This window comes from Ensifer sp., from assembly GCF_031989085.1.
Lineage (GTDB): Bacteria > Pseudomonadota > Alphaproteobacteria > Rhizobiales > Rhizobiaceae > Ensifer.
The window spans coordinates 1-56,242 of the sequence record NZ_DALZXU010000007.1; the positions used below are offsets into that span (position 1 = coordinate 1).

Annotated in this window: 57 protein-coding genes and 1 pseudogene; 26 read left to right on the forward strand and 32 right to left on the reverse strand. The window is 59.9% G+C overall.

The genetic code is table 11. The features are described 5' to 3' along the window. The first annotated feature begins 436 nt into the window (after window positions 1-436). Window positions 437-778: a helix-turn-helix transcriptional regulator gene (locus RTP54_RS23515; protein WP_312365993.1), complete on the forward strand. Its 342-nt coding sequence runs from the start codon at window positions 437-439 to the stop codon at window positions 776-778. 25 nt (window positions 779-803) lie between these two features. Here the strand turns inward: RTP54_RS23515 and RTP54_RS23520 are convergent, their stop codons facing one another. The 12 genes from RTP54_RS23520 to RTP54_RS23575 form a co-directional block, all read right to left on the reverse strand. After that, window positions 804-2,624, reverse strand: a complete 1,821-nt coding sequence (locus RTP54_RS23520) for an ABC transporter ATP-binding protein (RefSeq protein ID WP_312365994.1) — start codon at window positions 2,622-2,624, stop codon at window positions 804-806. Window positions 2,625-2,638: 14 nt separating this feature from the next. Next, window positions 2,639-2,947, reverse strand: a complete 309-nt coding sequence (locus tag RTP54_RS23525; protein ID WP_312365995.1) for a muconolactone Delta-isomerase family protein — start codon at window positions 2,945-2,947, stop codon at window positions 2,639-2,641. Then, window positions 2,944-4,554 carry an NAD(P)/FAD-dependent oxidoreductase gene (locus tag RTP54_RS23530; RefSeq protein ID WP_312365996.1) on the reverse strand — a complete coding sequence of 537 codons (1,611 nt, stop codon included), beginning with the start codon at window positions 4,552-4,554 and terminating at the stop codon, window positions 2,944-2,946. The genes RTP54_RS23525 and RTP54_RS23530 overlap by 4 nt, the downstream gene beginning before the upstream one ends. A 64-nt stretch (window positions 4,555-4,618) precedes the next feature. Next, complete coding sequence (locus tag RTP54_RS23535; RefSeq protein ID WP_312365997.1) at window positions 4,619-5,593, reverse strand: ABC transporter substrate-binding protein; 975 nt, start codon at window positions 5,591-5,593, stop codon at window positions 4,619-4,621. A 22-nt stretch (window positions 5,594-5,615) separates the two neighbouring features. Beyond that, window positions 5,616-6,395 carry an ABC transporter ATP-binding protein gene (locus RTP54_RS23540; RefSeq protein WP_312365998.1) on the reverse strand — a complete coding sequence of 260 codons (780 nt, stop codon included), beginning with the start codon at window positions 6,393-6,395 and terminating at the stop codon, window positions 5,616-5,618. Between the two features lie 10 nt (window positions 6,396-6,405). Continuing rightward, window positions 6,406-7,221, reverse strand: a complete 816-nt coding sequence (locus RTP54_RS23545) for an ABC transporter permease (RefSeq protein ID WP_312365999.1) — start codon at window positions 7,219-7,221, stop codon at window positions 6,406-6,408. Between the two features lie 66 nt (window positions 7,222-7,287). Then, window positions 7,288-8,313 (reverse strand): membrane dipeptidase, encoded by a 1,026-nt coding sequence (locus RTP54_RS23550; RefSeq protein ID WP_312366000.1) that lies wholly within the window; start codon window positions 8,311-8,313, stop codon window positions 7,288-7,290. Window positions 8,314-8,336: 23 nt separating this feature from the next. Beyond that, window positions 8,337-9,857 (reverse strand): aldehyde dehydrogenase family protein, encoded by a 1,521-nt coding sequence (locus RTP54_RS23555; protein ID WP_312366001.1) that lies wholly within the window; start codon window positions 9,855-9,857, stop codon window positions 8,337-8,339. 11 nt (window positions 9,858-9,868) lie between these two features. Further along, window positions 9,869-10,816: an ABC transporter permease gene (locus RTP54_RS23560; protein ID WP_312366002.1), complete on the reverse strand. Its 948-nt coding sequence runs from the start codon at window positions 10,814-10,816 to the stop codon at window positions 9,869-9,871. Window positions 10,817-10,820: 4 nt separating this feature from the next. After that, complete coding sequence (locus RTP54_RS23565) at window positions 10,821-11,708, reverse strand: ABC transporter permease (protein ID WP_312366003.1); 888 nt, start codon at window positions 11,706-11,708, stop codon at window positions 10,821-10,823. 27 nt (window positions 11,709-11,735) lie between these two features. Next, complete coding sequence (locus tag RTP54_RS23570; protein WP_312366004.1) at window positions 11,736-12,458, reverse strand: aspartate/glutamate racemase family protein; 723 nt, start codon at window positions 12,456-12,458, stop codon at window positions 11,736-11,738. Between the two features lie 41 nt (window positions 12,459-12,499). Beyond that, on the reverse strand, window positions 12,500-13,918 hold the full coding sequence (locus tag RTP54_RS23575) for an ABC transporter substrate-binding protein (RefSeq protein ID WP_312366005.1): 1,419 nt from the start codon (window positions 13,916-13,918) through the stop codon (window positions 12,500-12,502). A 324-nt stretch (window positions 13,919-14,242) separates the two neighbouring features. Between RTP54_RS23575 and RTP54_RS23580 the strand changes: the two genes are divergently transcribed. Both RTP54_RS23580 and RTP54_RS23585 read left to right on the forward strand, forming a co-directional pair. Beyond that, a complete protein-coding gene (locus tag RTP54_RS23580; protein WP_312366006.1) occupies window positions 14,243-15,214 on the forward strand; it encodes a LysR family transcriptional regulator in 972 nt (323 codons plus the stop codon). 420 nt (window positions 15,215-15,634) lie between these two features. Next, on the forward strand, window positions 15,635-15,946 hold the full coding sequence (locus tag RTP54_RS23585; protein ID WP_312366007.1) for a DUF736 domain-containing protein: 312 nt from the start codon (window positions 15,635-15,637) through the stop codon (window positions 15,944-15,946). Between the two features lie 327 nt (window positions 15,947-16,273). Here RTP54_RS23585 and RTP54_RS23590 read toward each other — a convergent pair whose 3' ends face one another. From RTP54_RS23590 to traC, 4 genes are read right to left on the reverse strand one after another with little or no spacing between them, the layout of a single operon-like run. Continuing rightward, window positions 16,274-16,561: a WGR domain-containing protein gene (locus RTP54_RS23590; RefSeq protein ID WP_312366008.1), complete on the reverse strand. Its 288-nt coding sequence runs from the start codon at window positions 16,559-16,561 to the stop codon at window positions 16,274-16,276. A gap of 60 nt (window positions 16,562-16,621) precedes the next feature. Continuing rightward, entirely contained in the window at window positions 16,622-18,535 is a 1,914-nt protein-coding gene (gene traG / locus RTP54_RS23595; protein WP_312366009.1) for a Ti-type conjugative transfer system protein TraG, read from the reverse strand. Then, on the reverse strand, window positions 18,522-18,737 hold the full coding sequence (gene traD, locus RTP54_RS23600; protein WP_312366010.1) for a type IV conjugative transfer system coupling protein TraD: 216 nt from the start codon (window positions 18,735-18,737) through the stop codon (window positions 18,522-18,524). Before traD ends, traG begins: the two co-directional genes overlap by 14 nt. A gap of 4 nt (window positions 18,738-18,741) precedes the next feature. Next, window positions 18,742-19,008, reverse strand: a complete 267-nt coding sequence (gene traC / locus RTP54_RS23605; protein WP_312366011.1) for a conjugal transfer protein TraC — start codon at window positions 19,006-19,008, stop codon at window positions 18,742-18,744. Window positions 19,009-19,256: 248 nt separating this feature from the next. Here traC and traA point away from each other — a divergent pair, with 248 nt between their 5' ends. From traA to RTP54_RS23625, 4 genes are read left to right on the forward strand one after another with little or no spacing between them, the layout of a single operon-like run. Beyond that, complete coding sequence (traA, locus tag RTP54_RS23610) at window positions 19,257-22,562, forward strand: Ti-type conjugative transfer relaxase TraA (protein ID WP_312366012.1); 3,306 nt, start codon at window positions 19,257-19,259, stop codon at window positions 22,560-22,562. After that, window positions 22,559-23,125: a conjugative transfer signal peptidase TraF gene (traF, locus tag RTP54_RS23615; RefSeq protein ID WP_112818572.1), complete on the forward strand. Its 567-nt coding sequence runs from the start codon at window positions 22,559-22,561 to the stop codon at window positions 23,123-23,125. Before traA ends, traF begins: the two co-directional genes overlap by 4 nt. Then, window positions 23,115-24,278 carry a conjugal transfer protein TraB gene (locus tag RTP54_RS23620; protein ID WP_312366013.1) on the forward strand — a complete coding sequence of 388 codons (1,164 nt, stop codon included), beginning with the start codon at window positions 23,115-23,117 and terminating at the stop codon, window positions 24,276-24,278. Before traF ends, RTP54_RS23620 begins: the two co-directional genes overlap by 11 nt. Window positions 24,279-24,291: 13 nt before the next feature. Next, entirely contained in the window at window positions 24,292-24,915 is a 624-nt protein-coding gene (locus RTP54_RS23625; RefSeq protein ID WP_312366014.1) for a conjugal transfer protein TraH, read from the forward strand. 21 nt (window positions 24,916-24,936) lie between these two features. Here RTP54_RS23625 and RTP54_RS23630 read toward each other — a convergent pair whose 3' ends face one another. Continuing rightward, window positions 24,937-25,359 carry a type II toxin-antitoxin system VapC family toxin gene (locus tag RTP54_RS23630; protein ID WP_312366015.1) on the reverse strand — a complete coding sequence of 141 codons (423 nt, stop codon included), beginning with the start codon at window positions 25,357-25,359 and terminating at the stop codon, window positions 24,937-24,939. Further along, window positions 25,356-25,610 carry a type II toxin-antitoxin system Phd/YefM family antitoxin gene (locus RTP54_RS23635; protein ID WP_112818568.1) on the reverse strand — a complete coding sequence of 85 codons (255 nt, stop codon included), beginning with the start codon at window positions 25,608-25,610 and terminating at the stop codon, window positions 25,356-25,358. The genes RTP54_RS23630 and RTP54_RS23635 overlap by 4 nt, the downstream gene beginning before the upstream one ends. A 207-nt stretch (window positions 25,611-25,817) precedes the next feature. Between RTP54_RS23635 and RTP54_RS23640 the strand changes: the two genes are divergently transcribed. From RTP54_RS23640 to RTP54_RS23670, 7 genes are all read left to right on the forward strand, one after another. Continuing rightward, window positions 25,818-26,864, forward strand: a complete 1,047-nt coding sequence (locus RTP54_RS23640; RefSeq protein WP_409517194.1) for an ABC transporter substrate-binding protein — start codon at window positions 25,818-25,820, stop codon at window positions 26,862-26,864. A gap of 131 nt (window positions 26,865-26,995) precedes the next feature. Further along, window positions 26,996-27,778 (forward strand): ABC transporter permease, encoded by a 783-nt coding sequence (locus tag RTP54_RS23645; RefSeq protein WP_409517201.1) that lies wholly within the window; start codon window positions 26,996-26,998, stop codon window positions 27,776-27,778. Then, window positions 27,775-28,578, forward strand: a complete 804-nt coding sequence (locus RTP54_RS23650; protein WP_312366018.1) for an ABC transporter permease — start codon at window positions 27,775-27,777, stop codon at window positions 28,576-28,578. The genes RTP54_RS23645 and RTP54_RS23650 overlap by 4 nt, the downstream gene beginning before the upstream one ends. Next, window positions 28,575-29,657, forward strand: a complete 1,083-nt coding sequence (locus RTP54_RS23655) for an ABC transporter ATP-binding protein (RefSeq protein ID WP_312366019.1) — start codon at window positions 28,575-28,577, stop codon at window positions 29,655-29,657. Before RTP54_RS23650 ends, RTP54_RS23655 begins: the two co-directional genes overlap by 4 nt. Before the next feature lie 112 nt (window positions 29,658-29,769). After that, entirely contained in the window at window positions 29,770-30,636 is an 867-nt protein-coding gene (locus RTP54_RS23660; protein ID WP_312366020.1) for a TauD/TfdA family dioxygenase, read from the forward strand. Window positions 30,637-30,662: 26 nt separating this feature from the next. After that, window positions 30,663-31,313, forward strand: a complete 651-nt coding sequence (locus tag RTP54_RS23665; protein WP_312366021.1) for an RraA family protein — start codon at window positions 30,663-30,665, stop codon at window positions 31,311-31,313. Beyond that, complete coding sequence (locus RTP54_RS23670) at window positions 31,310-32,161, forward strand: carbon-nitrogen hydrolase family protein (RefSeq protein ID WP_312366022.1); 852 nt, start codon at window positions 31,310-31,312, stop codon at window positions 32,159-32,161. Before RTP54_RS23665 ends, RTP54_RS23670 begins: the two co-directional genes overlap by 4 nt. A 6-nt stretch (window positions 32,162-32,167) precedes the next feature. On the opposite strand, the gene RTP54_RS23675 is transcribed toward RTP54_RS23670, so the two are convergent. Then, window positions 32,168-32,392: a helix-turn-helix transcriptional regulator gene (locus tag RTP54_RS23675; RefSeq protein WP_312366023.1), complete on the reverse strand. Its 225-nt coding sequence runs from the start codon at window positions 32,390-32,392 to the stop codon at window positions 32,168-32,170. A 174-nt stretch (window positions 32,393-32,566) separates the two neighbouring features. Here RTP54_RS23675 and RTP54_RS31080 point away from each other — a divergent pair, with 174 nt between their 5' ends. The 5 genes and pseudogenes from RTP54_RS31080 to RTP54_RS23695 all read left to right on the forward strand — a co-directional run bounded on the left by RTP54_RS31080 (window position 32,567) and on the right by RTP54_RS23695 (window position 36,266). After that, window positions 32,567-32,914: a helix-turn-helix domain-containing protein gene (locus RTP54_RS31080; RefSeq protein ID WP_409517202.1), complete on the forward strand. Its 348-nt coding sequence runs from the start codon at window positions 32,567-32,569 to the stop codon at window positions 32,912-32,914. Between the two features lie 119 nt (window positions 32,915-33,033). After that, window positions 33,034-33,314, forward strand: a pseudogene (locus RTP54_RS23680) (type II toxin-antitoxin system RelE/ParE family toxin). Between the two features lie 24 nt (window positions 33,315-33,338). Then, window positions 33,339-33,650, forward strand: coding sequence for a HigA family addiction module antitoxin (locus tag RTP54_RS23685; RefSeq protein WP_312366024.1), 312 nt, complete (start codon window positions 33,339-33,341; stop codon window positions 33,648-33,650). A 202-nt stretch (window positions 33,651-33,852) separates the two neighbouring features. Continuing rightward, window positions 33,853-34,902 carry an ornithine cyclodeaminase gene (locus RTP54_RS23690; protein ID WP_312366025.1) on the forward strand — a complete coding sequence of 350 codons (1,050 nt, stop codon included), beginning with the start codon at window positions 33,853-33,855 and terminating at the stop codon, window positions 34,900-34,902. A 29-nt stretch (window positions 34,903-34,931) separates the two neighbouring features. Next, on the forward strand, window positions 34,932-36,266 hold the full coding sequence (locus RTP54_RS23695) for an MmgE/PrpD family protein (protein ID WP_312366026.1): 1,335 nt from the start codon (window positions 34,932-34,934) through the stop codon (window positions 36,264-36,266). Window positions 36,267-36,277: 11 nt separating this feature from the next. Here the strand turns inward: RTP54_RS23695 and RTP54_RS23700 are convergent, their stop codons facing one another. Both RTP54_RS23700 and RTP54_RS23705 read right to left on the reverse strand, forming a co-directional pair. After that, a complete protein-coding gene (locus tag RTP54_RS23700) occupies window positions 36,278-37,624 on the reverse strand; it encodes an amidohydrolase family protein (RefSeq protein WP_312366027.1) in 1,347 nt (448 codons plus the stop codon). Between the two features lies 1 nt (window position 37,625). Further along, window positions 37,626-38,381, reverse strand: coding sequence for a response regulator transcription factor (locus tag RTP54_RS23705; protein WP_312366028.1), 756 nt, complete (start codon window positions 38,379-38,381; stop codon window positions 37,626-37,628). A gap of 548 nt (window positions 38,382-38,929) precedes the next feature. Here RTP54_RS23705 and RTP54_RS23710 point away from each other — a divergent pair. The 3 genes from RTP54_RS23710 (at window position 38,930) to RTP54_RS23720 (ending at window position 41,764) form a co-directional block, all read left to right on the forward strand. Beyond that, window positions 38,930-39,988, forward strand: coding sequence for a GSU2403 family nucleotidyltransferase fold protein (locus RTP54_RS23710; protein ID WP_312366029.1), 1,059 nt, complete (start codon window positions 38,930-38,932; stop codon window positions 39,986-39,988). A gap of 178 nt (window positions 39,989-40,166) precedes the next feature. Further along, window positions 40,167-40,898: a response regulator transcription factor gene (locus tag RTP54_RS23715; protein WP_312366030.1), complete on the forward strand. Its 732-nt coding sequence runs from the start codon at window positions 40,167-40,169 to the stop codon at window positions 40,896-40,898. A gap of 152 nt (window positions 40,899-41,050) precedes the next feature. Then, window positions 41,051-41,764 (forward strand): autoinducer binding domain-containing protein, encoded by a 714-nt coding sequence (locus tag RTP54_RS23720; RefSeq protein WP_312366031.1) that lies wholly within the window; start codon window positions 41,051-41,053, stop codon window positions 41,762-41,764. 57 nt (window positions 41,765-41,821) lie between these two features. On the opposite strand, the gene trbI is transcribed toward RTP54_RS23720, so the two are convergent. Genes trbI through RTP54_RS23775 form a run of 11 tightly spaced genes read right to left on the reverse strand, consistent with a single transcriptional unit; the run spans window position 41,822 to window position 51,752 of the window. Next, window positions 41,822-43,096 carry an IncP-type conjugal transfer protein TrbI gene (gene trbI / locus RTP54_RS23725; RefSeq protein ID WP_312366032.1) on the reverse strand — a complete coding sequence of 425 codons (1,275 nt, stop codon included), beginning with the start codon at window positions 43,094-43,096 and terminating at the stop codon, window positions 41,822-41,824. Between the two features lie 9 nt (window positions 43,097-43,105). Continuing rightward, window positions 43,106-43,549 carry a conjugal transfer protein TrbH gene (locus RTP54_RS23730; protein WP_312366033.1) on the reverse strand — a complete coding sequence of 148 codons (444 nt, stop codon included), beginning with the start codon at window positions 43,547-43,549 and terminating at the stop codon, window positions 43,106-43,108. 3 nt (window positions 43,550-43,552) lie between these two features. Continuing rightward, complete coding sequence (gene trbG, locus RTP54_RS23735) at window positions 43,553-44,341, reverse strand: P-type conjugative transfer protein TrbG (protein WP_312366221.1); 789 nt, start codon at window positions 44,339-44,341, stop codon at window positions 43,553-43,555. Window positions 44,342-44,379: 38 nt separating this feature from the next. Next, entirely contained in the window at window positions 44,380-45,042 is a 663-nt protein-coding gene (gene trbF, locus RTP54_RS23740) for a conjugal transfer protein TrbF (protein ID WP_112818548.1), read from the reverse strand. A gap of 24 nt (window positions 45,043-45,066) precedes the next feature. Continuing rightward, a complete protein-coding gene (gene trbL / locus RTP54_RS23745) occupies window positions 45,067-46,233 on the reverse strand; it encodes a P-type conjugative transfer protein TrbL (RefSeq protein WP_312366222.1) in 1,167 nt (388 codons plus the stop codon). 44 nt (window positions 46,234-46,277) lie between these two features. Next, window positions 46,278-47,075 (reverse strand): P-type conjugative transfer protein TrbJ, encoded by a 798-nt coding sequence (gene trbJ, locus RTP54_RS23750; RefSeq protein WP_312366034.1) that lies wholly within the window; start codon window positions 47,073-47,075, stop codon window positions 46,278-46,280. After that, the gene (locus RTP54_RS23755) at window positions 47,047-49,494 is read right to left on the reverse strand and encodes a conjugal transfer protein TrbE (RefSeq protein ID WP_312366035.1); all 2,448 of its coding nucleotides are present in this window, start codon (window positions 49,492-49,494) and stop codon (window positions 47,047-47,049) included. Before RTP54_RS23755 ends, trbJ begins: the two co-directional genes overlap by 29 nt. A 10-nt stretch (window positions 49,495-49,504) precedes the next feature. Then, entirely contained in the window at window positions 49,505-49,804 is a 300-nt protein-coding gene (locus tag RTP54_RS23760; protein ID WP_112809721.1) for a conjugal transfer protein TrbD, read from the reverse strand. After that, window positions 49,797-50,165 (reverse strand): TrbC/VirB2 family protein, encoded by a 369-nt coding sequence (locus RTP54_RS23765; RefSeq protein WP_112809720.1) that lies wholly within the window; start codon window positions 50,163-50,165, stop codon window positions 49,797-49,799. Before RTP54_RS23765 ends, RTP54_RS23760 begins: the two co-directional genes overlap by 8 nt. Beyond that, the gene (gene trbB, locus RTP54_RS23770) at window positions 50,155-51,120 is read right to left on the reverse strand and encodes a P-type conjugative transfer ATPase TrbB (protein ID WP_312366036.1); all 966 of its coding nucleotides are present in this window, start codon (window positions 51,118-51,120) and stop codon (window positions 50,155-50,157) included. Before trbB ends, RTP54_RS23765 begins: the two co-directional genes overlap by 11 nt. After that, window positions 51,117-51,752: an acyl-homoserine-lactone synthase gene (locus RTP54_RS23775; protein ID WP_312366037.1), complete on the reverse strand. Its 636-nt coding sequence runs from the start codon at window positions 51,750-51,752 to the stop codon at window positions 51,117-51,119. Before RTP54_RS23775 ends, trbB begins: the two co-directional genes overlap by 4 nt. A gap of 477 nt (window positions 51,753-52,229) precedes the next feature. Here RTP54_RS23775 and repA point away from each other — a divergent pair, with 477 nt between their 5' ends. The 4 genes from repA (at window position 52,230) to RTP54_RS23795 (ending at window position 56,135) form a co-directional block, all read left to right on the forward strand. Next, window positions 52,230-53,453, forward strand: a complete 1,224-nt coding sequence (gene repA, locus RTP54_RS23780) for a plasmid partitioning protein RepA (RefSeq protein WP_312366038.1) — start codon at window positions 52,230-52,232, stop codon at window positions 53,451-53,453. Further along, window positions 53,450-54,466, forward strand: a complete 1,017-nt coding sequence (gene repB / locus RTP54_RS23785; RefSeq protein ID WP_312366039.1) for a plasmid partitioning protein RepB — start codon at window positions 53,450-53,452, stop codon at window positions 54,464-54,466. Before repA ends, repB begins: the two co-directional genes overlap by 4 nt. Before the next feature lie 206 nt (window positions 54,467-54,672). Then, window positions 54,673-55,887 (forward strand): plasmid replication protein RepC, encoded by a 1,215-nt coding sequence (repC, locus tag RTP54_RS23790; protein ID WP_312366040.1) that lies wholly within the window; start codon window positions 54,673-54,675, stop codon window positions 55,885-55,887. A 44-nt stretch (window positions 55,888-55,931) separates the two neighbouring features. Then, the gene (locus RTP54_RS23795) at window positions 55,932-56,135 is read left to right on the forward strand and encodes a hypothetical protein (RefSeq protein WP_312366041.1); all 204 of its coding nucleotides are present in this window, start codon (window positions 55,932-55,934) and stop codon (window positions 56,133-56,135) included. Window positions 56,136-56,242 lie beyond the last annotated feature (107 nt).

A 56,242-nucleotide genomic window follows, 5' to 3' on the forward strand; every position in this document is an offset into this window, starting at 1 on the left:
GCTGTAAACCGGCGGCCCCGAAAACGGCGCCGACGAGACCAAGGACAGAACCTGCTAGAAAAAGCCGGTGTAACCACAGGTTATTTTCCCTCAGATCGAGAATGTATGCCACGGCCAGCGCCACGTCGGGCTCCAGAACACCTGCGTTGTACACTGCCCGCACCCTAGCGGGCGAGCTGCGCGCGCATTCGCGCGATGAGATCGACCGCAGGACCTGCACCTGCGGATCGAAACCGACTCGGCTGCGGCTACGTGCAGGAAGGTTGAGAAAAGGTCCCCAACAGTGTCGGCATGGCATCATTCGCGCAGGCGGTTAGCCACTCTACCCCTCTCGATACTCCGGCTTCATACGCCTACCGCGAATGGCCAAATTGCTCAAAGGGCCACCAGATCACACGCTGAGGCAGGCCACATAACCGCGCGAGGTGAAGTGCCCATGGCAAGACAAGTTGACGGCGCAACCTCACTCTGCGCAGAGCTGAGCAAGCGTTTACGTGATGTGCGGCTCGAGCGAAGATGCTCCGCAGCGAAACTGGCCGCCGCACTTGGCATCACCACGCAGGACATCCAGCGGTACGAAGACGGCAGGCATCAGATAACGGTGCCTGTGCTCATTCTGATGTGCGAAGCGCTTGGTGTGCATCCCATGGAGGTCATCGGCCCATCGGTGAAGTCCCATATCCTTGAACGGCGACCACAGAACGTCATTGATGAGCAGCTGCTCGTTGCACAGCGGAGACTGGAAGACATTTGTACCGAGATCGCGGGTGCGAGGTAAGCCTCATGCGACCACATTTCCTAAGTCACATCTGGACGAGGTGTCCGGGCGTCACCTGCCGGTATTGCCGCTTGGCCGGTACGTAGTCGACGGATTGCACCGGGCTTCTGAGCTCGTCGGTCGTGATGGGCCGCTTGATGTTGCGCCGTGCCGGATCCGGCACAGGGACTGCTGACATCAGTTTGCGCGTGTAGGAGTGCTGAGGGTTTTCAAACACAGCCTGGCGCGGGCCGATTTCGACGATCTCGCCAAGATACATGACAGCCACCCGATGGCTCACCCGTTCCACAACGGCCATATCATGGCTGATGAAGAGATAAGCAAGATTGAAGCTTTGCTGGAGATCGAGGAGCAGGTTGCAGACCTGTGCCTTGATCGATACGTCAAGCGCCGAGACCGCCTCGTCGGCCACGATTACCTTCGGATCGAGCATGAGCGACCGCGCGATGGCGATACGCTGCCGTTGACCACCGGAAAACTCGTGAGGATAGCGTCGCATGAGGTCTGGACTGAGCCCGACTCGGGTCAAAAGGTTCGCGGCCTTGTCGCGTGCTTGCAGCTCGGTCCCGAGACCGTGCTCGATGAACGGCTCCATCACCGCCAGCCCTATTGTCATCCGAGGGTCAAGACTGGCGAAGGGGTCCTGGAAGACCATCTGCACCGTGCGCCGCATTCTGCGCAACTGCTCGCGCCGAAGGCCCATCACATCCTTGCCATCAAGGAGGATCGTTCCACCCGTCGGTTCGACCAGCCGGGTGATCGAACGTCCGGTCGTCGACTTGCCGCAGCCCGATTCACCCACAAGCGACAAGGTCTCACCCGGTTTGAGGTCGAAGGTCACATTCTCGACCGCATGCACGGCACCGCTTTTGCGGCCTAGCAGTCCGGAACGAATGTCGAAGCGTGTGGTCAGGTTCCTAACCTCGAGGACAGGGCGTTGACCCGCCGCGGGCAGTACCGCTTCGCCTTCTTCCTGGGTCGTTTGACCGGTGACGATATCGATGTCCGGGAAACGCATGGGCCGCTCGCGTCCCGCCATGGATCCAAGCCTGGGAACCGCCGACAGCAGTGCCCGTGTATAGGGATGCTTGCCGCGTTTGAAGATATCGTCGGTGGCGCCCGTTTCCACCGCATCGCCGCGGAACATGACGATCGTGCGGTCGGCGACTTCCGCCACGACGCCCATATCGTGAGTTATGAAAAGAACCGCCATCCCCTCCTCTTCCTGAAGCGCCTTGATCAGATCGAGGATCTGGCCCTGGATCGTCACATCGAGCGCTGTCGTCGGCTCGTCCGCGATCAGGAGTTTGGGCCTGGAAGCGAGCGCCATGGCGATCATCACACGCTGGCGCATGCCACCGGAAAACTGGTGTGGATACTCGCCGAACCGGCCCTTGGCGTTCGGAATACGCACTTTGTCCAGAAGCCTGATCACCTCCGCCCTCGCCTCGGCCCTGGAGATGTGGCGGTGGCAGGTGATGGCCTCCGCGATCTGCCTGCCAATCGGGTAGATCGGGTTGAGCGAGGTCATCGGCTCCTGGAAAACCATCGAGATTTCGTTGCCGCGAACCTTGCGCATTTCCTCGCCGTCGAGCGTGAGCAGATCACGGCCGCCAAGACACACCTTGCCTTCTATCCGGCTCGAATATTGCGGCAGCAGTTGCATGATCGACAAGGATGTCACGCTCTTGCCGGATCCCGATTCCCCGACGATCGCCACGGTCTCGCGTGGGGCGACCGAGAACGACAGGTTGCGGACAACCGGTTTCCATTGGTCACCCAGTCTGAAAGAGGTCGTCAGATTGCTGACAGCCAGGACGGGAGGCTGAGCGGCAGATGTGTCCATCTCGCTTTTCCTTCTCACGCGGCGGTGCTGATCGGGTCTACCGGGTGCTTTGCCAGAGGAAGCACGTCGATATCGTACATCCAGGGGTTGGCCGGCAGGCTTGTAATGATCTCGTGCAACTGCGTCGCATCGGCGGCGCGCCAGAGGCCCCAATTCTCAAAGCGGCAAGGGACGCGCCACATGCGGACCAAGTGCCCCTCCTTGATCAACTCCGCCGCATGGGCGCGTTCGTCATGGATCACTTTCGCCTTCAGGTCGGGATCCATGTCGTCGGACCAGCGAAGCTTGATGTTGACCAGAAATTCCATTGCATTTTCCCTCATTGTTTGAACTCCAGATCCTTGATGATGGTGTTTGCGGCGTTGTAGCCGGGGATGCCGGTGACATAGCCGCCCGGCCAGGTGCCGCCGCCCGACAGATACAGTCCGGCGAGTGGCGTGCGGTAATCGTGCGCCTTGCGATGCGGGCGTGCGCCGAAAAGCGCATTCGGCAGCATGTCGCCGTGCGTGATGTTCGACTGGACGAGACCCAATTCGCTTTCGATCTCGACGGGGTTGAAATAGCGCAAGCCGACCAGCCGCTCGCGCAAGTCCGGCATGTAATGCGTAAGCTCGTCGATGCAGATGTTGGCGAAGCGTTCGCCCGCCTCGGGCCAGCTGCCTTCGGCGAGCGTGTAAGGCGCATGCCAGGCGTTGACGCTAAGGAGATGTCGACCCGATGGCGCCATGCCCGAAGACGTGGCCGACGGCATCAGGCCCCACATGATCGGCCGCTGCGCCAGTCTGCCGGCCAGGCCGTCCGCTATGGCCCGCTCGATGTAGTCGAGAGACGGCGCGATGCGGAACTGGACCTGTCCTGCGTGTGCGGGATCGACATCAGCCGGCAGGCCGGAATATTGGGGCATCCCGTCGAGCGCCAGGACCAATTTGAATGCCGAGCCACGCATCGGAACGGCGGCGATTTCGCGCCTGACATCGGCACCCACCGCCTCGTCGTCGAGCATCTGACCGAAAAGGGTCTTCGGGTTCATGGCCGATAACACGATTGGGGCCAGGAACTCGTCACCCTTGACGGTCACGACGCCCCGGGCCCTGCCCGATGCATGCAGGATCCTGTCGATCGGGGCGTCCTTGAGGATCGTCGCACCATGTGCCACGCAGCATGCTTCGAGCGCGTCGATGATTGCGCCCATGCCCCCGACCGGCAGGCCGGTAGAACCGCGCAGCGCCGCCCGTCGCGGATCGTCATCATCGAGCGCCGCATAGGAAGCCAGCGAGATCGGACGCATCATCAGGCCCACGGCCGAACCGGGAGCAGAAGGCGGCGTCAAGGTCGCATTAAGCGCCAGCATTCCAAGCAGGGCCTTTGCCTCCTCGGATTTCAGCCGCTCATCGAGCAACTGGCGCAGACTGCCGCACATCACCCGGTCGAATAGTCCTGCAAGCCGTTCGGGCACGTCGCGGGCCGCCCGCACCAGATCAGGCGAGGGAGTGAACATCGATGTCCCCAGATGCCGCCCCAGCTCTTCCAGATCGGATAGCAGGCCAAAGTAGCGTTTGGCCTCGCCGGAAGCATACGCATTGAGCTGCTGCGCCAGCCGTTCCCGGTCGCGCCACCCGACGAAAGCGCCCCGCGGGAATGGGTGGACGACCGTCGGGTCAGTGCGGATGAACTTCAGACCGAAATGTTCGAGCTGCAGCTCCGCGATGAAACGCGGCTCGAAACTGCCGGGCGAATTGGTAAAGGCGCAGCGGTAACCGGGAAGGAACTCGAAGGTTCCGCAGGGGCCGCCAAGCGTTGGCCGCGCCTCGATCAACAGTGGGCGCAATCCGGCCTTGGCGAGATAGGCGGTGGCAACGAGACCATTGTGCCCTCCCCCCACGACGATGGCGTCGTATGCGCCAGTCGATCTATCGACGATGTCAGACATTCGGTTTCCATCTGGTTTGCAAAGGCAGCCGGCGGCATGCCGGCGGGTTGACGCCGAGGTGGCGCTACTGGGGAAGCTGCTCGTTTGAGAAGTAGGCCGTTGCGTCCTTCTTGCCGATCATCGTGCCGAACTGTGCGAGCGTTTCGTTCATCGATTCCCAGTCCTCCTCCGCCATCCAGCCGAGCGGCCTGCCCTCGCTGCGCTTGGTGTGGAGCGATGCCTCATAGGCATCAAGGACGCCGCGATGAAACTCGGCCGGCTGGGTGTTGCCGGACACCTTGAGGAAAATTCCGACAGCCTCATCCTTGTGGGCGAAGGTGTATTCCATGCCCTTTCTGGTGGCGGCGAGGAAACGCTTCACGATGTCAGGGTTCTGCGCCAGGTAGTCGTTGTTGACGACGATGCCGAAGCCGAGATTGGTGACGCCCCAGTCCGCATATTTCAGGACCGAAACCTCCTTGCCCTGCGCTTTCAACTGCGGGACGTAGAAGTAGTCGTCTCCGCTGATGCAATCGAGCTGGCCGGAGGCAATGCCTGCGAACTTGGCGTCACCCGGCATGTTCACAAGCGTTATGTCGGTCAGTTCCAGTCCGTTGGCTTTGAGGAACGCGGGCAAGATCTGGCCATCGGAGCCGGTCGGCGTCGAGCCGATCCGCTTGCCCTTCACGTCGGCCGGAGTCTTGATGGACGGGTCGGTGCAGATCAGCGAGATAGGTCCCTGCTGCCACCAGCCGGCAACCGCGGTAATCGGCACGCCGGCAGATATAGACTGGGCGACAGTCGAGAGGTTGGCATGACCGATCGGATCGGCGTTTTCGCCGACCACCATGGTCGTCGTCTTCGATCCCTGCCCCTGGACGATGTCGACATCCAGGTCGACCTCGTCATAAAAGCCCTTTTCCTTGGCGAGGATCATCGGGGTCTGTCCGGCCCACCAGCTCCAGTCGAGGCGCAGGCGGATGCTGTCGGCTGCCAGAGCCGTCGTGCTCATCAATGCGAAGGCGAGAAGAGCACCGCCTGCATGCTTGAAGTATCTCATGTCCGGTTCCTTTTTGCTGATGTCAGGCCGCGTCTTCGGCATCATCACGAATGACGCCCATACGTTCGAAATGAATGAGGATCTGGTCGACGATCGCGTTGAACTCCGGCGTGCCGCGGACGGAAAGCCGACGGCGGCGCGGCAGAGGGACATCGAGAACCGCCTCGACGCGGCCGGGGCGCGGTGCCATCACCACGATCCGGTCTGACAGAAACACCGCCTCCTGAATGCTGTGGGTGACGAAGACTACCGTAGGCCGGGACCGCAGCCAGAGCGACTGCAGGTCTACCATCATCTGGTCGCGGGTCAGCGCATCGAGCGCGCCAAACGGCTCGTCCATCAGGAGAAGCGAGGGATCGTGCACGAGAGCCCGGCAAACGCTGACGCGCTGGCTCATGCCGCCCGAAAGCTGATGGGGATAGGCATTCTCGAAGCCCGCAAGACCGGCAGCCGCAAGCAGATCACCCGCCTTGGCGCGATATTCGCCGTCCGGTAGCCCGCGGGCTTCGGCCTGGAGCATCACGTTACCGATGACAGTGCGCCAGTCCAGCAAGACCGGCGATTGAAAGACATAGCCGAGGTCGGTTTCTGCCTTGGCGACACGCTGACCACCCACAAGGAGTGTCCCAGAGGTCGGAAAATCCAGCCCGGCGATGATACGCAGCAACGTGCTCTTGCCGCAGCCGCTCGGCCCGACGATTGAGAGAAACTCGCCCGGCTCGATGTCGAGAGAGGTCGGCACCAGAGCCTCCAGTCCTGCATAAGACCTTGAGACCCTGTCAATGGTGATGGATTTGCCCATGTCGTGCTCCTCAATGTCCTTCGTTGCGCTGTGAGCGATGCCAGGGCATGACGCGCGCCTCGACCATCTGGACGATGGCGAAGCTGACCACGCCGATCAGCACCAGCAGGATGAGAGCGGCGAACATCAGGGCGGTCTGCAGCTGCCCGCTGGAAAGCAGGATCAGGTAGCCGAGGCCGCGATCTGAACCTACGAACTCACCAACGACGGCCCCGACCACGGCAAGCGTCACGCAGACCTTCAAGCCGCCAAACAGGCTGGGCAGTGCGTGCGGCAAGTAGATCTTGCGAAACATCTGCGCTGAAGAAAGCCCCATGGTCCTGCCCAGGAAGACCATGTCCTGCGGCACGCTCTTGAGGCCGACCACCCCGCTGATGACGACGGGGAAGAACGCCATCAGCACGCCGACGACAATGTTGGTGTGCAGGCCGAAGCCCAGCCAGACGAGAATGAGAGGCGCAAGCGCGACCTTCGGAACCGCCTGGCTGGTCACGAGAAGCGGATAGACGGCATCCTCGAACCATCGGAACCGGGCGATCATCACAGCCAGCGGCAGCGCAATGGCGATGCTGAAAAAGAAGGCGATGACGGTCTCGAGCGCGGTAATGCCCGAATGATAGATCAACAGCGGAAACTGTGAGACCAGAGTGGTGGCGACCGCTCCGGGCGATGGCAGGAGATAGGGGGCCGGTTTCAACACAGAGACGACGAATTGCCAGAGCGCAATGATCACGATCAGCGAGAGGATGGGGTAGACGATGCGGGAAATCCTGACGGGAAATCCCATGCCTCCGCTCTGCTGCATTGTTAAATCGGTTTGGCTCATCTTGCTCTCCGGTTCTCGTTTGGTGATGGCGGACTATATCGCGGGCTGCCGCCATCACCGGATTTTTCAGGCCGCGTCAGCCGTTCTCACTGAAGCGGCTGGAACGAAGCCTTCGCGGAAAAACTCAAGCCAGTTTCCGCCGGCGATCTTGGCGATTTCGTCATTGGAGAAGCCGCGTTGATCGAGACCCTCAAGGATGTTCGAGAAGTCGACCGGTGACTGGAACCAGGACGGCCACTTGGAGAAGCCCTTGATCGGGATTGCGCTCTCTCGCGCCCAACGGCCCGCGCGCCACCACTTGATCTGGCTTTCTGGCCAGCCATCGTAAAAGTCCGTACCGAGGCCGACATGGTCAGCCCCAACCAGATCCACCGTCCATGAAACCATATCGAGGAAGGTATCGAGCGTGCAGTCCGATCCGTTCTTCATGATCTTCGGGTAGTTGCTGAGGCCGATAACGCCACCAGTCTCGGCCAGGCGCTTGATCAACGCCGTCGACTTGTTGCGGCGGTTGAGCTCGATATCGGTACCCACGAACTCCTGCGGATTGGCGTGGGTGACCGCGATCGGGCGCGAGGAATATTCGATCGCATCGAAGCAGGTGCGCTCCGTGCAATGCGAGACGTCCACGACCATGCCGACGCGGTTCATTTCCGCAATGACGTTGCGACCGAAGAACTTGGAGACACCGGCCTCATCCGGTTCCCAGCAACCGGATGCAACACGGTTTTGAACGTTGTAGGTGAGTTGCGCGACACGAACACCAAGCTGATGGAAGATTTCGACCAGTTCGATGTCGTCCTCAAACGGCGACGTATCCTGGAAACCGTAGACGACGGCCGTGCGGCCGGAGGCGGCGATGCGCTCGATGTCCGCTCCGGTCGTGGCAAGCGCGATCAAGTCGGCATTCTTCTCCAGCAGCCGGTTCCATTCACCGATGACGGTCAATGTTTCGCGCGCGTTCTCCCAGATCGACAGGGTCACATGCACGCAGCCGATGCCTCCCCGCTTCCACTCCTCGAAGCGTGCGCGCTCCGGCTTATTGTACTGTAGTGCGTCGATCACCAGGGGCTTCTTTGCCGACATTGTCATCGGGTTTCCTTTCCGTTCCTATTTCAGTTTGCGAAGGGGTCCGCCGCCGGGCCATGTTCCACGACGATTGCCTTGATCTGGGAGAATTCCTCCATGGCCTCGACACCGTTCTCACGGCCGATGCCAGACTGTTTGTAGCCGCCGAAGGGCACGCGCAGATTGATCGCCCGGTAGGTGTTCACCCAGACGGTACCCGCCTGCAGCCGGCGCGAGACGCGGCGGACACGGTCGATGTCGCGTGTCCAGAACCCGGCAGCCAGTCCGTATTCGACGCCGTTAGCCATGGAGATCGCCTCGTCTTCGCTTTCGAAGCGCTGAACGGTGACCACCGGACCGAAGATCTCTTCCCGGCAGATCCGCATGTCGCTTGAGACGTCAAGCACAACCGTCGGCTGGACCCAGTAGCCCTCGGCCAGCTCCGGCCCGAGATCGGGTCTTTGTCCGCCGGAAGCCACACGTGCTCCCGCCTCTATTGCCTCACTGACGAAATTGTTGATGCGTTGGTACTGGCGCTTGTTTGCGACCGGTCCGATATGCGCTCTGGGCGACGAGGGATGACCGAGCCGGATACGGCCGACGGAAGCAATGTATCGCTCCACGAAGGTGTCGTAGATTTCCGACTGCACGAGTATGCGCGACCCGGCGACGCAGGTCTGGCCACTGCCGGAGAAGGCGCCTTGGGTCGCTGCGATCACGGCACCATCGATGTCGCCATCGGCAAAGACGATGTGCGCCGACTTGCCGCCCGCTTCGCAGACGAAACGCTTCATGCTGGCGGCGACCTTCGCACCCAGAACCTTGGCTGTCGCGGTACTGCCGGTAAAACTCACCATCTGGACGTCACGATGGGTGGCAAGCGCCTCGCTGGCGATGGCATCGCCGATGACAACATTGACGATGCCGACCGGAAAGCCCGCTTCGATCGCCAGTTCAGCCAGCGCAATACTGGATCCCGGGGCTTCGGCCGGCGGCTTGAGGATGACCGCATTGCCCATGGCGAGTGCCGGCGCCAGTTTCCAGGTGCCGAGAGAAAGCGCACCGTTGAACGGTGTTATGGCGACAACGACGCCGACCGGTTCCCGCACGATACGGGCATCGGCCGTGCGCGATACGGTACGCAGTATATCGTCTTGGGTGTCGAGGGCGCTCGCATAGTAGTCGTACCAGGCGGCGGTCGCCTTCATCTCGGCGGACGTTGCGGCATGGCTCTTGCCGTTGGCAAGGCTCTCCAACGCACCGAGCCGATCGGCGTTGGCAGCGATCAAGGCACCCAGCTTGCGAAGGAGAACGGCGCGCTCGTAACCGGTCATCGATGCCCAGGGCTCCGACACGAAGGCATTGGCGGCGCTGGCAGTCGCAAGATCCACTGCCTCGTCAGACACGAAAGCCGTTGCCCATACAGCGCCAGTCGAGGGGTCGTGAAGCCGAATTTCCCGGCCAGTGGGCGCGATAGCCGCACCTGCAATATAGGATGTGAAGGCGTCTTGATTGGCGGATGTAGGCATGTTCGAAACCGGTTCCGTTTTTAGTGCGTGAGAATGCATCGTCGGCCCCGTTACAGTTTGAGCTTCGGATTGAAGCAGGTGTAGAGAACGTCGACAGCGAAGTTGATCAGCACGAAGGCGATCGCCAGGATCAGGATTCCGCCCTGGATCAAAGGTATGTCGCGGGTAGAGATCGCCTGGTACATGGCGAGACCGATCCCCGGCCAAGAGAAGATCGTCTCGGTGAGAACCGCGCCACTCAAAAGGAAACCCATCTGCATGCCGATCACCGTGATGATCTGCGGCATTGCATTGGGCAGCGCATGACACAACACAACGCGGGATTCACGCATGCCCTTGGCACGGGCCGTGCGGATGTAGTCGCTGTTAATCACTTCAAGCAGGGAAGAACGGGTCATGCGGGCGATCGTCGCCAACGACCACGCGGCAAGCGTAATGGAGGGCAGGATCATATGGGCGGCCAGACCGAGTACACCGTCGCCGCCGCCCACACTCTGCATGCCGCTGACCGGCAGAAGGCGCAGGTTGAGGCCGAAGATCATGATCAACACGAGGCCCAGCCAGAAGGACGGCATCGAATTGAAGAACAGGACGACGACCGACAGCGACTGGTCGCGGAAAGAACCCGGCTTCAAAGCGGCCCAGGTCCCCGCCGCGACACCGATGAAGGCGGCCAAGATGATTGCGGCAATGGCGAGAATGGCCGTGTTGCCAAGGCGTTCGACGATGACGGTGGTGACGGGCTGCGCGAAGGTGAATGACTGACCGAGATCGCCCTGCAGCAGATTTCCGACATAGATGAGGTATTGGACGTGGGCTGCCTCATGCAGCCCCATGCCCGAACGCAACGCTTCCTTTGCTTCTTCCGAGGCAGTCGCACCGAGCAGCATGTCGGCCGGATCGCCGGGAATGATCTTGGCGAGCAGGAAGGTTGCGATCGTCACCCCGATGATGACCGGGACGATCTGCAGCGCGCGTCTGATGGCGAATACGATCATCGTCTTAGTCCCGCTGCTTGTTGAAACGTGGATCGAGGTAGTCGCGGGCACCATCGCCGATGAGATTGAAGGCGACTGCGAGGATGACGATGGCGAGCCCCGGAATGGTTGCCACATGGGCTGCCGTCGCAAGTGCAGTACGCCCGCTGGAAAGCATCTGCCCCCATTCCGGTGTCGGCGGCTGAGGCCCGAGCCCGAGAAAACTCAGGCTCGACGACAGGATGACGTTCCGCCCGGTCTGCAGCGTGCCGTAGACGATGGCCGGGCCGAGAATGTTGGGCAGGATGTGCCGAAACGCGATGCGCCTGCCCCGAAATCCCAGGGCATGGGAAGCCTCGATGAATACCTCTTCCTTCACCTGCAGCACTGCACCGCGAATGATGCGGCCGAAGGCGGGAACGGTAACGACAACCATCGCGATGATCATCGACGACAGGCCCGGTCCGAGCGCGGCACTGATGCCGAGCGCCAGAAGGATGCCCGGGAAAGCGAACATGACGTCGAAGACGCGCATGATTGCCGTGTCGAGGTATCCCCCGACATAACCCGACACCATGCCAAGAAGACCGCCGATGACAAGAGCGACGACGGTCGGCACGATCGCGACGAGAAGTGCATAACGCGTACCATGGATGAGGCGGCTCAGAATATCGCGCCCGAGCTCATCCGTGCCAAGGATGTTCCAGCCCGAAAACACGCCCTTGTAGCGTTCCAGCGGATTGGCCCGCAGAGGGTCGAAGGGCGATATCCAGTCGGCGAAGATCGCGGCGAGAACGATGGCGGCCAAGATGCCGAAGCCGATCGCCAGCGATGGATTGCTGCGGACGCTGCGCAGCGCGGCTTGCCATCTGCGCGTCGGGCTGACAGTCGTCTGTTCGATCATGATCGTCATCGTTCTCTTCCGTCGCGGGTCTCACGGTCAGGCGGCGTGCCAGAGCTTGCCGAGGTTCGGGATTTGATCCTTCAGGCCAACGGCGCGAAGCGCGCGCCAAAGCGTGGCCTGGTTGCTCGAGACGACGGCAGCGCCAGTGTCCATTTCCAGATACGGAAGGATCGGGAACGTTCGATAGGTGCCGCAGGAAATCAGGATGGCGTCGCATGTGCCGGCAGCCTTGAAGGCCTGCTTGCCGAGCTTGTAGGCGCTGTCGGCATCATGAACGCTTGCATCGAACGGATCGGTTATCTGCAGGCCGACCATGGACGCGATCTTGAAGCCCTTGGCCTCCATGAAGGCGCCCATCTTCTCGTTGACTTCGTCGGAATAGATCGTGGCGACCGCAACGGAGGTGGCGCCGAGCGCCTTCAAGGCGTCCATCTGGGCAGCCATCATCGTGATCGCGGGAATGCCGGTCTCTGCTTCGATCTCGGCGCAAACCTGTTCGTCGTGACCAACGCCCCGCAGGAACGTGCCGGGGGCGCCGCACTGCACGATGAGATCCACCCTGGCGGTCGCCAATTGGCGCGATGCCTCGAGCACCTGGGACATCATCACTTTCAGGCCTTCGTCGTCGACCCGCGGCACGATGGTCCGAGCATCGGCAAACGCGACACCGACGGGCGCAACCGAACGCCACTCCTCGGCCCCCTCAATCGCCGTCGCCGGCCTCATCTGTCCGATACGTGCACGCCAACCTAACATCATCTGCGAATTCTCCTCTTTCAAATGTCAATAAAAACAGCAGGTTATTTGACCTGAATGCGGGGGTAATCGATAAAGACCGACCGTGCCGGTGAGATCCCGCTGACGCGGGCGCTCAGCACCCTTGGCAGGCGATCCTGATAAAGAAAGATCCAGGGGCTATCGTCCGCGAGGCGCTCCGCGGCCTGCCGGTAGAGGTCGAGACGTTTCGTCTCGTCGCTCTCGCCGCGCGCTTGCGCAAAGACCTGATCGGCCGCCGGGTTCGAGTACCAGCCGCGATTGACGCCACGCGGAGGCTGTTGATCGCCGGCGAACATGCGTTCCAGCCAGTAGGCGCTGTCGGCGCCGGTGGTCCAGCCGTTGAAAGACCCCTGTACGTCGTCCTTGTAACCGGGCCCCTCGGTCGACACGAGGGTGGCGAACTCCAGGAATTGCGGCTCCAGATTGATGCCGACTTCGCCCAGATCCTGTTGCAAAAGCGTGATGATCTCGGACGCCTGTCCGAAGCCAGGGCCGCTGTTCGGCGCCAGGAGCTTTATGGTGACGCCGGTTGAAAAACCGGCCTGGGCCAGCAGTTCCTTCGCCTTTACAGGATCATAGGTATAGGACGTCCCGGAATTGCCCGGAAGTTCGTTGCCCGAGGGGACGGGACCGCCGAGGGGCGTGACCTGTCCATTGAGCAGGGCCGCCAGATTGTCCCGGTTGACGGCATAGTTCAGCGCCTGACGGAAGAGCTTGTTGTCCGTGTATTGCGCCTTGGTATTCAGCCGCACGAAATACTGGTTCGCAGGCTCCGGGTATTGGATCTGCAGGCTCGGATCGACGGAAAGCTGGGCGATCTGCTGGGAACTGGCGCTCGGAATAATGTCCACCTGTCCGGTCTGCATGGCGATTGCCATTGCTGTCGGATCCGTAACCGGCCGGAAGATGAGACTTCCGACACCGGCGGCACCGCCCCAGTAAGCGTCGTTGCGTTTGAGTTCGAGCTGTTGGCCCTGCTCAAACGCCTTGAGCGTGAAGGGGCCGGTTCCAACTGGGTTCAAACCGACCCCGTCCCCCTTATGGGCCGCGATGCTGGCTGGGCTGATGATGCCGGAGCGCCGATCGCTGAGGAGCCGGAGGAGGCCGGCGAAGGGTTCCTTCAACTTTATTTCGAACGTTACGGCATCGACTGCGGTGGTTTTTTCGATCCAGCGCGTCAGGAAGGTCATGTTGCCGGCGGCGCGCTCATCGTAGGCGTCGGAAGCCTTGTCCATGATCCGAGCGAAATTGGCCTGCACGGCGCTGGCATCGAGGTCGGTTCCGTCGTGAAACTTGACGCCGGAGCGAAGCGTAAAGCGGTAAACCAGACCGTCGTCGCTGACCGTCCACTGTTCGGCAAGGCTTGCCTTCAATGCCGGAGCGGTATCGGTGACTTCAGAAAGATCCTCCCGCACGAGCGGATCGTAGATGGCATCGATCACCCGCAAACCCTGCGTACCGGTCATGCGCTGCGGGTCGAGAGGCGGTATCGCCCCTTCAGAACCGATAACGACCGTCTGAGCAAGGGCTTCGACCGGAACGACCAGGGCAGAGCTGGTGACAAGGCATGCGAATGCGGTCGCCAGCTGGCGTTTCTTCAACATATTCAACATCCTGTTCCCCTTATTGGCTGGGCTTTTTCTGCAGCAAGGATGAGTGGCTGCGACCCGTGACACTGATTAAATGCGTCGCAGTTCGATAAATCAAATTGAAAAACTTCTAGGATTGATCAGTATTGCCTATACTTTGAGGTTAGGAGACAGCCGATGGCGCCCCCCCACAACCAGGCATTGCCTGCACCGTCCTTCAGCGCGACAATCCGCCATTTGCGGGCGTTTCTGAGTGTCGCGAAACATCGCAGTTTCACACGGGCCGCCACCGAACTGCATCTTTCGCAGCCCTCCCTGACCATGACGATCCAGCAATTGGAGGATATTGTCGGCGGGACGCTTTTCGACAGAACCACGCGCAACATCCTCCTGACGCAGGAAGGAACCGATCTCTTCGCGGTCGCCGAACGCGTCGTCGATGACTTTGATCTGGCCATTCGCAACATCAGACTGACCGCCTCAAGCCGAAACAGCTGCATAAGGGTCGGCGTCGTGAGTTCGATCGCTACCAAGATCATGCCGCGTATTCTGGAGGGTTTCCTTGCCACCCGCCCCGGGCTGCGCGTCCAGCTACGCGAGGGCAATTCCAACGACGTGCGCCGGCTTGTGCGGCGCAACGAGGTCGATATCGGCTTTGCGAGCATGGACGGCGCGGAAGCCGAACTCGTGTTCAAACCCCTGTTCAAGGACCAGCTCGGTCTCTTCCTTCGCCATACCCACCCGTTGCATGAACGCGCCAAGGGCGGGGTGCTGCGCTGGGCCGATCTTGCGAACCACAATTTCGTCGGATTGACGCTCGACACCGCCACGGGCCCGATCCTCTCCCAGATGGAGCACCTGCCAGAATCCATTCGGGTGCCCAAATACGAGGTATCGACCTACCCTACGTTATGGGCGCTCATTGAAAACGGACTTGGCATTACGACGGCGCCGGCACTGGCGGCGGAGTTCATTCCCGACAATCGCATCGCCTTTCTCGGTCTGACCGAGCCGGTGGCATGGCGCAGCGTCTACATCGTCAGCAGGCTTGGAAGAGCAGTCCCTCCGATGGTTAGCGCTCTTGTCAAAGCGGTAGAAGTGGAGCTTGGAGCGATCGCAAAAGGGCACCCGAGGATCAGCACGTTTTAGCCGGGACGAATTGTGCGACGATGGGCTGGCCGCATGTGGTTTGACACTTGGGGGCTCATAACCACGTGTTTGAGCAGACCTAGGGCTGATGCCACTCGACATTAGGTGTTCACACGTTAACGGCCAACATGTCGCGCCCCTTCGTCTTGACAGGCGAGACACCATTCGCCGGCTCGATGGGGCATGTCTGATCGGAGAACGGCTTCGCCTCGCTCGTGTTCCCGCAACGGCGTTTTCAGAGCTTTCATCCCCTGGCCCACACCCCTGCTGGGTGCCATTCCAAGCGACGACAAGAAAGCTCTTCCACGCCGCCCTTCACTTTGTTGCGGCACCTTCAGGTGCGGTCCGATTGTCACCGACGCTTGCGACAGCCATCGAGGCCGCAATGGTGCAGCCCGAAACAGCAAAGGGAATACGACAATGGCGACCATCGGCACTTTCACCTCCTCCGAGAACGGCTTTATTGGCTCGATCCGCACCCTCGCCCTCAACGTCAAAGCCCGCATCGCCCGTATCGACAGCCCTTCTGAAAAAGGCCCGCACTTCCGCATCTACGCCGGCGCCGTCGAACTGGGCGCGGCCTGGCAGAAAAGCTCCGAGCAGAGCGGTCGCGACTATCTCTCGGTCAAGCTCGACGATCCGAGCTTTCCGGCGCCGATCTACGCCACGCTCGCGGAGGTCGAAGGCGAAGGCGGCTACCAGCTGATCTGGTCCCGCCCGAACCGAGACTGAGCAGCAAGTGGCCCCGCCGCAAGGCGGGGCCTTTGTTTCTGTGAAGAAGCCGCGGGCAGGCATCGAGCCTGTTTGGGGCTTTCTGGTGCCACACGAGAGGGAGGGTCTGCTCCACTCCGGAATGCAGTTGCCTTAGAAGAGTGACGCGAACTCGCGGAAGATATCGTTCGTGTACGCCGAGCTTGCGGGCATTGTCGCCGGGCGCGCCGGTCGTAACAGGCCCGAGCCACCTGCACGAGTGTGCCGGCATCTGGGGTTGGCTACTTCGACCATGTCTGCCTTTCGGCTCCCGTGGTTCATCTACGCTCGCATACGAGGTCACCTCAGTTAAGATCGCACTGCTGGTCGATATCCTCGAACGCGCTTCTTCTTGAGCACGTCGAGAAAAAACGCGACCGCCTGTGCCTCATGTTCGAAATGATGGACCATCGATTGACCTTTGCGACCGATCCGGCCCCAGCGCCTCGTGAGGCAGGGTTCTCCAAAAAGCGTCTGGTCGATCGAGAGCGCATAGAACCGCGCCATGTTTCTGGTCGTGTCGGTTCGCTCGACATAGAGATGGTAGGGCTGACTAAGCATCGAATGAGCATCGCCGATGCCCGGAATCTCGTCCAACGAGAGTTTTGAATCGATCCCGCTTGATCGATTCATGTTTGTGATGGGTTGCTGGAGAGTTCAGGTGGGCTCCTCGGGAGCATGAAACCTGTTACCTCTCACGCAGCCTCGCATGTCGTTTCGTCTGAACCATATTGCGCGCCCACATCTAAGGGGCGCGTTTCCGGCCGTGAAAACGATTTGCTCATCGGCGCGCATGCGCAGCACTTCGTCCGGTTGGACGAGTGGCCGGGCAGCAAGTTGGGTTGAGCGGGTGCGCGACGATCCTCGTGCCTGAAAGCTTCGGCTGACCTGATCGACTTCGACGGTCGTCGTGCCGCAGCGCCTTGAGACATATTCGGCCGTCTCGGGATCGTTGATGGCAGCAAAGGAGACCCAGCTGGCACTTTCGAACCACTTGCTGGTCGCGTCGCGGCCGCCGAAAGTCTCGCGCATCTGGCCGATCGACTGAAAGATCAGCGTGAGCGATATCCCGTACTTGCGGCCCGTGTCGCGTGCCGTCTCAAGGATGCGCAGGTAACCGAGGCGGGCAACCTCATCGAGCAGAAAAAGGGCCAGGTCGTCGCCTGCGCGATTGCGATTGTATATCGCGTTCACGAAGGATCCGATGATGACACGAGCAAGGCCCGAATGTGTTTCCAGCGTCTTCAGGTCGATGTTGATGAAGACATCAAGCGATCCGGTCAGGAGCTGTTCGGTCGAAAAACTCTTCGATGACACCAGACCTGCGTAGTTCTCATAGGAGAGCCAATGGGTCTCCTTGACCGCGTTGGCGTAGACGCCCGAAAAAGTCTCCGGCGTCATGTTAACGAATGCGGCGACATTTTCCCTCACGAAGTCCGAGCCCGAGTTGGCGTGAATGGCCTGCAGGCGCTCGCGCAGCTTCGGCTCCGGCTCTGCGAGGTTCATACGGACTCGTCTGAGCGTTTGGTCTTCCGTTCGCGTGTGGCCAGAGAGGCAGACATCCGCAATAAGGGCGGTCAGCAATTGCAGTCCGGACGCCCTGAAGAAATCGTCACGTACCCCGATCGCGCGGCCGTTGTCGCTCATGATCCAGGAGGCAACCGCGGCGATATCCTCCTCCTTGCTTCTGCCGTAGCGGCCGATCCAGTCCAGGGCATTGAAGCCTGCATCGGGTTTCCTTGGATCGAGGATGCGAACGTCCCGGCCGGCAGCTTTTCGATGGTCGATCACCATCGGGGCCACTTCATTGGAGGGGTCGAGAACGACGAGGGTGCTTCCCCACTTCAGCGCAGTCGGTACTGTTACCGAGGTCGTCTTGAACCCGCCTGACCCAGCAAAGACGATGCCATGCGACGAACCGAAGGAGCCGTCAAAACATAGGAGTGGCGATCTGCCGGCAGCGCCCCAAGTCTTGGGCTGGTCTGCTCGAAAGGGAATGGCGGCGACGTCGTCTTCATCGACGCGGTAGCCCTCCCCGATCACGATGCCCGCCACTTCTGGAAAGAGCGTTTTCGCGGAGGAAAGCTTCATCCATTCGGCTTCACCGTAGATTGCGCGCTTGCCCCGAATACGTTTCGGCGAGGATTTGGGAAAGGCGGAATTTCCGATGATAGCGACCCGCAATGCGAAGGCCGATGATAGTAGCGCCGTCGCGGCCCCGACGAGTGCTGCCGGTTCGAAGTCCAGCTTGGCGAATTGCAGGGGCCGAGTGTTGCTCGTATTGGCAAAGCCGTCGATGAAGATGACAGTGGCGGCTGTCAGCCCTCCGCCGAAAGCGCCCCATCCCGCAGAGCGGATGTTGGCGGATCCAGCAGTGGCAAAAAGGAAAATTACGCCAACGACCGCGGCCGAAACAGAAGGGATTGCGACGCCTGCCCGCATCAATGCAAGACTTCGTGCTTCTCGTCCCGCGAAGGACGACAGCCAGTCACCGGCGCCTTGTGTTGCGACAAGGGTAAGGGCCATCAAGGCAAGTGGCGAGACTGCAAGCACGATCCTACTCACGCCCATTGCGAAAGGCCTCCGCGCCGATTGTCTCCAGCCGGCTGCGCTCGCCATCATCGACCTTGAGACGCTGGCCAATGTCGATCAAGGCGCCAAGGAGAAGCGCGCGCGGCTGGTAGCGCAAGCCCGCTTTGACAATAAGGCCGCCGAGTTCGATCTTCTCCCGAGTGTCCTTTCTCCGGGCGTCGCTTGTGCTCGCGCGTGCCATCCGCTCAAGCCCCCTGAGCGCCGCCTTGAGGCGCGCGAGGCGTGTGCGGCGGAGCCGTTCTCCCCTGGATTGCGGCTCTGCTCCCTTCCCGAAACCGCGCCGCGAGTTTTTCGAAGGCGGACTGCAGGTCGGGCTCATCGACTTCGATCTCTCCTAGACCCGCTCGCAATGCTATGCGGCCGATCCGTTCGGCTTCACGGGTTTCGGCCTGCCTCAATTGTTCCTGAAGCTTGGCGATCTCCTCGCGGATCCTCGAAGAAGGTTTTTTCATTCGGGTCGTCCTTTCGTGGCGTTGTTTCGAACGGCACGAGATTCCAGGAGATGGACCTGTCCATCTAGGGACAAAAGTGTCCGTTGGCTTGGCCAACGCCTTCGACGATTATCCCGGCCGTTCCGAAGGAGCGGCATCAAAGGGCGCAATTATACGTCGCTGGCGCGACGTCTCGTTTTGCTTTCCCGGCATGGCCGCCCCCTTCCAGGGGTGCGTAGATCTCGTTGTCATCCGGGAGTGATATCGCCGTGGCCGTCCCGCATTTCTCCGTCGGCATCGTCGCCCGTGGCGCGGGTCGCAGTGCCGTCATGTCGGCTGCCTATCGCCACTGCGCGAAGATGGACTTCGAACGGGAGGGCCGCGCAGTCGATTATCGCGCCAAGCAGGGGCTGCTCCATGAAGAGTTCGTGCTACCACCTGATGCGCCAGCCTGGCTATCCTCAATGATCGCGGAACGCTCCGTCTCTGGCGCGTCGGAAGCGTTCTGGAACAGGGTCGAAGAGTTCGAAAGGCGCTGCGATGCCCAGCTTGCCAAGGACGTCACGATTGCCTTGCCGGTTGAACTTGACGCCAAGCAGAACATCGCGCTGGTGCGCGAATTCCTGGAGAGGCATATCCTTTCGAAAGGCATGGTAGCCGATTGGGTCTATCATGACGCCCCCGGCAATCCGCATGCTCACCTGATGACGACGCTTCGTCCACTGACGGCCGAGGGGTTCGGAGCCAAGAAGGTGGCGTTGCTTGCACCTGACGGCCGGCCGTTGCGCAACGACATGGGCAAGATCGTTTACGAGCTCTGGGCGGGCGGTGTCGATGATTTCAATGCTCTTAGAGACGGATGGTTCGAATGCCAGAATAGGCATCTGGCGCTCGCCGGACTAGACATTCGCGTCGATGGACGTTCCTACGAGAGCCAGGGGATCTCTGTCGCACCGACGATCCATCTGGGCGTTGGCGCCAAGGCGATTGAGCGAAAGTCCTCCGCATCCCAAATTTCGGCTTCTCTGGAACGTCTCGAACTTCAGGAGGCTCTTCGTCAGGAGAATGCGCGCCGCATCGAGCGTCGTCCACAAATCGTGCTGGAGATGATTACACGCGAAAAGAGCGTCTTCGATGAGCGGGATGTCGCAAAGATCCTTCATCGCTACATCGACGATGCCGCTCTCTTCGGCGCGTTGATGTTGCGCGTGCTTCGAGACCCGAGCGCATTGCGCCTGACTGCAGAGGGTATCGACTTTGGAACGGGGATCTACACCCCGGCACGATACACGACACGGGAACTCATCCGGCTCGAAGCGGAGATGGTGAACCGCGCGCTCTGGCTCGCGAGAAGAACGTCGCACGGTATCCCCAGCGTTTTTCTGGAGAAGACCTTTTCTCGAAATCGAGGTCTTTCGGATGAGCAACAGGCGGCCATTGAACATCTGACGGCGGGTACGACCCTTGCCGCCGTCGTCGGTCGTGCAGGCGCTGGCAAGACAACGATGATGAAAGCCGCTCGTGAGGCCTGGCAGGCGGCGGGGTATCTCGTTGTCGGCGGGGCGCTTGCCGGCAAAGCGGCCGAGGGATTGGAGAAGGAGGCAGGCATCGCCTCGCGCACGCTTTCCTCGTGGGAGCGTCGCTGGATGCAAGGCATCGATCGCCTCGACGAAAAGACAGTGTTCGTCCTCGACGAGGCCGGCATGGTCTCTTCGAGACAGATGGCGTTCTTCGTCGAAGCCGCTGCAAGGGCTGGCGCAAAACTCGTTCTCGTTGGCGATCCCGAACAGCTTCAACCGATCGAAGCCGGTGCTGCGTTCCGCGCGATCGTCGATCGGGTCGGCTATGCTGAACTTCAGACCATCTACCGACAGCATGCGCCCTGGATGCGCAGCGCTTCGCTGGATCTGGCACGCGGCAAGATCGGTGAGGCGATCGACGCCTATCGCGCCAATGGCAGAGTAGTGAGTGCGGAACTCAAAGCCGAGGCCGTCGAGCGCCTCATCACCGATTGGGACAAGGGTTATGACCCGACAAAGACCAGCCTGATCCTCGCGCACCTACGGCGGGATGTGCGCCTGCTCAATCAGCTAGCCCGCGCCAGGCTCGTCGAAGGTGGAGTGGTCGGTGAAGGGGATGCGTTCCGCACCGCAGACGGAAACCGCTATTTTTCCGCCGGCGACCAGATCGTGTTTCTGAAGAACGATGGCATCCTCGGCGTCAAGAACGGCATGCTAGGGCGCGTGATGGAAGCTGTTCCCGGGCGTTTCATCGCAAGCATTGGCGAAGGGACATATCAACGCGCCGTTACCGTCGAACAGCGCTTCTACAACAATGTCGACCACGGCTATGCGACGACCATCCATAAGTCGCAAGGTGCGACCGTCGATCGGGTGAAGGTGCTCGCGTCGCTGTCATTGGACCGCCATCTCACCTACGTCGCGATGACCCGCCACCGCGACGACCTTGCAATCTATTATGGTCGTCGTTCCTTCGCACAGTCGGGCGGCCTGGTGCCGATCCTGTCGCGCCGCGACGCCAAGGAAACGACGCTGGATTACCAAGCGCGACCGCTCTATCGCCAGGCGCTGAGGTTTGCAGAGGCACGCGGAATGCACCTCATGAGCGTTGCCCGCACGGTTGTGCGCGACCGGCTTCAATGGATCGTCGGGCAGAAGCAAAAACTTGCGACGCTGGGTGCGCGATTGGTCGATCTGGCGTCCTCGATCGGGCTTGCGCGCGGCAAACTTGAGCGCGCGACCCCGGCAATGGAAGGTGCAAGACCCATGGTTTCCGCGATCACGGTTTTTACCAAATCCGTCGAGCGAGCAGTCGCCGACAGGCTCACCGCGGACCTCAACCTGAAAGGGATCTGGCAGGACGTCTCGATGCGCTTCCACCTCGTTTACGCTCAGCCGGAGGTCGCGTTTGCCGCAGTCAAGATCGATGCGATGCTGAACGATGCGTCGCTCGCCTCAACCGTCCTTCAAAAGCTTGCCGCCGAGCCACAGCACTTCGGCGCGCTCAAGGGCAGGACCGGGATGTTTGCGAGCCGGTCCGACAAGCATGATCGCGACACAGCGCTTCTCAATGTGCCGGCGCTCGCCCGAAATCTCGCAGATTACATGCGCGTACGCGCTGAGATTGAGCGAAGGTGCTTGGCTGAAGAAAATGCTGTTCGTTCGAGGTTGGCGGTAGAGATCCCGGCTCTTTCACCAGTGGCCAGAAAGGCGCTCGAGCAATTGCGCGAAGAGTTCGAGCGCGATGATTGTGCGCGCCTTGGGGGGGCATCCCTCCACCCATCAGTCAGAACGGAGCTCGAGCGATTTTCAGAGGCGGTCAGCCAAAGGTTTGGCGAGCGCACCTTCCTGCAGATTGCTGCGAAGGCCCCGGATGGTGAGGTCTTCGTGGCCGTCACGATCGGAATGACCCCTCAGCAGAAGATTGAAGTGCACCTGGCGTGGGACACGATGCGGACTGTCCAGCTGCTTTCTGCGCGCGATCGTGTCTCGGCTGGCCTCAAGCTGTCCGAAACGCAGCGTCAATCACAAGGCAAGGAACTCAGGCTCAAATGACAAGCGGATCCGCTCATTCCGGAACAACGCGCCAATGGCGTCAACGGCCCCACCTGGTGGTGTTGGTCGGATTGCTACCATCGTTTGCCATTCTCTTTTGCGGTTTCTCGTGCGGCTATCGCTTCAACTGGACGCCGAGCCAATCGCTTGGTCTTTGGCGCATCCGTCCGCTGGCGGGCGCGGCCGCCACCGGTGACCTCGTCTTTGTTTGCCCGCCCGACACGCTCCGCTTCCGCGAGGCGCGCATCCGCGGTTATCTGCGAGCTGGCCTTTGCCCTGGCGGATACGGCCCCCTGATAAAGACGGTGATCGCGCTTGAAGGACAACGTGTCTTAGTCGGCGGTAGCATTGAGATCGACGGACGCGTAATTGCTCGCGTCGATCACCGGAAAAGCGATGGCCGTGGTCGTCCGCTCTCGTCTTTCAAGGGAGGGATCGTTCCCGCTGGCCACGTGTTCCTTCACTCTAGTTTTTCAGCATCCTGGGACTCCCGATACTTCGGTCCGGTTCCCGCGGAAGGAATTCTCGGCCTGGCCGAGGCGGTGTTGACCTATGCGCCGTGATCTCACCCTGACGGCCGTTCTGGCCGTCGCGGCTGTCATTTCCGGATGGGTCGGCTGGAGCGGAAATCCGATGCTGTTGCCGGCGTCTTGCGCGTTCGCGATCATCTGGTCGAAGGCGCCGAACCGGATAGCGGTATTGATCGTCTCGGCCGCATACTTTCTGACGGCTTCGCGCGGGTTGCCGCATGGGGTCCAGCGATTCTATTCCACCGACGTCTGGCCTGGCCTCATCTTTTGGCTCGCGGCGTCGTCGAGCTTCGTCCTTGTCCATCTGGCGGTCTGGAGCAAGCGCTCGACTTTAAGGCCGTTCGGATTTCTCGTGGCCCTGGTCCTTATGGCGGTGCCACCCTTCGGGATCACCGGATGGGCACATCCGCTCACCGCTTCAGGCGTTTTGTTCCCTGGTTGGGAATGGTGGGGATTGGCAGCCATGACAGCCGGCCTCATGGGCCTCGTAACCCGTATGGGGCCGGCTGTCGCCGTTGCCTTGACAGGCTTTTGGCTCTGGTCCGCCGCTATCTGGACCGACCCTCACTTACCTGCGACATGGCGCGGAGTCGACTTTGAAATGGGCCCGTCGCTTGGTCGCGACGCTACTCTGAAGCGGCAGCGTGACTTGATCGCAACGGTTCACGAGGTTGCAAGTCAAGGCTCAGGTTTCATCGTCTTGCCCGAGAGTGCCTTGGGGCTTTGGACGCCGACGCTTGGTTCGTTGTGGACGGAAAATTTACGCGGCCGCGGGGTCACGATCATCGCCGGCGCCGCGGTGCTCGATCCCGGTGGGTACGACAACGTGTTGCTCTTGGTCGATGGTGACGACAGTAAAGTTCTCTATCGGGCGCGAATGCCTGTTCCTGTTTCGATGTGGCGCCCATGGGGGACATTGGTCGACGAGCATGGTGGGGCGCGCGCGCATTTCTTCGCCGACCCGGTGGTTGAAGTGGGCGGGCGTCGAATTGCGCCGTTGATCTGCTACGAGCAGTTGCTCGTATGGCCGGTTCTGCATTCCCTGCTCGCAGGTGCCGACGTCGTGGTCGCTGTTGGAAATGGCTGGTGGACCGCCGGCAGTTCAATAGTCGATGTTCAGCGCGCAAACGTGACAGCATGGGCCAGTCTCTTTGGCACTTCGCTCGTGATTTCCTTCAACACATAATCTGGAGGCCTTCTTGCTTGAGGCGGCGCTTATCGAGAAATGCGCAGATCCGTCCCTGGATTTAAACGTGGTCCAGGAGTTCGTCCATGCGGTTGGGAACGGTGATCCTCTGGCTGTAACGGTCAAGGTCGGTGGCAAGATGATCCTGGTGGAGAAGGCCGCGACCCCCGAAGAAGCGCTCGCAATCACCCGCCGCTACGTCGGACGGGCGATCGTGCGTGTTGGAGTGACTTCGTACCCAGCTCACCTGGGCGACAGGAGTGGGATGGATTTGAGCCCTGTCATCTTTGATGCCTGCGACAACCTTCGCCTGGGGACGACCATGTTCGCAAAAGTCATGCGTGTCGTCGCCGCCTGGTATGGCAGAAACGCCAGCAGCGAAGCGCTACCCTATGTGCTGGCCGACAGCATTTATGCGTGGGTTTCGGGTGAGTTTGAAGGGAAAGATGTATTCCAGGCGGAGGATCCGGGCGGGTTGGCTGGCCCACAGGCCGTTCTTCTGCATGGGAAAACCAATATCGACGACCCCCCCATGCCATCGGGCGACGAAGACCAACCGCGTGATATCACGTCGGCCGATATGCGGATCGATCTATCAGGGATCGGGTCGCCCACGCCCAGCGTGCCGGTCAGATAGATTGATGGCCTGGTGGACAGATCAGACTTGCCACGGGTCGACCAGTACGACGCCGGTCCCTTCAAAATCCTTTGTGTTGCGTGTCACGACTGTCATGTCGCGGACCAAAGCGGTGGCGGCAATCAGAGCGTCTGCCTCGTTGCGCCGATCAGGTACATGCAGGTGGGCGCACCGAGTCGCGATAGTATCGTCAATTGGTACGATGCGATCCGCGAATTCCGGACGCACGCGGCTGTCGAGCCAGGACCGCAGCCTGGCGCCCTGAGTGGCATCACGGCGCTGTACTCCAAGCACACCGCGCTCAAGTTCCAGAATGGTAATGACTGATATAAATAACTCGCGTGCGTCGTGCGCGCCAATCCAGGTCACGACATTTGCGTCAGCTTTGCCGTCACCAATTTTGCGCAACTCCGAAACGACGTTGGTATCGAGCAGATACTTCAAGACAAGTCCACTTCGCGAGGCATGATTTCGGCCCGCTGCGGCTCAAAGTGGATTGACGAAAGCCCGGGCATGGCGAGCGCCTCGACAAGGTTACGGTGCTTGCCGCTCAAGCGTTCGAATTCATCATATGTCATGAGAACGTGTGACGGCCTACCGCGGTCTGTGATGATGACGGGACCGCTCTTTGCCGCCTTCTTGGCGCTGCTCACGTCGTGATTGAGCTCTCGGCTGGAAAGGGTAGTAACGCCCATCTCGCACCTCTTTGTAGGTATTTACCTACATATAACATTCCGGTTCGTCATAACAAGTCCTGCACAGCTCGGTGGTTGTCGAGCGAGGGACACTATCCCTCGGCTGAATTAATAGGGATAGGACATTAATCCTAGCGATCGCCTATTAGACCCTCGGACTTCCGACGGACACCATTCCTCCTGTTTACAACGAATGGGAGAGAGACCGTGGGAGCGAAACGCATGCTCGCGTCGATATGCCTGACAGTTTCAGGCATCGGCAGCGGATCGGCGGAGGCCGAAACGCTTATCATCAATAGTTATGGAGGTCCCTACGAGGGCATCATCCGCGAGCGCATCATCGAACCTTTCGAGAAACGCTTCAACATCGACGTCGTCTACGACGCCGTCGGATCGGCCCAACAGGACTACGCCAAGATCAAGGCAACCAAGGGTCAGCCTGGATTCGATCTCGTCGTAATGACTGCATCCCAGTCCCTGCAAGGGTGCAAGGATGGCCTGCTCGAAAAACTGGCGCCGACGTCGATTCCGAACCTCAGCGCCCTCCAGGCAGATCTGGCTGCGGTTGCTGGAGAATGTGGCGCAGTTCATGAGGTCCAGTACTTGTCGCTCCTTTACCGCACCGACAAGCTGGCCACGATTCCTGTTTCTTGGAATGCTCTGCTTGAGCCCGAGCTGAGCAAGCGGGTCATTCTACCCACCTTCCAGAACATCATGGCCGTCTATCTGCTCGAGATGATGTCGGTCACGAATGGAGGGGACCTCATCGACAACGTCGACCCGGGCTTCGATGCCATGGCCAAGGTATCGGCGCAGTCGGTGGGTTTCGAGCAATCCTCCGCGATCCTCGAAAGCTATCTGCGCGAGGGCTCTGTCTGGGCCATGCCGTTTTGGAACGGGCGAGCGCAGCTGATGGTCGATGAAGGTTTGCCTGTCGACTACATCAGCCCGAAAGAAGGCACCATTCCGCTCGTCGCAACCCTTAACATTCCTGTCGGCGCCGCAAACAAGGAGGCGGCGCGGAAGTTCATCGAATTTTTCCTTGAAAAGTCGAGCCAGGAGGCATGGGTGGCGGGCTACCGGGTCGGAAGCGCGCGCGTCGACATCTCCGTACCTGACGAGCTGAAGGACCGGCAGCTCACAGCTGGACCGGACGGCGATCGTCTGCACCTGCCCGACCTCCTCCGACTTCAGGAGAAGCTGCCGGAATGGGCCGAGCGTTGGGAACGTGACGTCGTTCCGAACGCCCGTTGAGGAGAGCGCTCATGAACAGCCTTGCTCTCGACTTGCATCCGCCGGCGCGACGCCGGCGCACCCTCACGTGGTTTCCGTTTGCAGCTCTCTCTCCGTCGCTTCTGGTGCTCTCGGTCTTCTTCGCACTGCCGATGGGGATGATGATCGGGATGAGCTTTACGCAGACCGAAACGTTCTCCCCAACCCTCGATCACTATCAGCGCTTTTTCACCGACGGGCTTTCGATTGCCGGCTTCTGTCGCACTGCCCTGATGTCCTTGCTGGTTGCGATCAGCGTGACCGTTCTCGGCTATCCGGTCGCCTATTTCCTGGCACGGTCGACAACACGTTGGCGGGCGGTTGTTTTTGCGCTTGCGCTTGCCCCGGAACTCGCCGGCGTCGTTCTTCGAACCTATGGTTGGCTAATCATTCTGGAGGATAGGGGATTCATCAACGATCTGCTTCTCCATCTTGGCCTCATCAGCTCGCCGCTCCCACTGTCAAAGAACCTCTTTGCCGTCGTCGTCGGCCTGACGCATGTCGTGCTTCCTTTCGGCATTCTCTCGCTTATGACAAGCATCCAGGGCATCGATCCGAGCCTGGAGCGAGCGGCGCAGATGCTGGGTGCCTCCAGGCTGGCGGTGATCCGCACGATCGTCCTGCCCCTCTCCGTGCCTGGGATCGTCAGCTCGATGTTGATCGCCTTCACCATGGCGGCGAGCGCCTATGCAACCCCGGCTCTTCTTGGCGGCGCAGGCTTCAAGGTGCTGGCGACAATGATCTACGAGCAGGTGCTCTTCTACATCGATTGGCCGTTCGCTTCTGTGATGGCGATGTCGCTCCTCCTCATGATGCTGGCGATCTCGTTCGTCGGCGTTCGCTACGAAAGCCGCCGCAGATCGCGCGCCTCTGTTTCATCGGGAGGTGAAAGATGAACAGGCTTATTTCGATATTCTATTGGTTTTCTCTCGGCGCGGTCCTCTGCTTCATCACCCTGCCGCTCATCGTCGTCGTCGCAGCCTCCTTGAGCCCGACATCGGCTGTCACGCTTCAGCCTTGGGAGTGGACGGGGCGCTGGTATGCGGATCTCTGGTCTAGCCGCTGGCTCGAACCGTTCCTTGCGAGCGTAAAAATCGCAACAGTCGTCGCGGCGATCAGCGGGGTGCTTGGATTGTTCGCGGCTTATGCGGTCGTTTACGAGCGTATTCCGGGCAGCGACGCCCTGATGTCTTGCCTTCTATCGCCGCTTTCGGTGCCGCAGATCGTCAAGGGCGTCGCAATCGTGCTCTTTCTCTCGATGATCGGGCTCCAGGGGTTCCTCGGCACGCCGGCGTTGATTGCTGCGCACGTGGTGCTCGCCCTCCCCTTCGTGACCCGCATGGTGGCGACCTCGCTTGCGAATTTCGACGCCAATCTCGATCGTGCGGCCCAGGTTCTCGGGGCGAGCAAACTGCAACGCATCCGGCTGGTGGTGTTGCCGATGATCAAGCCAGGCGTGCTTTCGGGCGTGACCTTCGCCTTCATCATCTCGTTCAACAACATCCCGCTTTCGGTTTTCCTGGTCAGGCCCGGCGACAGCACCTTGCCGATCACCGTGATCAACTACCTCGAATACAGCCTCGATCCTGTGCTCGCGGCGGTCAACGTCGCCTCGATGGCCTTCATCCTCTCGGTCATCTTCCTCTTCGAAAAAATCGGCGGTTTTTCCGCGCAGCTCCATGGTGGCAGCAAATGAACGCACTCGACATCGAACTCGTCTCGGTCAGCAAGTCCTACGCCAGCATGGCGGTCGTCAAGGATATCGACCTCGCAATTCCTCAAGGCGAGTTCGTCAGCATCCTCGGCCCATCCGGCTGCGGCAAGACGACCACGCTCAACATGATCGCCGGCTTTACCGCCCCATCACGCGGCGACATTCGTATCAAGGGACGAAGCCAGGTCCGCGTGCCGCCGGAACGGCGCAACATCGGCCTGGTCTTCCAGAATTATGCGCTCTTTCCACACATGACGGTCACGGAGAACGTGGCCTTCGGCCTCAAGATGAAGGGCGTTCGCAGGGAGGAAGCCGAGACGACCGTTAAAAGCGCGCTGCGCAGCGTCCACCTCGAGGGAATGGGCAAGCGCTATCCGCGGGAACTCTCCGGTGGTCAGCAGCAGCGAGTAGCACTTGCCCGGGCGATCGCGCCGAGGCCGTCGGTTCTGCTTCTCGACGAGCCACTTTCCAATCTTGACCTGAAGCTTCGAGAGGCGATGCGGATCGAACTGAAGGAGATCCAGCAGCAACTCGGCATGACCTTCGTCTACGTTACCCACGATCAGGAGGAGGCCATGGCGATGTCCGATCGAGTGGTCGTGATGTGGCAGGGGGCGATTGCTCAAGAGGGGCAGCCTGCCGCCCTCTACCGCGAGCCGAACTCGCGTTTCGTGGCGGATTTCATCGGCAAGTCGAACATTTTGGCGGTGACGTCGGCCGCAACTGGCGCGGCCCATCTCGAACTGGCGGTTGGTGATGGACTGATGCTGAAGGCACACAAGACCGTTCTCACCGGCGAGATCCGGTACTGCTCGATCCGTCCGGAGAGCATCGCGGTCCTGCCGACTGCGGCCGGCGGGAGCGAGTTCGCCAACCTTCTCAATGCCACCGTGCGACGTGTCGTTAACCTCGGTGCCGCCTTCGAAATTGATGCCGATCTCGGTTCGGATGTGCGTCTCCACGTGCTTCTCCGCGCGACCCGCGCGAGCGTTCCGCCGAAAGTCGGTGACGCCATTCGTCTCGGTATCGACGACGCCGACATCCAGCCGCTGAGCGCTTGAGGCAGATCGATAGGGTGGAGCAATCAATCCGAAGGCATCGTTATTGGAACCAGGCGATGCCTCCCGCCTACCATGGTCCCGACCTCAGAAGGTCACTTCAAAGGAGATGAAAATGCTTGATAAACAGAGGCTTCGTGCCGTTCAGCATGAATCGAATGTCTGCGCCGACATCGAGGGTTTCGACTTCGACAAATACACTCAGCAGGATATCGACGAGGTCCGCCGCTACTGGCTCCAGCACGGCGTGCTGCGGTTCAAGAAGACGTCGATGACCGACGCCCAGCAGGTCGCCTTCTCCAGGAATTTCGGGGAGTTTGTCATCCATCCGAAGCAGCTCCAGGAGGGCGGGCATCCGACCCACAAGGAAATCCTCGTCATCAGCAATGTCATGACCGACGGCAAGCCGAGCGGCGCCATGGGCAATAGCGAGGCGACCTGGCACACGGATACGTGGTTCTACGAGCGGCCGCCGGCCGGCGCGATCCTGCGGGCGGTCGCCGTCCCGCCGAGCGGCGGCGACACCTACTTCCTCTCGTCCTATCGCGCCTATGAGAGCTTGCCCGAGGCCTTGAAGAAGGTGGTCGACGGCCGGCAGATCTTCTTCCAGAACGTCTACGACAAGACCGGCAAGCTTCGCCTCGGCAAGTCGGCCCCCAGCACCCGCGATTTCCGCGAATGGAGCGGAATGGTTCATCCGCTCGTTCGCCTCCATGGCGAGACCGGCCGCAAGGCGCTTTATCTTGGTGGAACGTCCGAAGGCGCCTGGATCGTCGGCATGCCGCTCGACGAAAGCGAGTCCCTTCTCGCGGATCTTTGGCAGCACACCACCTCGACCAGCGAGGTCTTCGTCCAGCAATGGGATGTCGGCGACATCATGATGTGGGACAACCGTTGCACCATGCACCGCCGGGACGGCTTCGATCCGAACTCCATTCGCATCATGCATCGCACGACCACATCAGGCGAACGCCCGATCTGACCGAAAACGACATCAGGAGGTCAGACATGCAACCCTACCGGATCAATGACAGCCAACCTCCCCTTCCCGAGGAGCTCGTCGCATTGATGGAAAAGACCGAGACCGCCACGATCGGCCATGTCGAGCATCTCGGTTTCGTCAGCCAGAGCGTGCTGCCGGTGTTCGCGGCAAAGGCGGCCGGTTCGGCAGTCACCGTCGCAGCCCCCGGGCGGGATGGCACTATTATCTATCGGGCTGTCGACCTCCTGATGCCCGGTGACTTTCTCGTCATTGCTCGGGTTGATGGCGACGATATCGCATGTGTCGGAGGTGGTGTCGCAACCGCCGTTAAGGCAAGGGGTGCCGCCGGCATCGTCATCGACGGTCCCTGTACGGACGCCGACGAGATTGCCGCGACAGGCCTGCCCGTGTGGTGCCGCGGCGTCTCCTCAAAGACCACCAACCGACGGGTCTCCATCGGCGGTTCGATCAACGAGCCAATTGCTTGCGGCGGAGCGGCAGTGTTGCCCGGTTACGCTGTGCTTGCCGACCGGGAAGGCGTGTTCGTGGCGCCCCGCGACCATATGTTCGTGCTGGCGCGCGCTGCGATCGCGCGCCAGCAGATTTCGATCGCCGTACGCCGGCACCTCGCGGCCGGCCATTCCATCTTCGACTTTCAACCGGATCCCCAGACATGAAAATCGCTCTCGTCCAGATGAACTCCCAACCTGACCGTTCCGCCAATCTGCGGCAGGCCGAGGCACTCATGCGCCAAGCGGTTGCGGGTCGACCGGATCTCATTGTCCTGCCAGAGCATTTCGACTGGACCGGTGGGACGCCGTCCGAGAAGCGATCGGCGGCCGATCATGTGCCAGGAGGCGCGGCCTACAATCTGGTTCAGTACTTTGCCGCGCAACACCGGGTCGCCATACATGCAGGAAGTCTCCTGGAAGCGACCGGCACATCCGACCGGATCTACAACACCAGTGTTGTGTTCGACGCGCAAGGCAAAGAGATCGGGGCGTACCGGAAGATCCACCTCTTCGACATCGTTGCCCCCGACGGCAAGATCTACAACGAATCCGCCACTGTCAGACCGGGAAACAGCCTGTTGGTCTACGAGATCGGTGGAATGAAGCTGGCCTGCTGCATTTGCTACGATCTGCGCTTCTCCCGGCTGTTCGATCGTCTGGCAGAAGAGAATGTCGATGCGTTCATCTTGCCGGCCGCCTTCACCCAGCAGACCGGAAGGGATCACTGGGAGGTTCTATGCCGAGCGCGCGCGATCGAGTTTCAGGCCTATGTCATCGCTTGCGGCCAATGCGGACACTATGAGACGGCCGCCGGCGAGCGGCGTCACATGCACGGTCATTCGATGGTCTGCGATCCCTGGGGGAAAGTCGTCGCCGAGGCAGGTGAGGATGTTGGCGTGTTGCAGGCCGAGCTTGATCGCGATCGTGTCGAGGCCGTTCGCCGCCTGATCCCTATGGCGGCGCATAGGGTCGATGTTCAGAACCTGGAGCTTGTTTATCGCCGGGAACGTTGAGATCCGTCAGTGCTCGTCTTCACTGTCGGGCCGGACAAGCTCCATATGGCTCACCCCAAGCGCCTTGGCGATCCTGTAAAGCGATTGGATCGTCGGGTTGCGTCCACCTCGTTCAAGACCGCTCACATATTGCTGGCTGATATCAGCTGACGCGGCGATTTCTTCCTGCGTCAGTCCTTTTTCCCGACGCAGGCGCGCAAAATTCCGGCCAACCAACTTGCGCATATCCATGCGCCACTGATGGCAGGAGCGAAACTTTGAGTTTATCAACTATAGTATGTAAATGCATGCTATGCCGTGGCGCATAGCTGTTTCAGATCAGCATGTTCGCTTCGGTCGAGAGGTGTCGGAAAGCGAATGGGCATGCGACCTCCACGGGTGGATGATGCCGACGCTGAGATCGGCATGCTGATTGCGAGTCTTCGGCGCGAAGTCGGGATGCGGCAGTTGGATCTTGCTCTGCACCTCAACGTTTCGGTCCAATTGGTCCGGAAGTACGAAAGCGGTCGGATCAGGATCGGGGCCAGCCGCCTCGCCGCCATTGCCACTGCCCTAGGCGTCCCAATCGCGGCACTCGTCGATCGCGACGGGTGTAACTATCAACGAGGGGCAAGTGAGGAGTTGACGGAGTTGGCCGCTTTTCTGAGGACGAATGAAGGGACTGCCCTGAACATGGCGTTTCAACGCATTACGTCAGTTCAAGTGCGTCGCTCACTGCTCGCTCTTGTCAGAGTATGTAGCCAATCTCTTTGAAAAGCATGGGACAAACGCATTGGCATTGTTTCGAGATCGAGAATGTATCATGCTGCGATACAATTGACTTGACCCAGAAATGTATCACGGAATGATACAAAACGACAGTGAGGCAATTGGTGATTCGATCGTACAAGGATGTCGCGACCGAAGTTGTGGCAAGCGGGAAAGCTCCCAAAAGGTTTCCAGCTGTCATCCTCAAAGTCGCTATCCGTAAGCTCACAATGCTTGAAGCTGCACATGTGTTGGACGATTTTCGTTCTCCACCAGGTAACCGCCTAGAGGCGTTGAAGGGTGATCGTGCCGGGCAACACTCGATCAGGATCAATGACAATGGCGGATCTGTTTTGTCTGGAACGATGGTGGTGTCGAAAATGTCGAGATCGTCGATTACCACTAGAACCGGTATGAAGGAGACCAATAGATGAGCAGTGTACTCCCCCCGGTACATCCAGGCGAAATCCTTCGCGAGGAGTACCTCCTCCCTTATCACATGAGCGCTGGAGCGCTCGCGAAGAAGCTGAACGTTCCTCGCACCCGCATTGAACGCCTGGCTAATGAACAGACTGCGGTAACTTCAGATACAGCACTGAGGTTAGCCAAATTTTTCCGCACGAGTCCTGAATTCTGGATGAACCTGCAAGCCAGCTATGATCTCAAGATTGAGGCAACGGTTTTGGAGACGGATCTTGCTGCAATACCCGAGATAGATCTCGAATACGCACTCGCCTCATAGCGGACGGGATTCCCGACGGATTGACCAATGTGTTTCGCGCTCAGCTCCAGCGCTGCTAATCTGTGATCGGCAACTCAGCGATCTCAGGTTTGGTTCGTGTTGTGACCGTGATGTCACCTGCGTGCCCAAATCTTCTCCAAACCTTCGCCTCACCGGCTGCGCCCTTCCCGTATGCTCGGCTCTTCATGTGTGGGAGGCGAGTATGACTTTGCACGAAGCGGTTCTCAATTTCGTATCAACCGAAGAGCTTCGTCGTTTTGGTGCGGAACTCACAGTGGCAGAGGCGCATAAGGCTGTCGACGCGGCTTGGCGTGACATCAGGAGCGGGAGGGCCGTCGGCGGAAAGGCGGTACTTTCCCTACCTGAGGACGAATTCTGGGCGCTCCCTGAATTTGAGGCTGAACGTGAGTCTTTCGCCTCCGAGCGACTTGGGTGGAAGCTCTCGTCGCTCTACAGCGTCAATCCTCGGTTTGGTGGCGTCAAGATCATCGGCGCCAACGCGTTCAATCGTCGGCGCGGTCTGCCGCGGTCGACGTCGACCTATCTTCTCCTCGACAAGACGACCTTAAGGCCCGTTGCCATCTTCGATGGAACCGCACTTTCTGCCGCGCGCACGGGGACCTATGCCTCGCTGGTGTTGGAAGCGTTCGTCGAGACGCCGATGAAGATATCGGTCTTTCTCTTCGGTGCCGGGCCGGTTGCGAGAAGCGTCATCGACTGCCTTTCGTTCACGGGTTCAGAGCGCATCGAGCGAATTTTCATACGAAGCCGGTTTCCAGAAAGTGCCGCCCGGCTCGCGGATGCGGCAGCCTCTGCTACGACCATTGACCTGGTTCCGGTTGAGGACAACGCCGCGCTTGCCGACTGTTCCTTCGTCGTAACGGCAACGAATGCGCGCGACCCGGTCTTCGATGATCATGAGCTTGCGAAGGATGCCGCGACGCTGCATCTTGGCGGCGACGAGGTCCCTGAGGCCTACTTGAAACGTGCTTTACGCACGGGCGCTGTCATCTGCGACGACTTGAAGACCGTCTCCCGCCGCAACTCCCAGAGCATTTCACTTTATTTTTCACGCATGGGCCTGAGCCTTGAGACCGCCGGCCCGATTCTGGGAATTGGCGAAATGTCGGCGCCGTCCGGATGGCAGGATCCGCGTCCCGGACCAGTTTGCGTGACCTGCGTCGGGCTTCCCATGCTCGATCTCTATGTCGCCGAAGCGACTTGGGAGAAGCTCGTGAAGGCGCGTAGTTAGGGAGCCAAGGTCTGGCGTCGGAGGTCACGTTGCCCCTAATCACAGAAGTTCTCGCCGTACAGATTCTGGCCGCCTCGCGCAGCGCGCCGACCTGCGACGAGAGAAACGTGGCGCTGAAATGTGTCCTTGACCTTGTCGGCGCCGCAATTGCTGGGCGCGACATGCCGGGGCCTGCGGCCGTCAGAGCTTCAGCACACACGCTTATGGGCGCCGGTGCGAGTTCCGTCTGGGCAACAGGTCACACGGCCTCGCTGGCAGGTGCCCTGTTCGCAAACGCATCGGCAGCCTCCGCACTCGACCTTGACGATGGACATCGGTTGGCCCGTGGGCATCCAGGAGCGGCAGTCATTCCGACGGTTCTGACATTGCTTGCGGAGACCAATGCCGGGGCAGGCGATCTCATCGCGGCGATTTCCGTTGGCTACGACATTGGCGTTCGCATCGCATCGGCGCAGATGCCGAACACTATCGCGACCCGCCAGACCGGGCGGTGGGCGTCGGTCGCAGCGGCGGCTGCAGGAGCGCGACTGTTGCGTCTCCGCGAGGATCATGTCGCCCAGGCGCTGGCGATCGCAGCGGTGCTTGCGCCCAATCAGCAGGCAAACGGCAGTTCGGGTTATTCCCGGTTGACAGGCAACGACGTCAAGGAAGGGATTGGCTGGAGTGCAGTCCTGGGGCTCGTCGCCGTCCACCTGGCGATCGAAGGACACACGGGGCCTGCTGATGTGTTCGATCATCCTGACTATTACAATCGGCAAGCGATCCTGGCTGGCCTCGGTGGACGGTCCCATTTGGTCGATACATATTTCAAGCCCTACGCCTGCTGCCGCTATATCCATGCCGCGCTGGACGCATTCCTGATGCTTGCCGAAGGCAACAGCATTGGTGCTGAGGATATCACCGGTGTCGATGTGGAGACCTTCGGCTGGGCGTTGAAGCTCGGCAATAAGCGGCGGCCAGCCACGCTGGTCGACATCCAATACAGCCTGCCCTACTGCATCGCGATTGCCGCGGTCGAGGGGCGCGATGCATTGGCGCCTTTAGCGCCCGCTCTCATAGGGCGCGACGACCTTTCGGCGTTTTGCGACAGGGTGCGCCTGTCGATCAACGACGAAATGGATGCTCTGTTTCCGGGCGAGACACTAGCACGGGTTACAATATCGACGCCTTCGGTGTCGCTGCGCTCTGAAATCCTGAGGCCGCTCGGAGACCCGAAGCGGCCGATGTCGTTCGAAGTGATCGAGGAGAAGTTCCTCCGGGTGACCCGTCGCGTGCTTGCGCCAGAGCGTCAGCACGAGATCATCGGTGGTGTTCTCGATATACCCGATGACCACGGCTCTGGTCTGCTTATGGCCCTTCGTTAAGGCGTCGGTCTTCAAACAATACGGGCATTCTCGACGACGAGGCGGCCCTTCGCGATGACATGACGCACGCGGGCGAAGTTATGGGCATCGCAAATGATAATGTCCGCCTGCTTGTCCCGCTCGATCAATCCACGGTCTCCAGCAAGTTCGGGAATAGCCTTGGCGACGTTGCCCGTCGCAAGCGCGATGGCCCGGGGTGCCGGCATCTGTTTCTTGGCGATCATGCGATGGATCGCAGAAAGGATCGTGTCCCAGTCACCGCCGGCATAGTCCGTCGACAGCGTGTCGATGAGCCCTTCGGTCGCAAGATGATCAAGATTTTCGGGGCCATTGCGCCACCTTGTCGTGATACAGTCGAGTGTCGACACGTCGATCGTCACGCCTCTGTCTTTGAGCAACCTTGCCGTTGCGACCGCCTCTTCGGGCAGGAACATCGGGTGGTTAGAATGCCCGGCGATCATCCGGGCCCGCGGATAGGTCTCCGCCAGTTGCACAAGAGTTGCAGCAGTTGGTGCGGCATTGTGGAATATCGCAGCCATTCCGACGCGCTCTGATTGGGCGGCGATCTCCGCAAGCCCCCTTATCGCCAGATGCACTGGTGGCATGACGGTCTCAACGACGATCCCGCGAAGCAGTACCGCCGTCAGATGGCCATCGAGGGCATGACGCTCAAGAAGTGCCTCGAGTTCATCGTTCGAAGCGGCCGCTGCGCCGTCCAGCCTGCGCCCCAGGACGGCTTCCTTGAACGACCTGGCGACCTTGGGGTGGACGGAAATACCGGTTGCCTTCTCAATGGCAAGCGGCAGATAGCGGTAGTCCTGTGCGCCACCGCCAAGCGTTTGACCGCCGCCGGCCTCTCCGAGCGCCTTGGCGCCACGTGCAAGCATGTCGTCAATGGTGGCTGAGAGGTGCTGCGCCGAAAGCCCCGCTCCGTCCGCGATACCGGCAGCCGCTATACTGCTCGGCGTGTGGGCTGTCGAAACATGGACGTCCAATGCGTGGGGTGAGAGAACACTGCACCCTATTTCATTAGGGGTGGCGAGGCCGCAGACATTCAGGAGTGTGGTCGTGCCGCTGAGCAGATGCCGGTTGCGCTGGTAGGAGATGTCTTCAGTCGAAAGTGGCAATGAACCGGATGGCATCGAAGGGCCGGCGATGCAGCCATGTGCATGAGCATTGACGATTCCTGGTAGTACGACGGACCCGCCGGCATCGATAATCCGGTCCCCCTCGTTCGATGCCTCCTGGTATGGGGTAACATCAACGATAATCGTTCCTCGGATTCTGACACTCGCCTTCTCCAGAAAGGTGACCCCGTCTCCGGTAATCAAGCTGCCATTGACGATGACCGTATCCATGTCACGCCTCCAGTCGAAAATTGGTGATCTGGTTAGAATCCGATGGATGATCGAGGCTGAGCGCAAGCGGCGCCAAACCGTAGCCGACACCCCGCACTGTGCGGATCCAGTCGTGGCCGGTGGTCGCGAGGAGCGCCTTTCGAAGCCTCGCGACGTGGACGTTAACTGTTCGCGTGTCGACGAAGATGCCGCTCGGCCAGACCTGTTGGATAAGTTCGCCCCGTGTGTGAACCTTGTCCGTTCCCTCGATCAATGTTTCAAGCAATCGAAACTCGAGAAGGCCGAGATGGAAAGGGTCTCCACGCCAGGAGGCTCGGTGGCTGTGGACGTCGATCTCAAGGCTGCCGTAGTGCAAAACCGGATGAGTTTTTGTGTCGTTCGAAGACGTTAGATAGTGCTTGATCGCGTCGAGGTACCGCTGTGGTTCGACCGGGCAGACGAATACCTCGTCAGCACCCGCGCGGACCAGCGCCGGAAGTGCGACAGCGGCCTTTGCTCGCAACAATGCGACGATTGCCGCCGATCTTGTCGAGGTGTCCTGCTTCAGTCCCCGGCAGAGGCCAGCCGCAGCGGCGTTCGGCGCATCGAGCAGGATGGCCTCGACGGATCGTTCGCCTGTGATCGATGCAAAGTCGTCGAGGCCGAGCGCAAGGTCGGTCGAGTAGCCCGCGGCCGTAAGAATGTGGCGATGCGTCAGATTGAAGCCCGCGTCGCGGGAGCTGACTACGATCAATCGTCCGTTTACGGCGGTAGGCATCGCTCGCCTCCCGGTCGCGGTGCATGACGCTATGATCGATGATTGCACGCATAGGTTTGTGTCTCAATGTTATCTGGTTCGAAGTTCTATTAAGTATTGTTGCAGAGGGATCCGACGTGATCCTCCCGACGGGGTAACTGATCGTCACGTCATATGAATGTGTTGCATGGTCAATTGGAGGCTTGGCGCCAGCAGGTTCATCATTCGCGTTACCTTGGAGGAGGAGCGCAATGCCGAACCGGGAACAGGTCACGGATATGAGTTTAGCGAACGAGTGTAAGTCGTTGCGGGCGAGTGAAAGTTCACAGCCTTCTTGCCTTGTGTGTCCGCGATACCTCGCAGGAATGTGCCAAAAAGCTTCGATTGAGGGTCGCAGTGAAGATTTTCGCAACACACCGGTTGGATCGGTCGAACCGGCCGTTGATTGAACGGGCAACGAGGCACTGGTTTGGCAGGGTCAGCACCTGTCTCCTTCACTGAGTCGCTTGACACAAGTCGAGAGAGTTATAATGTTTTTGCGAAAGCAGTATAACGGGTGAACTTCGGCAATGCGAGAAATCGATCTTGTCTTCAGAACGATGCTGGCTGAGCTATCTCAGCGATCGCTCGATGCTCAATTTCAAGCCGACTTTCCGCTTGATGGGCGTTTCGTCACTGTACCGGTTAAGGGTAACGACTACTGGTATTTCGACCGTCCGACACCGGATGGCGACAAGCGACGCTATGTGGGCCCGGCCTCAGATCCTGAAATCACAGCGCGGGTCAACAACCACCGCGAAGTCAAAGACAACCTGCGAGAACGCCGGCGGCTGGTGTCCACGCTCATCCGTTCAGGTGGCATGGTTGGCCCGGATCGCTTCGCAGGCGATGTAACGAAAGCCTTGGCAGATGCGGGTTTCTTTCGGCTAAGAGGTGTCCTGGTCGGCACGGTGGCATTCGGCTGCTATTCGGGTCTTCTCGGGGTTCGGCTTCCCAACACCGCCCTGCAAACAGGCGATGCCGACCTGGCACAGGATTTCGCGATTTCGGCTGAAGTAAGCGATACCTTGCCGCCTATCCTTGATCTTCTTCGTGGGGTCGATCAGTCATTTCGTGCGGTACCGCACCAGGCCGACAAGGCCCAAGTGACGGCGTTTGTGAATGCCAAAGGCTACCGGGTGGAATTTTTGACAAGCAACCGGGGGACTGACGATTACACAGGCAAACCGTCGCGGATGCCCGCCCTGGGCGGAGCGTCGGCGGAAAACCTCCGTTTTCTCGACTACCTGATCTATGAACCTACAAGAACGGTGTTGCTCCACCGCGAGGGGGTTACAGTGAACGTGCCCTCACCCGAGCGATACGCAATCCACAAGCTCATTGTCGCATCCAGGCGGCTCACCGACACAGTGGGTCGGGCAAAGCGTGACAAGGATCTGTTGCAAGCGTCATCAATCTTTCAGGCGATGCATCAAACCCGACAGGCAGACGTGCTGGTGGATGCCTATAGTGAGGCATGGGACAGGGGCCCTTCGTGGCAGAACGCAATTCGTCAGGGTGTCGCGATGATCCCAGAAAAAGGGAAAACTGCGCTTAGAGACTGCGTCGGCGACCTAACACTGCCTTAGCGGATAACGCGCGGAAGTGCTCTCAACTCCGCACCGCGATTTGCTAGCGTTGATACCGTTCTAGCGTTGATACCGTTAAGGAGCATTTCTGTGCCTTGAGCCGATCGTATTGCGACGTTAACTCCCCAACAGGTTGCATGGCAAATTATTGCCATTGCCGACTTGGCAGGGAGTTTCGTTGCTGAGAAACAAGCGGATAGCCGGCCGTTCACCGGTCGTTCTGGCAGTGATCGACGACGAGGAAACGCGTCGTCGGTTTGTCTCACTTCTGCTCGGTCATGGCTACGACATCCACCTCACCAAAGCCACATTGGTTCCTCGGCTTCTGAAAATCCGGAGATACGACCTCCTCGTGATCGAGGGCAAGACGCCGTCGACGGAATGTCTCCAGTTTTGCCGGCAAGTACGAGCCCTGAGCGACATTGCCCTCGTTCTCATCGTTGACAGGCATGGCGACAGTATCGTTGTGGAAGGACTGAATGCAGGTGCGGATACCTGTGTCTTAAGGGTCGGCGAAGACGACGCTACGCTTGCCCGTCTACGTAGCGTCCTGCGTCGAGCCAGCTTAGTCTCGGGTGACGCCGAAGATCCTAGAATTTTGGTGTTCGATGGCTGGCGTATAAATCCAGGCAAGCGCACGCTCCACGACCCAGATGGCCAGGAGAGAACCCTGACGGCTGGCGAGTTCGATATACTTCTTGCGCTTGCTCGCAATCCCGGCAGTGTTCTGTCGCGGGAGCAATTGCTTGACGCCACAAAATTCGGGCTCGCCGGCCCATCGGAGCGCAGCGTAGATGTGCACGTTCGGCGGCTGAGGCAGAAGATCGAGCCCGCGCCTGACGATCCGATCTATGTGAAGACGGTGAGGCTCGGCGGCTATTTGTTGGCGCATACCGTGGAATATGAATGACTTAACGAAAGTTTCGTTCAACGCGAAAAGTTAAGTTTTGTTGCTTCGGCGTTACAAATGATTGCGTTTAAGTCACGCCACATCTAGACCGTGTGTCGTTGCCCGCCTGCGAAGGGCTCAATCCGACCAGTGCGCGCCGGAGGTGAAATCGCATGAACGAACGACGCATTTTTGAACGCGTAATAGATCTCTGCCAGGTCCAGTCATCGTCAAACGCCCTGAACAATTCCCTTGTATGTTTGGCGGGCGCTGCCGGGTTTGACCACTATGCCTACTTCCGGGCCCATCCGAACGACAACTTCGTGGCGACTGACTATCCGATCGAGTGGCAGCGGCGCTACTTCGCGCGCTCCTACATGACGCTCGACCCTGTTGTGACCACGGCCAAGCGCGGAACCCAGGTCTTCTATTGGTCTGTCGACGACGTGCGCCCAAGGGCCTGCCGCGATCAGCGGCGTTTCTACACGGAGGCTGCCGAATTTGGGCTGAAGTCAGGTCTGTCGGTATCAGTGTCGGCCGGCTTCGGGAGGTTCGCCATCCTGACCTTTACATCCTCGTCCCATGGCAGAAGGCGTGGCAGTCTTGCGGGGGAGACATCGGGGCTCGGCATAACTGCCGCTGCCTTTCTCCATTCACGGATGCGACATATGGAAGACTTGGAATGCAACGGTACGGCATCGTTGAGCGCGACCGAGCTTGCTTGCCTCAAGTGGTCGTCGGAGGGAAAGACGATGGTTGAGATCGCGGCAATACTCGATATCACCTACACGTGCGTTCGCCGCAATCTGCGAAGGGCGATGGACAAGCTCGGCGTCTGCAAGCTGTCTCAGGCGACCGCGGCCGCCACCCGTCGTCTGCTAATCTGATACCTAGAACGATGAGAATGTGGGCGCAGCGAGGCGTACCTGCTGGCCAGCGGCGGATCAGCGATAAGCGCTAGGAAAGATAATATCCTGATCGACGAGGACGTTGAAAATGTATCCGGGCCTGATGTTGAGCGTAGGCTGCACATCGAGGTTTTTTCCAATGGTGCGCTCGGCCACCCGGCCGAAGGTTTCGGCAAAACTGCGACGAGCAGCGTCCGAGGCGGTATCGCGACCTCTGTCCCGATAATCGGCTGGGAGGGACATATCGATGCCCGCGCCGATCAGGGCTACAAGCGCCGCAGAACCAAATGTTCTGAGGATATGTCGATCGACTTTGTCCTTGAAACCGCCATAGCCTCCGGCATCGGTCCCGGCCATCCCGCCGATCTGCAACGTAGAGCCGTTCGGGAAGATTAGATCGGTCCAGATCACGAGAACGCGAGACTGCCCGAAGGCGACCTCACTGTCGTAGCGGCCGAAGAGCTTGGTCCCTTGCGGGATGAGAATATGGCGGCCCGTGGCGGTGTCATAGATCGGATGATTGACCTGGGCGGAAATCCGACCGGGCAGGTCGGCGTTGATGCCGGTAATCAAGGTCGCGGGAATGACCGAGCCGCGCTTTAGCTCGAATGGAGATTGCGCCGGCACGACGGTGCTTGGCAGGTATCCGAGCTCCTTGATGTCAGCGTTGAAAAAGGCGTCCTTGGAGGACTGAAGGTTGACGTCACCACCCCTCCCCTCAAGCGCTTTCGACAGAAGCGCTGCGGGATTGGGAGATGCGGGTGTGTCGCTGCTCGGTGTGCTCCCGGGATACTCCATGGGTTCCGGGCGGTTTTTGATTTCAACCGCAAGCGGCGACTCAAAGGCCGCATTCCGTGCCTGAATTCTTGCCATGTCCTGCCGATGGCGCTCGCGCAGCAGTTGTTCCCGGCGTTCGCGCTCGAACTGGGTCAGCCAGTCATGCTCATTCCCGTGGGTTTCGACTTGCGCAACGTTTGCGGGAGGCGGTGTCGTCTCCGGGTCGATTTTGACCTCTGAGTGAGCCATTTCTGTCAGGGTCCCGACCGCAGTGTCTTCAGCAACCGATGTCGACGGCTCGGCGATGATGCCGTCGGCGACGCCACGCTTGATGTTCTCAGCAAATGAAGACGCTGAACCACCTGAGGAAATCTCCGCGTCGAGGTCGGCCCGGCTTCCGATCCCGCGCGAGGCGAGGCCGGCCACAATGACGATGAAGAAAATGACGATCATTGCGCCTGCGATGAAGAGCGGTAACCGATTGACCCTGCGAATGTGTTTAGGGGCGTGAGAGAGCTGTAGCGATTGAGCCATGACAGGTTCCTACGGATGCCGCGTGACGGCGAGCGGTGTCGCGGGCTGCGCGCCCGTTGCATTCGCCCGGTAGGCACGCGTCAGGGTAAGTGCCGGCGTCGATAGCCGCACGAGAACGACGTCTTCGAACACCGAGGTGCCATAGGTGACCTCTGTGGCAGCTACCTTCCCCTGAGCCTGTTTATCTTGGCCGAGCGCCGGGTATCCCCACAGCTTGAGTGCGCTTTCGAGTGCTTCTGCAGAGGGGCGCGCGGTTTGGGAAAGGTAGAGCGACTGCGGTTTGTCTTTGCCCATCACTTCAAAGAAGCGGTTAGCCATGTCGCCGGCAATCGCTGTTTCGGCATTCGCCGAGATTTCGTGCGAGCGCTCGTCAATCAGCGGCGAAGCGCCGCTGCCCTGGCAACCGCTGACGAAGACGGCGATGAGAATGGATGCGACGGTATGAGGCTTCACCACTTACCCTCCCCTTCTGATCGTGACTTTCTCCTGGCGCCATCCGACGCCCGATACCAGCACCGCGCGCTCGACATCGAAATCGACGATCATCACTCCGTCCTTCATCCGGTAATTGACGATCCTGTTCTGGCCGCCGGAAACGACGAAGAGGACTGGCGCGTCCTGGTTGGCGATCGACTTCGGGAACTGGATGTAGGTTTTCTGACCGTCGGAATAGATGCGTGTCGGCTTCCAGCGGGCGCGACCGTTGATGGAATAGGTGAAGTTGAGCCGTTCGGCGGAAAAGCTGCCAGTGCCCGCCTCCAGCCGGGCATTGGCATCGGCAAAGCTTGCCGACCTGTCTTCCGGATAGGCGAAGCCGACGCGCGCCATGTAGTGCGTCGGGTGAGACTTCAGCTGGATATGATAGGTGCGCCTCGACGTGGTGACCACCATCGAAGTTGCAATCGAAGGTTCGGACGGCTTGATGACAAGGTGGATTGCCTGGCCGCCGGCGACACCTGACGTCGCGGCTTCGATCTTCCAGCGAACCGTATCGCCAACAAGCACGTCACGCACGATCTCGCCCGGTTGAAGCTCGACATCACACACCTGGAGCGGTGAGCAGACGACCGATGGCTGGCTTGCGCCGTAAAGGAAGATGACCTTTCCGTCAGGCCCGGTGGTGATGACGCCGGAAGCTGCCCGCCATTTTGCAGACAGGCGTGCTGCATTCGCCTCCTTCGTCGTGATCGCTTCTCCGTAAGCGGCTCCGAATGGTAGCGTTGATGCCAAGATCAGTGTCAGCATGGCTGCTGTGTTGTAGCTCAACCCTTCTCCCTTCCTCATCATAGCTGCGCCGTCCAGTCGAGATCCCTGAGGTAGAGGCCGATCGGATTGAGCCGGATCACAGCCTCATCCTGCGGCGCCGTGAGCGTGACCGTTGCGATCCCGCGATACCGCCGTAAGCCGGTTTCTTTTCCCGTCCGGTCCCGTTCGAACTCTGTCCAGTCGACCTGGTAGGTTTGTTCCGAAAGCGCCACCACGTTGTTCACCTCGATCGCGACAGTTGCTCGCCGCGCCCTCTCGAATGGGGAGTTGTCCCGGAACCAGGCGTTGACCTTCCCCGTTGCCGGATCGGCGTTTCTAAGCAGCGCATAGGTTCGGTCGATGTATCTTTTCTGTACGACCGCGTCGGGTGTCACGGATCGGAAGCTGGCAAAGAAGCCTGCAAGCGAGGCGCGCACGACACGCTGGTCGGCGTAGTCGAGCTGCTCGGGAAAGCCGGCGGTGACGGCTGCTCCGAGTTTGTCGACCTCGACGATGTAGGGCACGAGCTTGACCCTCGAGCTCTGGTGGAGCCCATAGACGAAACCGATGATCGCGATCGCCATCGAGGCCGTCCCGATGATGCGCCAGGCGATCGCTGAGCGCACGAAGGAGCCGTAGCGTTCGTTCCACTCCTGACGGGCGGCGATGTAGGGGTTCTCGGGGGCCTCTCGATCAGCCATCGATCATGATCCTCTTCAAGTGCTTCAATGGTCTGTGGAGCCCGGCGAGGATCGCCTGCCTGCGCTTGGCGCTGAGCCCTTGTTGTCGAGCTTGTCGTTGGCAAGCCCCATCAAGGAGGCGGCGTGGGCGCCGGGCGCACCGATTGCCTTGTCCTTTGCTGCGGAGCCCGCCGCCTGCAAGCTTGCGGCGGCGCTGTGTTTCATGCCTTGAAGTGCCGCGGTCGCCGCCGATGCACCGGCCGCGCGAGCGGACCTCGCCGCGGCAATGCCGGCGGCTGTCCCTCCGGCTGCCAGGAACGCAGCGCCGGCCGCAAAGGATGCCGCCTGGCCGCCGTGCCGAATTGCTTCCATTCCGCCAGTCACCGAGGCGCCCTGGACGACGCCCTGCAGAATGTTCGGAACGTAGATCGCGATGATGAAGACGACGACCGAGATGCCTGCGATCGCGAGCGTGGTGACGAATTGCTGTGTTTCTCCTGTCGGCGCTCTGGCAAGCCCCATAAGCACATCCGATCCGATGCGGGCAATCATCACCAGTGCCATCAGCTTCAGCCCGACGCTGAACGCGTAGATGAGATAGCGCACGGCAAAGTCCTTGGTGTGGGATGAGCCTCCCAGCCCGAGCATGATCATCCCTGCCAGGAGCCCGACATACATCTCGACCATGATCGCGACGAAGATTGCGGCAACGAGCGAGAAGGAAATCACCACCACGACCATCGCAAGGACCGCCGCGATCGCCAGGGCATTATCCTCGAAGAGCCCGAATTGGATCTGTTGCGACATATGCGAAGCGACCCGGATTCCTGCGTCGAATATGTCTGCCGGCGAGGCTGATCCGCCGCTGGCGCCGATCTGGAAGAGGCTGTCAACGATGCTCTTTGCAAAATCGGGACCCTGTTCAAGGGCAAACGCGAAGAGGCCAATGAACATGATCCGGCGCACGAGTTCGGCGAACCAACTGTCGAGCGATGCTGCCTGTAGGGCGAGCCAGACGGCAGCGACCGCAACTTCGATCCCCGCGAGGATCCAGAATAGTGAGCGCGCTGCCGCGAGCACCCGCGCCTCCCAACCCTTGGCCGCCGCAGAGACTTGGTTTTCGAGTTCGGTCAGGACACTTCCATCCTGGGCCTGAACCTCGATCGCGGACGAAAGCAGCACACAGGAGACGAAGAGGGCTATGCGCGGGATGTCAAAGCGCGCTCGGGAACCACCCGCGTGGTAGAAGAGAGCACTCACCAGCGCGGCTCCAACTTCTGTCCCCCGGGACCGAGAGGTGCGCGCCCATCGAAAAACCGTTCCCGCCTGGCGTGGGCGAGATCCTTGTCCGTCTGGCTGGTTTGGTACCAGGTCGCCGTCAACGCCATCTGCTGGGACACGAGGCCACGTAGTTTCTGGATTTGCCCGACCTGCTCGGCTGCAATCTGGTGGCCGACCTGGAGTGCCTTCATTTGCCCTTCAGAGGTTTCCGAAAGAGAACGAAGCGAGCGCATGGTCGCTTCTTCGCTCGAAAACTGCGCTGCCGTCAGGTTCGCGGCCTTCAAGGTACCGGTGATGGTATCGCGATTGGTGTCGGACCATGTCTGATACTGCGAGGAGAAGGTCTTTCCGTCAGGCAAAGCGGTCTTGAAATCGGCGTAGCTTGCGAAGCGCTGACGCAGGACATCATCGGCGTTGCCCATCGAGAAGGATATTCCGCGGCCGTGATCGACCACCTGTTGCAGGCGCTGGAGATCCGCTTCGATCTTCCCCCACGCATGCTGCGGCAAGCGCGCGGTGTTCTGCAGCATGTTGTCGTAGATTCTCAGCTGGTTCTGGATCTGCTCGGCAAGTTGACCGATCTGCTTCACCTGGTTTTCGATCTGGACGCCGGACTTTTGCAGGAGGTTGATCAGTTCCGCATTGTTGGCAAGTTGGGTCCATTCGGTAGCTGCACCCGTGGCACCGCCGGCATATGTCGGGTGAGGGCTGATGACCGTCGCAAGGAGAACGAGGACCGCGACTTCAGCCCTTTGTAAGAAGCGTTTCCGCATTGGCAATGCCTCTCAGTTTGAGCCATTCGGTGGGCCAGTTTTGGCCGTGATCGTGATGAAGAGCGTGGATGAGTTTCAGATCGTCCTTGCCGGTCGCTGCGGTGAAGGCGAGCGCGATCGGGCCGAGTGCCATGTCGAAGAGGCGCCGGCCTTCAGGAGATGTCACGTAGTAGTCTCGCTTCGGTGTCGCGGCCGCGATGATCTCGATCTGGCGTTCGTTGAAGCCCATTCCTTGATAGAATTCGCGGGCGCCAGGCTGGCGCGCCGCCGCATTCGGCAGGCAGATCTTCGTGGGGCAGCTTTCCCTCAGCACGTCGATAATGCCGGATCGTTCTGCATCCGAGATTGACTGGGTTGCCAGAACAACGGCGCAATTCGCCTTGCGCAACACCTTCAGCCATTCGCGGATACGATCGCGAAAGACCGGGTGGCCGAGCATCAGCCAGGCCTCGTCCAGGATGATGAGACTCGGGGCGCCTGACAGGCGCTTCTCGATGCGGCGAAAAAGGTATGTGAGCACCGGAACGAGGGTGCGCTCGCCAAGGCTCATCAGCTGTGCAATTTCGAAGGTCTGGAACGCGCCAAAGGACAACGCGTCGGTTTCGGCGTCGAAAAGGCTGCCCAAAGGTCCATCGAGCGTATAGTGACGCAGTGCGTCCTTGATCGCCTTGAGTTGAACGCCGCTCACGAAATCGGACAACGACCGCCCGGATGATGAAGCCATCAGTTCGATCTGCCGGGAGATTGCGTTGCGCTCATCCGGACCGATCGAGGCTCCTTGCAATTCAGCCAGCGCCTCGATCCATTGGCTCGCCCATGCACGGTCCCCCTCCCCTTCCAGATCGAGAAGCGGGCAAAAGCAAAGGGCAGCGCTGTCTCCTTCTCCACCGATCTCATAATGGTTGCCGCCGATAGCAAGCGTTAGGGGCAGCATCGAGTTGCCTTTGTCGAAGGCAAATACCTGGGCGCCGGCGTAACGGCGAAACTGCGCGGCAATCAGTGCAAGCAGCGTCGACTTTCCAGATCCTGTCGGTCCGAAGACGAGCGTGTGACCGACGTCGTCGACATGAAGGTTTAGCCTGAAAGGTGTCGAGCCGGAGGCGACCTGCATCAAAGGCGGCGATTGCGGCGGGAAGTATGGACAAGGTGCCGTTGGGTTCCCGGCCCAGACCGTGTTGAGTGGGATGAGGTCGGCTAGATTGCGGGTGTTAATCAAAGGTTCGCGTAGATTACAGTACCAGACGCCCGGGAGGCTGCCGAGATAGGCCTCCGTTGCGTTGAGTGTTTCTATCCGCGCCCCGAAACCCTCCGCCTGGATCGCCTGCCTGATCATCTCGCATTTGTCGCGGACACCGGCGCCATCGACCCCGAAGACAATGACGACCGGCGTGTAGTAGCCGTAGGAAACTAGTTCGGACGAAGCCTGGGAGATCGCATCTTCGACCTCGGCGACCATCGCGATTGCATCCTGGTCGACGGATCGACTGTCGGTCTGGAAAAGCTGGTCGAAGAACGGGCGGACCTTTTGCTGCCATTTCTTGCGTGTGCGTTCGAGACGTTGGCGAGCCTCTTGCGGGTCCAGGAAGATGAAACGTGATGACCAGCGGTAGCTGAGCGGCAGTCGATCGAGATTGTTCAGGATTCCGGGCCAGCTTTCCGAGGGCAGACCATCAATCGCCACCACGCCCAAGTGGCGATTGTCCACGACAGGATTGAGACCATGATGAAGCTCGGCCGTTGCCAGCCAATCCAAATACATCGCTATGTCGGGCAGTCTGACCGGATGGTTCTCCCCGGTGATACAAAACCGGATGAACTGGAAGAGCTCATCAAAGCGCTGCCGTCGTGCCCCGGTGCCCCCATCCTCTCGGGTTGCCATGCGGCGAAGCGAGATCCAGTTCGCCAGATACTGTTCGACCTCGCGGGTACGGGTCCGGAAAAGATCAAGCGCGGTGTCGGCGAGGCCCCTGTTGCGACTTTCGGCGTCGGCATAGACATATCTCCCGAGCCCGCGTCGACTTGTTTCTTGAGGACGTTGGGTGAGGATGAGCGCATGGCGGCTCTCGAAATGGCCCCCTTCCCTTTCAAAGTGTGCCCGGCGCTCGGCATCGATCGCACGCGCTATCGGATCTGGAAAATGCGAGCGGTCGGCATCCGGGTAGGAGGCCGTGCCCAAGCGGACAGCTTCTATCTGGATCATCCAGCCAGACCCCAAACGGGCGAGGACCGTGTTGATCTGGCGGGATATCTCGTTGCGCTCAAGGTCCGTTGCGCTCTCGCTGTCCGGGCCCGCGAAGTACCAGCCGGCCATCAACGAGCCGTCTTTCAAGAGAATGACCCCGTTGTCGACGAGTGCGGCATAAGGCACGAGGTCGGCAAAGGATGGATCGGGTGAACGGAAGCGCGCCAGGTTGACCATAGCGACACACTCAGCCTTTTCGCCACGGGGTCGAAGTCGGACGATAGGTTCGCCGATAGCGCACGTGACGCATGTAGATCTTGCGCATGAGGGGATCAGCTTTTGCCATGCGCCTAAAGACGCCGATGGTAAGGATCCAGAGGGCGAAGCCGATCAGTGCCGAGTAGATGGTCAGGACGACGAAGACCAGGATGACAGTTGCCAGCCCCGCGGCGAGAACGAGCTCGCGATCGGCACCCAGCAACAGGTTCGGGCGAGAGAGGGCACGATGGATACGGTGTCGTTCAAGGTGTGCGAACGCCTCAGGCATCGGATCCTCCGGGTGATTTGAGGTGAAAGACCAAGGCAAGGTCGTCGATCGACGAACCGGTCGCGCCGAACAGCTGGACGATTTGCGTCGCACCGAGCAGGAGGCCGGCGACGAGTACGATGTAGAAGAGCCGCCTCGCAAAATCGTTGAGCTCGCCGCCGAAGATCAGCATACCGCCGGCCACGGCGACCGCGGCAAGAGCGATGAACCCGGCAACGGGGCCGGTAATCGATTGCTGGATTTGCTCAAGCGGGCCCTCCCATGGAAGGCCGCCGCCCGAACCGGCGAGCGCTGGTTCCCAGCCGGAGAAAATCAGGAGCGTCGCAAGAGCCACCGCTACTGAACGCTTTTTATGCCGCATCTCGTTCCCCTTCCTGGTAAGTGTCCAGCCGATAGGCCGTCCCGTCGTGTCCAACGACGCGCATTGGATCTCCGAGCCGACGACCAGTCGCCGTGCGTTCAATCGAAACGACGAGATCGATGGCTTCGGCGATGACGTCCTGCATCGGTTGCCGGCTTGTCTCCGCGGTGAGCTGCTCAAGTCTGCGAAGTGCCGAACGCGCGGAATTGGCATGCACCGTCGCGATTCCTCCCGGATGTCCGGTGTTCCATGCCTTGAGGAGCGATAGAGCCGCCGCGTCTCGTACTTCGCCGACTATGATGCGGTCCGGTCGCAATCTGAGTGTGCTTTTCAGCAAGCGCGACATGTCAACGTCGTCGCTGGTGCGCAGCGAAAGGACGTTGTGCGAGCCGCAACGGATCTCGACGGTATCTTCAAGGATGATGAGGCGATCATCGGGCGCGACCGTTGCAATCTCCAAGATGAGCGCATTTGCCAGCGTCGTTTTGCCGGAGCCGGTCCCACCCGAGACGAGGATATTCAGGCGATCGGCAACAGCGCGTGTCAGAAGGCGAGCCTGTCTTGCAGTCATGAAACCGTCGACCACATATTGCTCGATGGGAATGAGGCGCGAAGCGCGTTTGCGTATGGAAAAGGACGGAGCGGCAACGATGGGCGGTATCAACCCCTCAAACCGGTGCCCGCTGATCGGCAACTCAGCCGACACGACTGGCCTGTGTTCGTCGACCGCCGTACCGGTCGCATGGGCGATGCTGCCGATTGCAATCTCGGCAGCCGAGGCAGCCATTTCTCCGAGACGCGCGATCGGATGACCGAGGCGCTCGACGTAGAGATTGCCATCTGCATTGAGCATGATCTCGACCACGTTTGGGTCATCGAGCGCCGCCCGAATGGCCGGGCCAAGGGCGTCCTCGAGCTTGCGGACGAGCCGGGGCAGCGAGCGGCTATGTGTCATGAAGACACCGTTTGGCCGGGCAGCGAAAAACGGCTGAGATCCGAAATGTATCCGGGCGGTTTGACCCGTCTGAAGATGTCCCGGTCTACGGCGAGAATGCCGGCTAGTGCCTTGCCAGCGCCTATTGTCTGCGCTGATCCCAGCCGACGAAGCGTCCATCCCGCACGCGCAAGGATACGCTCGATGGCAAGGTCAGTCACGGTGACAACTTCGGTATGTCCGCGCGAAAGGCACCATTCGAGGATGCCGGCAAACATCAAGCGGGTAACATGATGAAGTCCGCTACGGCCCTTTCGTTGGATGGTGGTGTCGACGCAGAAGCGCGAGCTCTCGACCATTTGAGCGTGCGGAAAAAATTGCGGGTCCTCGATGAGTTGCGGGAACACCGACGAAAGCATCGTCTTGCCGGTTGCCGGAAGAAGGCGCGCGCAGCCGACAACCTCATCATTTCCGTTGGCGGCCAGAATGTAGACAGCATCAAGGTTGTCGAAAAGATCGCGTTCATGACCGTCCGGGGCAAGAACTGTCCAGCCCAAACGCTCACCGAAAACCTTCGCGCGCAGCGCAAACATTCCATCGAGGAGTGACCTGGCGTCACTCGAACTGCCATTCTCAATGGCAATGATCATCATTTGTGGGTCTCCTGCGTTCATTGCAGGAGAAGTGCTACGACTGAGGGGGCCGTTGCGAGGGACAGAAATGCTCCCGAGATTTCGCTACGTGGTTTCTAGGGGGCTTAGAACCATTCCTGACCAGACAGATGTCCGGCTTCCACAGTCTACCGGTCCATCGGCGCCATTGCGATGCCGCCGGCCGCGACTGATGCATGAGTGTTGATTCGGGCGATGGGCCGCGATTTTCAGTGGACCGCCGACCCGCTGACCTCGGTGCGATGAGCAAAAGTGTGCATTAATTCATATCGGAGGCCCCGTCGGATTCTTTGAAAAAGAACGCAATATCAGGGCGTAGACCGGTGTTCTTGGCTGAGACCCCGCGTTGGGCGTTAAGGCTTTGTTAACCCTATATTTCTGGACGGTGCAGGAGAATCGTGTTCTATCTCTTGGCGGGCAACAGTCGGCAAACCGGCTTTAAGCCGCCAAGAGGGAAAAATGGCGATAGCGATACGCGCAGAAACTGACGTTCAACTCAAGGAAGACGCTGCCGAGAAGATCTTGCGGCATGCCAGTCTCTTGTCGAGTCAGCTGCAGCAGCTACGTACCCGTATGTACCCGCCGACAGCTGAAAAGACCTTGAGATCGTTTCTCACGAACGAAGTTTCGAAGCTGACATCCATACCAGATTCGACACTGAAGCTGATGTCGTCCGAGGGACGCGGGCCGACGCCGAGCCGCCTTGAGAACAATCACCGCGTCTACACGCTCGCACAAATCAACGAGCTTCGGGAGTTGTTCGCCAAGCAGAAACCTGCCGATGCCCTGCGCTTTCTTCCTCGCCGGCGCCCGGGCGAACACTTGCAAGTTCTCGCGATTGCGAACTTCAAGGGCGGAAGCGCCAAGACGACGACCTGTGTTCATCTTGCGCACCATCTCGCCTTGCAAGGCTATCGCGTTCTCGCACTTGATCTCGATCCACAGGCATCGCTCTCGGCGATGTTCGGCGCGCAGCCGGAAATTGACGTGGGTGCCAACGAAACGATCTATGCAGCGCTTCGCTACGATGAAGCTGAACGGCGACCGATCCGAGACATCATTCGCAAGACCTATTTCGATGGTGTCGATCTCGTTCCCGGCAACCTCGAAGTCATGGAGTACGAGCACGAGACCCCTCGCGTCCTGGCCAACAAGTCGAGCTCCGGTGCGATCTTCTTCGAGCGCTTGAAGCTTGCATTGGCGGAGGTCGAACAAGACTACGACATCGTCATTCTCGATACACCGCCGTCCCTTGGCTTCCTAACGCTCAGCGCGATTTACGCTGCAACAAGCATGGTCATAACCGTTCACCCCGCCATGTTGGACGTGGCTTCCATGAGCCAGTTCCTCCTGATGATGGGTGATCTGATCAGCGTCTTGAATGAAAGCGGCGCTCAACTCGATCAGGACTTCATTCGGTATCTCGTGACGCGGCATGACCCTAACGATGCCCCTCAGTCGCAAGTCGTTGCTATGTTGCGGCATATGTTTGGAACAGATGTCCTTCTGCCGACCGCTATCGAAAGCACGGCCGTTGAGGCGGCGGGCTTGGCGAAGCGTTCGATCTACGAGCTCGAAATGGGCCAGATTGGGCGTGATACCCATAAACGTGCGCGTGAAGCGGTCGATGCTGTCAATGAAGCGATCATCCGTCTTATCAACGATAGCTGGGGGCGGCCATGAGCAAGTCTTCTCGCAAGTCACTTGTCGCGAGCTTCGGTTTGCTCTCTCAAGAACTGGAGAACAAGCTCGCAGACGAAACGCAACCTGCGCTTCGTGCCCCCTCGCCCCGTGTCGGCGCGGGCGTCGTCGGTGCAGCACATCGCGCCATCGATGACATTAGGGCAGAGCGCGACCGATTAAAGGCGATCGTCGAGTCGGGTGGGGGCGCGATCCTTGATCTTGATCCCGCGTTCGTCGATCCTTCACCCTATCCGGACCGGCTGGAGGATGATGACGCTACGGATTTTGAAGCATTCAAGCGTTCGATCGATTCCGAGGGTCAAAAGGTACCTATTCAAGTCCGCCGTCATCCGTCGTCGGCTGGGCGCCATCAAATTGTATATGGTCACCGTCGCTGGCGTGCTGCCAAGGAGCTCGGCAGGGCCGTTCGCGCGCTCGAGGTGGAGATCTCGGATCTGGATCTCGTGGTCGCCCAAGGCATTGAAAATGCCAGCCGGCAGGATTTGACTTGGATTGAACGCGCGCTGTTCGCATCGCGAATGGATGATGCTGGCGTCAAAGCGCGCAACATCTATGCGGCGCTATCGATTGAGGACGCAGAGCTCGCTCGGATGCGCAGCGTCTATAGGGTGGTCCCTCTAGATGTGATCGAGACGATTGGAAGGGCTCCGAAGGTCGGACGGCCGCGCTGGGTGGAGTTCGCAAAATACATCGCTGGCGATCCAGCATCTCTAGATGTGGTTCGCCACGCGCTCACCGATGCAGGCGACGGCGTCTCCGTGTCAGATCAACGCTTCCAGCAGGCGTTTGAAGCGATCAAGCCGCCGCCCCATTCGCGACGGGAGGAAAAAGAACTGACGGACGGTGCCGGCAAGAAACTCGGTGCTTGGAAGGTTTCGCCCAAAGAGCTTCGGATCTCCGCGGATGGCCCTCTCGGTCAGGACTTCGTGAAGTTCGTCGGCGAAGCGTTGCCGGGTCTCGTTGAACGCTTCTCTCGTGAGCGTGAAGGTTAGAAACCCAGACAGCTGTCAAAGGGTCGCATCGACAAGGGAATACGGAAGGAACACCGCAAAAGAAAAAGGCCCCCAAACGTTGCCGTCGTGGAAGCCTCTCTCATATCTGGACAATCTGAGAATCGCATTTCCACGAATCCCCGTCAAGAGTGATTGGCACCTAATTTGGTGAGCGGACTTCTTTTGCCTTTTGAGAGGTGAAGGAAATGCAGAGTGGAAGTGTGACGACGCCTTTTGGGCGGCGGCCGATGACGCTTGCCTTGGTCAAGAGGCAACTGACCATCGCTGAAATCAGCCCAGGCAAATCAGCAGAAAAGTGGAAGGTTTTTCGAGATGCCTCGGAAGCGAGGATATCTCTTGGCATTCAGGATCGAGCGCTCGCCGTTCTCGATGCTCTACTGACGTTCTATCCTCAACCCGAGTTGTCTCACGACCACTCTATGGTCGTTTTCCCATCCAATGCGCAGCTTTCCGTTCGCGCGCACGGGATTGCCGGAGCAACGCTTCGGCGTCAGCTAGCAGCGCTCGTTAATGCCGGCCTGATCAACCGAAAGGACAGCGCCAACGGCAAACGCTACGCTCGTAAGGACCGGGAGGGGGATATCGAGGAAGCCTACGGTTTTGATCTCTCGCCATTGCTTGCACGGGCCGAAGAGCTCGCTCTGATGGCGCAGCAGGTCGCTGCCGATCGTGCGCAGTTCCGCAGGGCCAAGGAAGCGCTCACAGTATGCCGGCGGGATGTTCGCAAGCTCATCTCGGCCGCGATGGAGGAGGATGTCTCTGGCGATTGGGTAGCGATCGAGGCGATGTATATCCAATTGGTCGCCCGCATTCCCCGCACGCCGACGATGAGTGCTCTTGCTGCGATCCTCGATGAAATGGAAATGCTTCGGATCGAGATCCTCAACCGCCTGGAAAAGCAGCTAGTTTCCGAAAATATGAGCAGCAATGCTGCTCCAGATGAGCGTCACATACAGAATTCAAATACCGAATCCATCAATGAACTTGAACCTAGCTCTCGAAATGAGCTGGGGGCGAGACCAGAGATCAAGCCGGGGCCGAAGCGCGAGCCGATCAAGGCGTTCCCCTTGGGCATGGTGTTGCAGGCCTGCCCTGAGATTGCGATGTACGGACCAGGCGGAGCTATTTCGAGCTGGCGCGAGCTTATGACTGCCGCCGTTGTGGTTCGATCGATGCTCGGGGTCAGTCCGAGCGCCTATCAGGACGCTTGCGAGGCGATGGGGCCAGAGAATGCGGCGGCGACGATGGCATGCATTTTGGAAAGAGCCGGCCATATCAATTCGGCGGGCGGCTATCTTCGAAACTTGACGGATAAGGCTCGACGAGGTGAGTTTTCTCTCGGGCCCATGCTCATGGCACTTCTCCGGGCATTGCCAGGGTCCTCTGCCCGTGCCTCTTAATGCGACCGATGACCAGCAACATATATGCCCACCCGAGTTTCCCCATGAACTCGGCCGACGAGTGGTTTTCCTCTGAATCGCGTTCCCGCTTAAGCGCCGTTGATGCATTTCCGGGAATGAATATTGCCGAAGCACTATCGCCCGTTGACCAGGAGTTTGATCAAGGAAGGCAACAGCCGGGATACAGGCATGACCAGAACATCAGAGCAAACAACGGTCGTTCGGAAGTCGCTGGCAAGAATGTTTGATACTTCCGTTTCGCGCGGAACGGTCGGTATCGTGTGCGATACCGACGTGGGAGATGTGTCGAGGATTTTCTGAGAGGCCGTCAGGGTATCACGTCGACGCCCGCAGA

Bases quoted from the DNA above. Each gene is read 5' to 3' on its own strand.
- RTP54_RS23535 (WP_312365997.1), bottom strand. From the start codon at position 5,593: ATGAGATACTTCAAGCATGCAGGCGGTGCTCTTCTCGCCTTCGCATTG.
- repB (WP_312366039.1), top strand. From the start codon at position 53,450: ATGAGCAAGTCTTCTCGCAAGTCACTTGTCGCGAGCTTCGGTTTGCTC.
- repC (WP_312366040.1), top strand. From the start codon at position 54,673: ATGCAGAGTGGAAGTGTGACGACGCCTTTTGGGCGGCGGCCGATGACG.
- RTP54_RS23765 (WP_112809720.1), bottom strand. From the start codon at position 50,165: ATGCGGCATAAAAAGCGTTCAGTAGCGGTGGCTCTTGCGACGCTCCTG.
- RTP54_RS23775 (WP_312366037.1), bottom strand. From the start codon at position 51,752: ATGATGATCATTGCCATTGAGAATGGCAGTTCGAGTGACGCCAGGTCA.
- RTP54_RS23585 (WP_312366007.1), top strand. From the start codon at position 15,635: ATGGCGACCATCGGCACTTTCACCTCCTCCGAGAACGGCTTTATTGGC.
- RTP54_RS23755 (WP_312366035.1), bottom strand. From the start codon at position 49,494: ATGGTCAACCTGGCGCGCTTCCGTTCACCCGATCCATCCTTTGCCGAC.
- RTP54_RS23530 (WP_312365996.1), bottom strand. From the start codon at position 4,554: ATGTCTGACATCGTCGATAGATCGACTGGCGCATACGACGCCATCGTC.
- RTP54_RS23570 (WP_312366004.1), bottom strand. From the start codon at position 12,458: ATGATGTTAGGTTGGCGTGCACGTATCGGACAGATGAGGCCGGCGACG.
- RTP54_RS23710 (WP_312366029.1), top strand. From the start codon at position 38,930: ATGCGAGAAATCGATCTTGTCTTCAGAACGATGCTGGCTGAGCTATCT.
- RTP54_RS23655 (WP_312366019.1), top strand. From the start codon at position 28,575: ATGAACGCACTCGACATCGAACTCGTCTCGGTCAGCAAGTCCTACGCC.
- RTP54_RS23685 (WP_312366024.1), top strand. From the start codon at position 33,339: ATGAGCAGTGTACTCCCCCCGGTACATCCAGGCGAAATCCTTCGCGAG.
- RTP54_RS23540 (WP_312365998.1), bottom strand. From the start codon at position 6,395: ATGGGCAAATCCATCACCATTGACAGGGTCTCAAGGTCTTATGCAGGA.
- RTP54_RS23520 (WP_312365994.1), bottom strand. From the start codon at position 2,624: ATGGACACATCTGCCGCTCAGCCTCCCGTCCTGGCTGTCAGCAATCTG.
- RTP54_RS23515 (WP_312365993.1), top strand. From the start codon at position 437: ATGGCAAGACAAGTTGACGGCGCAACCTCACTCTGCGCAGAGCTGAGC.
- traC (WP_312366011.1), bottom strand. From the start codon at position 19,008: ATGAAAAAACCTTCTTCGAGGATCCGCGAGGAGATCGCCAAGCTTCAG.
- RTP54_RS23620 (WP_312366013.1), top strand. From the start codon at position 23,115: ATGCGCCGTGATCTCACCCTGACGGCCGTTCTGGCCGTCGCGGCTGTC.
- RTP54_RS23560 (WP_312366002.1), bottom strand. From the start codon at position 10,816: ATGATCGTATTCGCCATCAGACGCGCGCTGCAGATCGTCCCGGTCATC.
- RTP54_RS23690 (WP_312366025.1), top strand. From the start codon at position 33,853: ATGACTTTGCACGAAGCGGTTCTCAATTTCGTATCAACCGAAGAGCTT.
- RTP54_RS23700 (WP_312366027.1), bottom strand. From the start codon at position 37,624: ATGGATACGGTCATCGTCAATGGCAGCTTGATTACCGGAGACGGGGTC.
- RTP54_RS23545 (WP_312365999.1), bottom strand. From the start codon at position 7,221: ATGAGCCAAACCGATTTAACAATGCAGCAGAGCGGAGGCATGGGATTT.
- repA (WP_312366038.1), top strand. From the start codon at position 52,230: ATGGCGATAGCGATACGCGCAGAAACTGACGTTCAACTCAAGGAAGAC.
- trbB (WP_312366036.1), bottom strand. From the start codon at position 51,120: ATGACACATAGCCGCTCGCTGCCCCGGCTCGTCCGCAAGCTCGAGGAC.
- RTP54_RS23705 (WP_312366028.1), bottom strand. From the start codon at position 38,381: ATGCCTACCGCCGTAAACGGACGATTGATCGTAGTCAGCTCCCGCGAC.
- RTP54_RS23550 (WP_312366000.1), bottom strand. From the start codon at position 8,313: ATGACAATGTCGGCAAAGAAGCCCCTGGTGATCGACGCACTACAGTAC.
- RTP54_RS23760 (WP_112809721.1), bottom strand. From the start codon at position 49,804: ATGCCTGAGGCGTTCGCACACCTTGAACGACACCGTATCCATCGTGCC.
- RTP54_RS23635 (WP_112818568.1), bottom strand. From the start codon at position 25,610: ATGGGCGTTACTACCCTTTCCAGCCGAGAGCTCAATCACGACGTGAGC.
- RTP54_RS23645 (WP_409517201.1), top strand. From the start codon at position 26,996: ATGGGGATGATGATCGGGATGAGCTTTACGCAGACCGAAACGTTCTCC.
- RTP54_RS23665 (WP_312366021.1), top strand. From the start codon at position 30,663: ATGCAACCCTACCGGATCAATGACAGCCAACCTCCCCTTCCCGAGGAG.
- traD (WP_312366010.1), bottom strand. From the start codon at position 18,737: ATGGCACGCGCGAGCACAAGCGACGCCCGGAGAAAGGACACTCGGGAG.
- trbG (WP_312366221.1), bottom strand. From the start codon at position 44,341: ATGCTGACACTGATCTTGGCATCAACGCTACCATTCGGAGCCGCTTAC.
- RTP54_RS23720 (WP_312366031.1), top strand. From the start codon at position 41,051: ATGAACGAACGACGCATTTTTGAACGCGTAATAGATCTCTGCCAGGTC.
- traG (WP_312366009.1), bottom strand. From the start codon at position 18,535: ATGGGCGTGAGTAGGATCGTGCTTGCAGTCTCGCCACTTGCCTTGATG.
- trbF (WP_112818548.1), bottom strand. From the start codon at position 45,042: ATGGCTGATCGAGAGGCCCCCGAGAACCCCTACATCGCCGCCCGTCAG.
- RTP54_RS23660 (WP_312366020.1), top strand. From the start codon at position 29,770: ATGCTTGATAAACAGAGGCTTCGTGCCGTTCAGCATGAATCGAATGTC.
- RTP54_RS31080 (WP_409517202.1), top strand. From the start codon at position 32,567: ATGCTGATTGCGAGTCTTCGGCGCGAAGTCGGGATGCGGCAGTTGGAT.
- RTP54_RS23675 (WP_312366023.1), bottom strand. From the start codon at position 32,392: ATGGATATGCGCAAGTTGGTTGGCCGGAATTTTGCGCGCCTGCGTCGG.
- trbJ (WP_312366034.1), bottom strand. From the start codon at position 47,075: ATGCGGAAACGCTTCTTACAAAGGGCTGAAGTCGCGGTCCTCGTTCTC.
- RTP54_RS23580 (WP_312366006.1), top strand. From the start codon at position 14,243: ATGGCGCCCCCCCACAACCAGGCATTGCCTGCACCGTCCTTCAGCGCG.
- RTP54_RS23525 (WP_312365995.1), bottom strand. From the start codon at position 2,947: ATGAGGGAAAATGCAATGGAATTTCTGGTCAACATCAAGCTTCGCTGG.
- RTP54_RS23795 (WP_312366041.1), top strand. From the start codon at position 55,932: ATGAACTCGGCCGACGAGTGGTTTTCCTCTGAATCGCGTTCCCGCTTA.
- RTP54_RS23670 (WP_312366022.1), top strand. From the start codon at position 31,310: ATGAAAATCGCTCTCGTCCAGATGAACTCCCAACCTGACCGTTCCGCC.
- RTP54_RS23555 (WP_312366001.1), bottom strand. From the start codon at position 9,857: ATGCATTCTCACGCACTAAAAACGGAACCGGTTTCGAACATGCCTACA.
- RTP54_RS23565 (WP_312366003.1), bottom strand. From the start codon at position 11,708: ATGACGATCATGATCGAACAGACGACTGTCAGCCCGACGCGCAGATGG.
- trbI (WP_312366032.1), bottom strand. From the start codon at position 43,096: ATGGCTCAATCGCTACAGCTCTCTCACGCCCCTAAACACATTCGCAGG.
- traF (WP_112818572.1), top strand. From the start codon at position 22,559: ATGACAAGCGGATCCGCTCATTCCGGAACAACGCGCCAATGGCGTCAA.
- RTP54_RS23650 (WP_312366018.1), top strand. From the start codon at position 27,775: ATGAACAGGCTTATTTCGATATTCTATTGGTTTTCTCTCGGCGCGGTC.